At 69.2% G+C, this 53,831-nt stretch carries 58 protein-coding genes and 1 riboswitch (1 of these 59 running past the window's edge); of the genes, 24 read left to right on the top strand and 34 right to left on the bottom strand.

The window, feature by feature from the left end; translation table 11 throughout:
- Window positions 1-1,160: the 5' portion of a methyltransferase gene (locus tag E3O57_RS15855; RefSeq protein WP_103479913.1), read on the bottom strand. The gene continues 19 nt to the left of window position 1, outside the view; only the first 1,160 of its 1,179 coding nucleotides appear in the window; its start codon is at window positions 1,158-1,160; the stop codon falls past the left edge of the window.
- Between the two features lie 102 nt (window positions 1,161-1,262).
- On the opposite strand from E3O57_RS15855, the gene E3O57_RS15850 reads away from it, so the two are divergent.
- The 3 genes from E3O57_RS15850 (at window position 1,263) to E3O57_RS15840 (ending at window position 6,072) form a co-directional block, all read left to right on the top strand.
- Window positions 1,263-4,613: a DEAD/DEAH box helicase gene (locus E3O57_RS15850; protein WP_103479914.1), complete on the top strand. Its 3,351-nt coding sequence runs from the start codon at window positions 1,263-1,265 to the stop codon at window positions 4,611-4,613.
- A gap of 8 nt (window positions 4,614-4,621) precedes the next feature.
- Window positions 4,622-5,494 (top strand): DUF1206 domain-containing protein, encoded by an 873-nt coding sequence (locus E3O57_RS15845; RefSeq protein WP_088457583.1) that lies wholly within the window; start codon window positions 4,622-4,624, stop codon window positions 5,492-5,494.
- A 77-nt stretch (window positions 5,495-5,571) separates the two neighbouring features.
- Window positions 5,572-6,072: a glutathione peroxidase gene (locus E3O57_RS15840; protein WP_088457584.1), complete on the top strand. Its 501-nt coding sequence runs from the start codon at window positions 5,572-5,574 to the stop codon at window positions 6,070-6,072.
- Here E3O57_RS15840 and E3O57_RS15835 read toward each other — a convergent pair.
- Complete coding sequence (locus E3O57_RS15835; RefSeq protein ID WP_103479915.1) at window positions 6,069-6,452, bottom strand: cupin domain-containing protein; 384 nt, start codon at window positions 6,450-6,452, stop codon at window positions 6,069-6,071. The two genes, E3O57_RS15840 and E3O57_RS15835, sit on opposite strands and share 4 nt — an antisense overlap.
- 177 nt (window positions 6,453-6,629) lie before the next feature.
- Entirely contained in the window at window positions 6,630-8,201 is a 1,572-nt protein-coding gene (locus E3O57_RS15830) for a carboxylesterase/lipase family protein (RefSeq protein WP_103479916.1), read from the bottom strand.
- A gap of 159 nt (window positions 8,202-8,360) precedes the next feature.
- Here E3O57_RS15830 and E3O57_RS15825 point away from each other — a divergent pair, with 159 nt between their 5' ends.
- From E3O57_RS15825 to E3O57_RS15795, 7 genes are all read left to right on the top strand, one after another.
- A complete protein-coding gene (locus E3O57_RS15825) occupies window positions 8,361-8,924 on the top strand; it encodes a dihydrofolate reductase family protein (protein ID WP_088458158.1) in 564 nt (187 codons plus the stop codon).
- 60 nt (window positions 8,925-8,984) lie between these two features.
- Entirely contained in the window at window positions 8,985-9,929 is a 945-nt protein-coding gene (locus tag E3O57_RS15820; RefSeq protein WP_103479917.1) for a carbohydrate kinase, read from the top strand.
- 142 nt (window positions 9,930-10,071) lie between these two features.
- Window positions 10,072-11,031: a hypothetical protein gene (locus E3O57_RS15815; RefSeq protein WP_133159835.1), complete on the top strand. Its 960-nt coding sequence runs from the start codon at window positions 10,072-10,074 to the stop codon at window positions 11,029-11,031.
- A 93-nt stretch (window positions 11,032-11,124) separates the two neighbouring features.
- Window positions 11,125-12,096, top strand: coding sequence for an aldo/keto reductase (locus E3O57_RS15810; RefSeq protein WP_103479919.1), 972 nt, complete (start codon window positions 11,125-11,127; stop codon window positions 12,094-12,096).
- Window positions 12,093-13,094 carry an NAD-dependent epimerase/dehydratase family protein gene (locus tag E3O57_RS15805; protein ID WP_241983686.1) on the top strand — a complete coding sequence of 334 codons (1,002 nt, stop codon included), beginning with the start codon at window positions 12,093-12,095 and terminating at the stop codon, window positions 13,092-13,094. The genes E3O57_RS15810 and E3O57_RS15805 overlap by 4 nt, the downstream gene beginning before the upstream one ends.
- 28 nt (window positions 13,095-13,122) lie before the next feature.
- Window positions 13,123-14,007, top strand: a complete 885-nt coding sequence (locus tag E3O57_RS15800) for an aldo/keto reductase (RefSeq protein ID WP_103479921.1) — start codon at window positions 13,123-13,125, stop codon at window positions 14,005-14,007.
- Window positions 14,004-14,306, top strand: a complete 303-nt coding sequence (locus E3O57_RS15795) for a putative quinol monooxygenase (RefSeq protein WP_103479922.1) — start codon at window positions 14,004-14,006, stop codon at window positions 14,304-14,306. The genes E3O57_RS15800 and E3O57_RS15795 overlap by 4 nt, the downstream gene beginning before the upstream one ends.
- 16 nt (window positions 14,307-14,322) lie before the next feature.
- On the opposite strand, the gene E3O57_RS15790 is transcribed toward E3O57_RS15795, so the two are convergent.
- Genes E3O57_RS15790 through dnaK form a run of 5 tightly spaced genes read right to left on the bottom strand, consistent with a single transcriptional unit; the run spans window position 14,323 to window position 19,222 of the window.
- Window positions 14,323-15,246: a LysR family transcriptional regulator gene (locus E3O57_RS15790; RefSeq protein ID WP_088457593.1), complete on the bottom strand. Its 924-nt coding sequence runs from the start codon at window positions 15,244-15,246 to the stop codon at window positions 14,323-14,325.
- 50 nt (window positions 15,247-15,296) lie between these two features.
- Window positions 15,297-15,710: a heat shock protein transcriptional repressor HspR gene (locus tag E3O57_RS15785; RefSeq protein WP_088457594.1), complete on the bottom strand. Its 414-nt coding sequence runs from the start codon at window positions 15,708-15,710 to the stop codon at window positions 15,297-15,299.
- A gap of 8 nt (window positions 15,711-15,718) precedes the next feature.
- Window positions 15,719-16,726 (bottom strand): DnaJ C-terminal domain-containing protein, encoded by a 1,008-nt coding sequence (locus E3O57_RS15780; RefSeq protein WP_088457595.1) that lies wholly within the window; start codon window positions 16,724-16,726, stop codon window positions 15,719-15,721.
- Window positions 16,719-17,354: a nucleotide exchange factor GrpE gene (locus E3O57_RS15775; RefSeq protein WP_103430804.1), complete on the bottom strand. Its 636-nt coding sequence runs from the start codon at window positions 17,352-17,354 to the stop codon at window positions 16,719-16,721. The genes E3O57_RS15780 and E3O57_RS15775 overlap by 8 nt, the downstream gene beginning before the upstream one ends.
- Window positions 17,354-19,222 (bottom strand): molecular chaperone DnaK, encoded by a 1,869-nt coding sequence (gene dnaK / locus E3O57_RS15770; RefSeq protein WP_103460304.1) that lies wholly within the window; start codon window positions 19,220-19,222, stop codon window positions 17,354-17,356. Before dnaK ends, E3O57_RS15775 begins: the two co-directional genes overlap by 1 nt.
- A gap of 221 nt (window positions 19,223-19,443) precedes the next feature.
- On the opposite strand from dnaK, the gene E3O57_RS15765 reads away from it, so the two are divergent.
- Genes E3O57_RS15765 through E3O57_RS15755 form a run of 3 tightly spaced genes read left to right on the top strand, consistent with a single transcriptional unit; the run spans window position 19,444 to window position 22,177 of the window.
- Complete coding sequence (locus E3O57_RS15765) at window positions 19,444-20,169, top strand: response regulator transcription factor (protein ID WP_279327056.1); 726 nt, start codon at window positions 19,444-19,446, stop codon at window positions 20,167-20,169.
- A complete protein-coding gene (locus E3O57_RS15760) occupies window positions 20,166-21,698 on the top strand; it encodes a cell wall metabolism sensor histidine kinase WalK (protein WP_198416856.1) in 1,533 nt (510 codons plus the stop codon). Before E3O57_RS15765 ends, E3O57_RS15760 begins: the two co-directional genes overlap by 4 nt.
- Window positions 21,698-22,177: a 2'-5' RNA ligase family protein gene (locus E3O57_RS15755; protein ID WP_103460303.1), complete on the top strand. Its 480-nt coding sequence runs from the start codon at window positions 21,698-21,700 to the stop codon at window positions 22,175-22,177. The genes E3O57_RS15760 and E3O57_RS15755 overlap by 1 nt, the downstream gene beginning before the upstream one ends.
- A gap of 56 nt (window positions 22,178-22,233) precedes the next feature.
- Here E3O57_RS15755 and E3O57_RS15750 read toward each other — a convergent pair whose 3' ends face one another.
- From E3O57_RS15750 to E3O57_RS15740, 3 genes are read right to left on the bottom strand one after another with little or no spacing between them, the layout of a single operon-like run.
- A complete protein-coding gene (locus E3O57_RS15750) occupies window positions 22,234-23,340 on the bottom strand; it encodes a Gfo/Idh/MocA family protein (protein ID WP_103460302.1) in 1,107 nt (368 codons plus the stop codon).
- Window positions 23,319-24,023, bottom strand: coding sequence for a ThuA domain-containing protein (locus tag E3O57_RS15745; RefSeq protein ID WP_103460301.1), 705 nt, complete (start codon window positions 24,021-24,023; stop codon window positions 23,319-23,321). Before E3O57_RS15745 ends, E3O57_RS15750 begins: the two co-directional genes overlap by 22 nt.
- A complete protein-coding gene (locus E3O57_RS15740; RefSeq protein ID WP_103479923.1) occupies window positions 24,020-25,213 on the bottom strand; it encodes a Gfo/Idh/MocA family protein in 1,194 nt (397 codons plus the stop codon). Before E3O57_RS15740 ends, E3O57_RS15745 begins: the two co-directional genes overlap by 4 nt.
- 111 nt (window positions 25,214-25,324) lie before the next feature.
- Between E3O57_RS15740 and E3O57_RS15735 the strand changes: the two genes are divergently transcribed.
- The 3 genes from E3O57_RS15735 to E3O57_RS15725 are packed head-to-tail and all read left to right on the top strand — an operon-like array spanning window position 25,325 to window position 28,289.
- Entirely contained in the window at window positions 25,325-26,353 is a 1,029-nt protein-coding gene (locus E3O57_RS15735; protein ID WP_103479924.1) for a LacI family DNA-binding transcriptional regulator, read from the top strand.
- Between the two features lie 60 nt (window positions 26,354-26,413).
- On the top strand, window positions 26,414-26,905 hold the full coding sequence (locus E3O57_RS15730; protein WP_103479925.1) for a GNAT family N-acetyltransferase: 492 nt from the start codon (window positions 26,414-26,416) through the stop codon (window positions 26,903-26,905).
- A 55-nt stretch (window positions 26,906-26,960) separates the two neighbouring features.
- Window positions 26,961-28,289, top strand: a complete 1,329-nt coding sequence (locus tag E3O57_RS15725; protein WP_103460297.1) for an MFS transporter — start codon at window positions 26,961-26,963, stop codon at window positions 28,287-28,289.
- On the opposite strand, the gene thiD is transcribed toward E3O57_RS15725, so the two are convergent.
- The 4 genes from thiD to E3O57_RS15705 all read right to left on the bottom strand — a co-directional run bounded on the left by thiD (window position 28,261) and on the right by E3O57_RS15705 (window position 31,002).
- Window positions 28,261-29,157, bottom strand: a complete 897-nt coding sequence (gene thiD, locus E3O57_RS15720; RefSeq protein WP_241990461.1) for a bifunctional hydroxymethylpyrimidine kinase/phosphomethylpyrimidine kinase — start codon at window positions 29,155-29,157, stop codon at window positions 28,261-28,263. The two genes, E3O57_RS15725 and thiD, sit on opposite strands and share 29 nt — an antisense overlap.
- Complete coding sequence (thiE, locus tag E3O57_RS15715; protein WP_103479926.1) at window positions 29,154-29,795, bottom strand: thiamine phosphate synthase; 642 nt, start codon at window positions 29,793-29,795, stop codon at window positions 29,154-29,156. Before thiE ends, thiD begins: the two co-directional genes overlap by 4 nt.
- Entirely contained in the window at window positions 29,792-30,610 is an 819-nt protein-coding gene (gene thiM, locus E3O57_RS15710; protein WP_103479927.1) for a hydroxyethylthiazole kinase, read from the bottom strand. Before thiM ends, thiE begins: the two co-directional genes overlap by 4 nt.
- Window positions 30,602-30,702, bottom strand: a riboswitch (TPP riboswitch). Its footprint overlaps the gene before it by 9 nt.
- A 33-nt stretch (window positions 30,703-30,735) precedes the next feature.
- Complete coding sequence (locus E3O57_RS15705) at window positions 30,736-31,002, bottom strand: hypothetical protein (RefSeq protein WP_088457608.1); 267 nt, start codon at window positions 31,000-31,002, stop codon at window positions 30,736-30,738.
- A 126-nt stretch (window positions 31,003-31,128) separates the two neighbouring features.
- Between E3O57_RS15705 and E3O57_RS15700 the strand changes: the two genes are divergently transcribed.
- On the top strand, window positions 31,129-31,929 hold the full coding sequence (locus E3O57_RS15700; RefSeq protein ID WP_103460295.1) for an isocitrate lyase/phosphoenolpyruvate mutase family protein: 801 nt from the start codon (window positions 31,129-31,131) through the stop codon (window positions 31,927-31,929).
- 37 nt (window positions 31,930-31,966) lie between these two features.
- Window positions 31,967-32,836 carry an alpha/beta fold hydrolase gene (locus tag E3O57_RS15695; RefSeq protein ID WP_103479928.1) on the top strand — a complete coding sequence of 290 codons (870 nt, stop codon included), beginning with the start codon at window positions 31,967-31,969 and terminating at the stop codon, window positions 32,834-32,836.
- A gap of 34 nt (window positions 32,837-32,870) precedes the next feature.
- Here E3O57_RS15695 and E3O57_RS15690 read toward each other — a convergent pair whose 3' ends face one another.
- Genes E3O57_RS15690 through E3O57_RS15680 form a run of 3 tightly spaced genes read right to left on the bottom strand, consistent with a single transcriptional unit; the run spans window position 32,871 to window position 35,727 of the window.
- The gene (locus tag E3O57_RS15690; protein WP_103460293.1) at window positions 32,871-33,641 is read right to left on the bottom strand and encodes an ABC transporter ATP-binding protein; all 771 of its coding nucleotides are present in this window, start codon (window positions 33,639-33,641) and stop codon (window positions 32,871-32,873) included.
- The gene (locus tag E3O57_RS15685) at window positions 33,638-34,729 is read right to left on the bottom strand and encodes an iron ABC transporter permease (protein WP_103460292.1); all 1,092 of its coding nucleotides are present in this window, start codon (window positions 34,727-34,729) and stop codon (window positions 33,638-33,640) included. Before E3O57_RS15685 ends, E3O57_RS15690 begins: the two co-directional genes overlap by 4 nt.
- Window positions 34,702-35,727, bottom strand: coding sequence for an ABC transporter substrate-binding protein (locus tag E3O57_RS15680; protein ID WP_241990460.1), 1,026 nt, complete (start codon window positions 35,725-35,727; stop codon window positions 34,702-34,704). Before E3O57_RS15680 ends, E3O57_RS15685 begins: the two co-directional genes overlap by 28 nt.
- Before the next feature lie 197 nt (window positions 35,728-35,924).
- Between E3O57_RS15680 and E3O57_RS15675 the strand changes: the two genes are divergently transcribed.
- The gene (locus E3O57_RS15675) at window positions 35,925-37,010 is read left to right on the top strand and encodes a glutamate--cysteine ligase (RefSeq protein WP_103479930.1); all 1,086 of its coding nucleotides are present in this window, start codon (window positions 35,925-35,927) and stop codon (window positions 37,008-37,010) included.
- A gap of 33 nt (window positions 37,011-37,043) precedes the next feature.
- On the opposite strand, the gene E3O57_RS15670 is transcribed toward E3O57_RS15675, so the two are convergent.
- From E3O57_RS15670 to E3O57_RS15655, 4 genes are all read right to left on the bottom strand, one after another.
- Window positions 37,044-37,538 (bottom strand): FBP domain-containing protein, encoded by a 495-nt coding sequence (locus E3O57_RS15670; protein ID WP_103460289.1) that lies wholly within the window; start codon window positions 37,536-37,538, stop codon window positions 37,044-37,046.
- A gap of 8 nt (window positions 37,539-37,546) precedes the next feature.
- The gene (locus E3O57_RS15665) at window positions 37,547-38,146 is read right to left on the bottom strand and encodes a TetR/AcrR family transcriptional regulator (RefSeq protein WP_103460288.1); all 600 of its coding nucleotides are present in this window, start codon (window positions 38,144-38,146) and stop codon (window positions 37,547-37,549) included.
- A gap of 49 nt (window positions 38,147-38,195) precedes the next feature.
- A complete protein-coding gene (locus tag E3O57_RS15660) occupies window positions 38,196-39,302 on the bottom strand; it encodes a DNA alkylation repair protein (protein ID WP_103479931.1) in 1,107 nt (368 codons plus the stop codon).
- A 110-nt stretch (window positions 39,303-39,412) separates the two neighbouring features.
- Window positions 39,413-40,432 (bottom strand): DMT family transporter, encoded by a 1,020-nt coding sequence (locus tag E3O57_RS15655; protein ID WP_103479932.1) that lies wholly within the window; start codon window positions 40,430-40,432, stop codon window positions 39,413-39,415.
- 33 nt (window positions 40,433-40,465) lie between these two features.
- On the opposite strand from E3O57_RS15655, the gene E3O57_RS15650 reads away from it, so the two are divergent.
- Window positions 40,466-41,062: a TetR/AcrR family transcriptional regulator gene (locus tag E3O57_RS15650; protein ID WP_103460285.1), complete on the top strand. Its 597-nt coding sequence runs from the start codon at window positions 40,466-40,468 to the stop codon at window positions 41,060-41,062.
- Here E3O57_RS15650 and E3O57_RS15645 read toward each other — a convergent pair.
- Window positions 41,059-41,655, bottom strand: a complete 597-nt coding sequence (locus E3O57_RS15645; protein WP_103460284.1) for a hypothetical protein — start codon at window positions 41,653-41,655, stop codon at window positions 41,059-41,061. The genes E3O57_RS15650 and E3O57_RS15645 overlap by 4 nt on opposite strands.
- 102 nt (window positions 41,656-41,757) lie before the next feature.
- On the opposite strand from E3O57_RS15645, the gene E3O57_RS15640 reads away from it, so the two are divergent.
- Entirely contained in the window at window positions 41,758-42,255 is a 498-nt protein-coding gene (locus E3O57_RS15640) for a VOC family protein (protein ID WP_241990459.1), read from the top strand.
- Window positions 42,256-42,332: 77 nt separating this feature from the next.
- Here E3O57_RS15640 and E3O57_RS15635 read toward each other — a convergent pair whose 3' ends face one another.
- Together E3O57_RS15635 and E3O57_RS15630 are read right to left on the bottom strand one after the other, a co-directional pair.
- Window positions 42,333-42,527, bottom strand: a complete 195-nt coding sequence (locus tag E3O57_RS15635) for a hypothetical protein (RefSeq protein WP_103479933.1) — start codon at window positions 42,525-42,527, stop codon at window positions 42,333-42,335.
- A 117-nt stretch (window positions 42,528-42,644) separates the two neighbouring features.
- Window positions 42,645-43,043, bottom strand: coding sequence for a VOC family protein (locus tag E3O57_RS15630; RefSeq protein ID WP_103479934.1), 399 nt, complete (start codon window positions 43,041-43,043; stop codon window positions 42,645-42,647).
- A gap of 114 nt (window positions 43,044-43,157) precedes the next feature.
- Here E3O57_RS15630 and E3O57_RS15625 point away from each other — a divergent pair, with 114 nt between their 5' ends.
- Genes E3O57_RS15625 through E3O57_RS15615 form a run of 3 tightly spaced genes read left to right on the top strand, consistent with a single transcriptional unit; the run spans window position 43,158 to window position 44,546 of the window.
- Window positions 43,158-43,445 (top strand): DUF1905 domain-containing protein, encoded by a 288-nt coding sequence (locus E3O57_RS15625; protein WP_103479935.1) that lies wholly within the window; start codon window positions 43,158-43,160, stop codon window positions 43,443-43,445.
- Between the two features lie 11 nt (window positions 43,446-43,456).
- Window positions 43,457-43,744, top strand: a complete 288-nt coding sequence (locus E3O57_RS15620) for a hypothetical protein (RefSeq protein ID WP_103479936.1) — start codon at window positions 43,457-43,459, stop codon at window positions 43,742-43,744.
- Window positions 43,704-44,546, top strand: a complete 843-nt coding sequence (locus E3O57_RS15615; RefSeq protein ID WP_241990458.1) for an alpha/beta fold hydrolase — start codon at window positions 43,704-43,706, stop codon at window positions 44,544-44,546. Before E3O57_RS15620 ends, E3O57_RS15615 begins: the two co-directional genes overlap by 41 nt.
- Here the strand turns inward: E3O57_RS15615 and heR are convergent.
- The 9 genes from heR to E3O57_RS15570 all read right to left on the bottom strand — a co-directional run bounded on the left by heR (window position 44,543) and on the right by E3O57_RS15570 (window position 53,599).
- The gene (heR, locus tag E3O57_RS15610; RefSeq protein ID WP_103479938.1) at window positions 44,543-45,346 is read right to left on the bottom strand and encodes a heliorhodopsin HeR; all 804 of its coding nucleotides are present in this window, start codon (window positions 45,344-45,346) and stop codon (window positions 44,543-44,545) included. The two genes, E3O57_RS15615 and heR, sit on opposite strands and share 4 nt — an antisense overlap.
- Before the next feature lie 66 nt (window positions 45,347-45,412).
- The gene (locus E3O57_RS15605) at window positions 45,413-46,423 is read right to left on the bottom strand and encodes a TerC family protein (RefSeq protein WP_103460278.1); all 1,011 of its coding nucleotides are present in this window, start codon (window positions 46,421-46,423) and stop codon (window positions 45,413-45,415) included.
- 174 nt (window positions 46,424-46,597) lie between these two features.
- Window positions 46,598-47,857, bottom strand: a complete 1,260-nt coding sequence (locus tag E3O57_RS15600) for an endo-1,4-beta-xylanase (RefSeq protein WP_103479939.1) — start codon at window positions 47,855-47,857, stop codon at window positions 46,598-46,600.
- Between the two features lie 133 nt (window positions 47,858-47,990).
- On the bottom strand, window positions 47,991-48,776 hold the full coding sequence (locus tag E3O57_RS15595) for a (S)-acetoin forming diacetyl reductase (RefSeq protein WP_103430833.1): 786 nt from the start codon (window positions 48,774-48,776) through the stop codon (window positions 47,991-47,993).
- An 81-nt stretch (window positions 48,777-48,857) separates the two neighbouring features.
- A complete protein-coding gene (gene nrdG / locus E3O57_RS15590) occupies window positions 48,858-49,460 on the bottom strand; it encodes an anaerobic ribonucleoside-triphosphate reductase activating protein (RefSeq protein ID WP_103479940.1) in 603 nt (200 codons plus the stop codon).
- A gap of 9 nt (window positions 49,461-49,469) precedes the next feature.
- The gene (gene nrdD / locus E3O57_RS15585; RefSeq protein ID WP_174776352.1) at window positions 49,470-51,689 is read right to left on the bottom strand and encodes an anaerobic ribonucleoside-triphosphate reductase; all 2,220 of its coding nucleotides are present in this window, start codon (window positions 51,687-51,689) and stop codon (window positions 49,470-49,472) included.
- A gap of 176 nt (window positions 51,690-51,865) precedes the next feature.
- Window positions 51,866-52,387, bottom strand: a complete 522-nt coding sequence (locus E3O57_RS15580) for a hypothetical protein (protein ID WP_088457627.1) — start codon at window positions 52,385-52,387, stop codon at window positions 51,866-51,868.
- Between the two features lie 52 nt (window positions 52,388-52,439).
- A complete protein-coding gene (gene dcd / locus E3O57_RS15575) occupies window positions 52,440-53,045 on the bottom strand; it encodes a dCTP deaminase (RefSeq protein ID WP_103460275.1) in 606 nt (201 codons plus the stop codon).
- 74 nt (window positions 53,046-53,119) lie between these two features.
- A complete protein-coding gene (locus E3O57_RS15570; protein ID WP_103460274.1) occupies window positions 53,120-53,599 on the bottom strand; it encodes a DUF1801 domain-containing protein in 480 nt (159 codons plus the stop codon).
- Window positions 53,600-53,831 lie beyond the last annotated feature (232 nt).

Below are 53,831 nucleotides of genomic sequence, written 5' to 3'. Positions count from 1 at the left end.
GTCACGGTGAACTTGGTGTTGCGGCCGACCTGATGGGTCGGTCCCACGATGCGGGTGAGGGCGGGGCGATAGCCGAGGTGGGTGTTCCACACGGTCCACAATTCGCCGCCGGGGCGCAGGACTCTGGCCGCATCCTCGAAGAGCTTCAGGGCGATGCCGGCGTGCACCGACGACCCGATGTGGAACGGCGGGTTCAGCAGGATCAGCTCGGCGGACGCGTCGGGTTGCGCGCTCAGCGCGTCGTCGCGCAGCACCCGCACCCGATCCATTACGCCGTTGGCCGACATGGTGGCCAAGGCGGAGGCGACGGCCGCGGCGGACTGGTCGCTCGCCACCAGCTGCAGGCCGGGGCGACGCTGGGCGAGGGCGGCCGCGAGCACCCCGGTACCGCAGCCCAGGTCGACGGCGGTGACGGCATCCGGCTTCATGCGGTCGAGGAATTCGAGCAGGTAGCGGGTGCCGATGTCGATGGTGGTGCCGGCGAAGGCGGCGCCGTGGGCGCAGACGGTGAGACCCAGGTCGGGGTGCTCGACCGTACGCGGCCACGCCGGGCCGGCCTGGTCAGTGCTGTCCGAGACCGTCGGCTGCGTAATGATCAGGACACGCGACTTCTGCCGCGCCGGCGTGACGTGCAGCTCGCCGAAGTGCCGGCGCAGCACCTCGTTCATGGCCACAGTCATGTGCTTGATGCGGCCACCGGCGACCACGGTCACGTCGGGGGCGGCGAAGCGGGCGATGGTGCCGGCCAGCTCGTCGAGGGCGGCCAGGCTGCGCGGCAGCTGCAGCAGCACCAGGCGGGCCCCGGTGAACAGCTCGGCGCCCAGCTGCACATGCCGGTACGCCCCGGTGAGGCCGGCCAGATCGGGCACGCTGCTCGCCAGATCGGCCGCGTTGTGATCGAGGGCGTGTTCGCCGGAGAGCGCGTCCTGGTAGACGCGCACCTCAGGCTGCGCTCCCAGCCGCGCGGTCAGCTGCGCCACCGCCGCGAGCGTCAGGGCACCGTAGTGGTCCTCGAGCACCACGACCTCGCCGACACCGGCCGTGGCCAGTCCCGCCGCGGCCTCGTCCAGGATCAGCCGGTCGCTCGCGTCGACGGCGAAAAGATTGGTCGCCTCGACATCGGGCCAGCGGCGCAGGCGCTCGAAAGGAAAGTCAGGCATCCGCTCAGAATAGCCGCCAGGGACTCGAACGGCTCAGCGAGGCCGGTGCGGCGTGGGACAATAAGAGACCCCTTCACCCAACCGTCACGGACACCGCACCTTATGGCCCACAACCTCAGCGATCTGCAGATCGCGCGCCTCGTCGGGCCACAGGCATATTCGCGTGGGGTGCGTTACGCCAAGGAGGGCCGGGTTGAAGACCAGGTCTGGCAGCTGGGCGGCAGCCGCCTGCTCGGCACCGTCGGCGGCACCCAGGCCCGACCCTATGACGTCACCGTGACATTTCAGCAGGATTCCAACGGCACCGTGGTGCGCGCATCCGGCACCTGCAGCTGCCCGATGGGCCTGAACTGCAAGCACGTCGTCGCACTGCTGCTGGCCAGCCGGTCCACGGCCGCCGACCTCGCCCGTGCACGCTCGGCAGATTCCCAGCGTCCCCACACCAGTGCCCCCGCCACCTGGCAGAGTGCCCTGGCACCGCTCACCAGGGCGCCGGAGGCCGAGCCGCCGACGGGCACCGCCCTCGCCCTGCAGTTCGAGTTACTGCCGCCGCCGCGCGCCGCGCGGCTGCCCGCCCCGAGCGTGTCGCTCGCCCGCCTGGGCGTGCGCCCGATGGTGCGCGGCAAGAAGGGCAAGTGGATCCGCGGCAACCTCACCTGGGACAACCTCTCCTACTCCCGCGGCATGCTCAACCGCGCCCAGTTGCTGGTGCTCTCCGCCATCTTCGAGCTCTACTCCTCCGGCCAGCGTTACCACGTGACCACCGACCCGTGGCTGCACCTGGACGGGTTCGCCAACCGCGCCCTCTGGGGTCTGCTCGGCGAGGCCCGCGAGGCCGGCATCCCCTTCATCGGCACCACACCCGGACAGGAGCCGGTGACGGTCTCGGACGAACCCGCCGAACTGTCGCTCGACATCCGCCGCGACCACGGCGGCCTCACCCTCTCCCCCACCGTCTCCCTCGGCGGCCAGTTGCTCGACCGCAGCGCCCTGGGCTACATCGGTGACCCGGCGCACGGCCTGTTCACCTGGACGACCACCAGCACCGACGTGCGCCTCACCATCGCCCCCCTCGCGCGCCAGCTCGGCCGCGACCTGCGGGTTCTCGCCTCGGCGCACACCCCCATCACGATTCCGCCCGACGAGGAGAACGTCTTCCTCGCCGACTTCTACCCGTTCCTGCGCGGCCAGCTCTCGCTGATCAGCACCGACGAGTCGTTCGACCTGCCCGACACCGCCCGCCCGGTGCTGGCCCTGTCGATCATCGCCCACGCGGATGCCCGCATCGGCTTGCACTGGGAGTGGCAGTACACCGGCGGTGCCGGCGCCTCGGGCGCCCCGGCCATCGCGCCCCTGCACGGCCCGGCCACCGACGACGCCCCGGCCGGCTACCGGGACACGGCCGACGAGGCCCGCATCCTGCATGCCGTCAGCGGCATATTCGCGGGATTCCCCGCCCACCAGCCGGCCTTGTTCGCCGCGGAGCTGACCGGTTCAGCCGGCGCTGCCGATTCCCCGGGCATCCTGCGCGCCGACGCCACCCTCGACGGCGCCCGCATGATCGAGTTCCTCGAGGCCGTGCTGCCGGTGCTCGAGGCCACGGACGACCTGCTCGTGCAGTTCGTCGGCGACGCCCCGGAGTACCGCGAGGCCGCCGAGCCGCCCACCCTCACCTTCGCCACCTCGGCGCGGGCCGAGAGCCGGGACTGGTTCGACCTCTCGGTGCGGGTCACCGTCGACGGCGAGGATGTGCCCTTCGACGAGGTCTTCAGGGCCCTGGCCACCGGCCAGGAACTGATGATCCTGCCGGACGGCACCTACTTCAGCCTGGACCGGCCCGAACTGCAACAGCTGCGCCACCTCATCGAAGAGGCCCGCGGCCTGCAGGACTCCCCGAACGACTCGCTGCGCATCAACCGGGCCCAGTCCGACCTCTGGGAGGAACTGCAGGACCTCGGCAGTGCCGAAGCCGAGGCCGCCGCCTGGCGTGACACCCTCGCCGGCCTCGCCGACGGCGCCACGATCGCGCACCGGGAGCTGCCCGCCGCCGTGCAGGCATCGCTCCGGCCCTACCAGCAGACCGGGTTCGACTGGCTCGGCTTCCTCTACGACACCGGCCTCGGCGGCGTCCTCGCCGACGACATGGGCCTGGGCAAGACCCTGCAGGCCATCGCTCTCATCGTCGACGCCCGCGAACGACAGAGCGAACGCCGCCCGTTCCTGGTCGTCGCGCCCACCAGCGTGGTGCACAACTGGGCCACCGAGTGCGCCAGGTTCGCCCCCGGCCTCTCGGTCGCCGCGATCACCGAGACCACCGCCAAGCGCGGTGCGTCTCTGGCCGAGGCCGTGACCACGGCGGATGTCGTGATCACCTCGTACACCCTGTTCAGGCTCGATTTCGACGAGTACGACGCCGTCAGCTGGGCGGGCCTGCTGCTCGACGAGGCCCAGTTCGTGAAGAACCACAAGTCCAGGGCGCACCAGTGTGCCAAGCGGCTGCAGGCCCCGTTCAAGCTCGCCATCACCGGCACGCCGCTGGAGAACAACCTGATGGAACTGTGGTCGCTGCTCTCGATCACCGCCCCCGGCCTGTTCCCCAGCGCCGCCCGCTTCTCCGACTACTACCAGCGGCCCATCGAGACGCAAGCCGACGGTGACAGGCTCGGCCAGCTGCGCCGGCGCATCCGCCCGTTCATGCTGCGCCGCACCAAGGACCAGGTGGCCAGCGACCTGCCCGCCAAGCAGGAGCAGGTGCTCGAACTCGAACTGCACCCGCGCCACCGCCGGGTGTATCAGATGCACCTGCAGCGCGAACGGCAGAAGGTGCTCGGACTGCTCGGCGACCTCAACCAGAACCGGTTCGAGATCTTCCGGTCGATCACCATGCTGCGCCAGCTCAGCCTGGATGCGAGCCTGTACGACGACAAGTACGCCGACATCCCCTCGAGCAAGCTGGATGTGCTCATGGAGCTACTCGAAGACGTCGTCGCCGAGGGGCACCGCACTCTGATCTTCAGCCAGTTCACCGGCTATCTCGCCAAGGTGCGCACCCGCCTCGACGCCGCCGGCGTGACTTACTCCTACCTGGACGGGCGCACCCGCAACCGGGCCGCGGCGATCGACGGGTTCAAGAACGGCGACACCTCGGTGTTCCTGATCAGCCTCAAGGCCGGTGGCTTCGGCCTCAACCTCACCGAGGCCGACTACTGCATCCTGCTCGACCCCTGGTGGAACCCCGCCGCCGAGGCGCAGGCCGTTGACCGGGCACACCGCATCGGCCAGACCAAGAACGTGATGGTCTACCGTCTGGTGGCCACCGACACGATCGAGGAGAAGGTGATGGCGCTCAAGGCCGTCAAGGCCAAACTCTTCGACAGCGTCATGACCGATGGCGGCGCCCAGGGAACCGGCCAGGGGCTCACAGCCTCCGACATCCGCGAACTGCTCGAGTAGCGCCGGACGTGACCGATATTCCCGCCGGCCCGGCGGCCGACCAGGCTGTCGATCACGCCGTCGACCAGGCCGTCGAGGCCCGCGAGCGGCTCAAGCAGGCCGCTCGGCGCGCCCACCGCAGCCGGTCGGTGCGGGCCTCCGCCCGGCTCGGGCTGCTCGCCAACGGCCTGGTGCACGCCCTGATCGGAGGAATCGGCCTGCGCATCGCGAACGGCCAGCCCGGCGAAGCCGACCAGCTCGGCGCGCTGAGCGCCATCGCCAACGGCCCCGGCGGCATTGCCGTGCTCTGGTTGTCGACGGTGTCGTTGTGGGGCCTGGCGCTCTGGCAGGGCACCAACGCCGCGTTCAGCGTGGCGCCCAATCGACGGGTCCTCGTGTTCCGCCGCTGCCTCAACGTCGGCAAGGCCCTCGGCTTCGCGCTGCTGGGCACCGTCACGTTCGCGGTCGCGCTCGGCGCCAGGGCCGGCGGCGCCGAGACGGTGCGGCGCGCCGACGACGCCATCGTGGAGAGCCCCGTGGGCCTGTTCCTGCTGCTGGTCGTGGGCAGCACCGTGGCCATCATCGGCGGCGGCCTCGTCTGGCGTGGTCTGCGACGCAACTTCCGCGAGGAGCTGCGCTACCTCTGGGGGCCCACCAAGGTCATCGTGCTCGGCCTGGGAGTGTTCGGCCACGTCACCAAGGGGATCGCGTTCCTGGTCACCGGCGGGCTACTGCTCGCCGCCGCCGTGTTCGCCGATGTGCGCTGGGTGGGTGGCCTGGACGCCGGGCTGCGCTACCTGCTCACCCTGCAATCGGGCCCGATCCTGCTCAACGTCGTCGCTGCGGGCCTGATCGCTTTCGGACTGTACCTGGTGGCCCGGGCGGCGTTCCTGCGGCACTAACAGCCGAACAGCGCAGTCAGGCTGAGAGTTGGATGAGGGCCCGACGATCTGCTTCAATTTCGAAGTACTCTGTGGGCATGGACATTCGCGAGATCCCCCTCACCGCCGCCGACGGCTCCACCACCTCGCTGGCCGAGTACGCCGACAAGGTTGTGCTCGTGGTCAACGTCGCCTCCCGCTGCGGCCTGACACCGCAGTACGAGACCCTCGAACAGCTGCAGCGCACGTACGCCGACCAGGGCTTCACAGTGCTCGGCTTCCCCTGCAACCAGTTCGCCCTCGGCGAGACCGGATCGAGCGAGAAGATCGCCGAATTCTGCTCCACCACCTACGGCGTCACCTTCCCGCTGATGGAGAAGACGAAGGTGAACGGTGGCTCCCAGCATCCGCTCTACGCCGAGCTCACCCAAACGCCGGATGGCGCGGGCAAGGCCGGCAAGGTCAAGTGGAACTTCGAGAAGTTCGTGATATCGCCCTCCGGTGCGGTCCAGCGGTTCCGCCCGACCACCCTGCCCGACTCCCCCGAGGTCATCGCGGCTATCGAGTCCGGCCTGGCGGAGCTGAAGCCCGCCGCCTAACCGTTCTCGGAGTTCGGCACCCCGTAGGACGCCGCGCTGTGCATCTCGATGGCCACATACGGTTCGTCGCCGACCACCCAGGCGTTGTGCCCGGACGGAATGAGGTAGGAATCGCCGACGGTGATGGTGGCCGTGGCCCCGTCGTCGAGCATGACCTCCAGGGTGCCCGACAGGCAGTAGCCCACGTGCAGGAGGCGACAGGAATCGGTGTTCACCGTCGGCTTGATGTTGTCGGCCCACGTCCAGCCCGGCTGCATCGTCATACGGCCGACCGAGAACTCGTCCAGGTGGTTCAGTTCCAGCAGAGTCTTCTCCGGCGCGCGACGCTCGTCAGGCGTGCTGTGCGACTTGACCTGCAGGGTGTGCGCAGTGGTGGCCATGGTGTCTTCCCAACTCTGGCGGGCCCATCAAGAAGGTCGGACACGCGGCCCACCCTGACGTGCCTGGCACGTGACCGAGCCAGACTAAACCCACCTGGCGAGGCCTGAAAGCCCGGGCTCGGATCTCCGTGAGCGAGCACCGACTGTTCCCCATCCAATAGTGGTTGAGGTGGGCGGCTAGGAACCGAACGCCAGGCGGGCGTCGGCATACGTGGCGGCGACCGTCGTGGTGCCGGTGCCGGTGCCAGGGGCGTCGGCGTCGGCGTTGATGTCGACGGGGGCGGGGGCGTCGTCGAAGCGGCGCACCGGTTGTGCGTCCAGGTCGCCGGGCTCCGTGGTCCAGGCGCGCGGGGTCCAGGCGGGCCAGCCGGGATCTCCGTCGTTGATGAAGGACACCGCGGCTCCGTGCACCTCGTCGGCCAGCCGCTGGGACGGGGCGGGACCGGCCAGCGCCGCCACCCGCGGGGCGTCCAGCGCATCGAAGAAGAACGGCAGATCGAGGCAGTGCAGCGCCCCGCCGAGGGTGGGCGAGCGCCACGCGAACGCCCAGAGCCAGCTGGGCGCCGCATCCGTTGTGGCGGCCTCTGCCCTCGCTTCGGCGACCCGCAGCATGACGCCGCGGATGGCGCGGTCGGAGGCGAACTGGCCCAGCAGTTCGGCGGTACCGAGCCTGTCGTGCGCCGCGGCGTACGCCCGCGCCGACGGCGCGGCGACGCCGAGACGGCCGAGCACTTCCGCGGCATCTTCGCCGGCCAACTCGTCGGTGAGGTCGGCTATGGCGAAGTTGAATTCGTGGTCGGTGCTGCCCAGCATCAACGGCTTGGCGGCGCCGATGCCCGCCCGCACGGCGTCGACCGTGGCCAACGGGACCAGGTCGCCGTCGACGACCGGTCCGAACGGGAGACCGGCTACGAGGGCGTTCGCGATCTCGCCCAGCGGGCCGGCGGGGGTGCCGGCGGCGAAGGCCGTCGCCCGCGGCTGCTCGGCGAGGATCTGGTTTTCGGTGAGCGCCCCGAGTCCCGCCCGGGTGGGCGCAACGCCGGCCAGGGCGGCCAGGCGCCGACCGGTCCGCTCCGCTTGGTCGGGCACGAGATAGGTGGCCACCCCGGAGATGACGATGGCCAGCGCGAACAGCGGTTGCGCCCGCGGCATCGTCAACAGGGTGAGCACGGCGCCGCCGCCCGCGGATTGCCCGGCGATCGTTACCCGGGCCGGGTCGCCGCCGAAGACCTGGATGTTGTCGCGTACCCACGCGAGCGCCAGCAGCCAGTCGAGCACGCCGCGGTTCAGCGGCGCATCCTCGATCCACCCGAAGCCGTCGAAGCCGAGCCGGTACGACACGTTCACGGTGACAACACCGTGCCGGTTGAAGCTCGCGCCGTCATACCACGGGCTCGCTGCCGACCCGGAGGTGTAGCCGCCGCCGTGGATGTAGACCAGCACGGGCAGGCCGGCACCGGCGGGCGCCGGGGCGGGGTCGGGGGTGAACACGCTCAGGTTCAGCGTCGACTCGCCCGGGAAGCTGGGCTCGGGCACCAGAGTGCTGTCGCCACCGTCGATGCGTTGCGGGGTGGCGCCGGGGCTGCCGGCATCCCGCACGCCGGACCAGGCCGGGTGCGGCACCGGGGCCGCGAAGCGCAGCTCCCCGACCGGCGGGGCGGCGTAGGGAATGCCGAGGAACGCTGTCGACCCGGGGCGCCGGACGCCGCGGACGATCCCCGCCGTTGTCGTGACCTCGACGGTGTTCATGGGGCGCCCTTTCACTGAGACGGTGGTGGTGCACCGCGATTGAGGTTATCGCGCAGAGCGCCGCCGGGTCTGGCCCCGACGGCGTCCGGCGCGCAGAATGGATGCGCCACACCGCGGTGAGCATTCGCCGTGGACCGTTCACCGCGCGAGGAGCACACCATGGCCAAGCTGATCTGCACCTTCATCACCTCCCTGGACGGCTATGTGGCCGACACCGAGGGCAACTTCGACTGGAGTACCCCGAGCGATGAGGTGCACACCTTCGTCAATGACCTGGAGCGTTCGGTGGGCACCTACCTGTACGGCCGGCGGTTGTATGAGGTGATGGTGGCCTGGGAAACCATGCACCTGAACGACGACGCCCAGCCGGCCGTGATGCGCGACTACACCGCGATCTGGCAGGCGGCAGAGAAGATCGTCTACTCCAGGACCCTGGCCGAACCACTCAGCCGGCGTACCCGCATCGAGCGCAGCTTCGACCCGGAGGCGGTGCGGGCGCTCAAGGCTTCGGCCACCGCCAACCTGTCGATCGGCGGTCCGCACCTGGCGGCACAGGCCTTCGCGGCCGGGCTGGTCGACGAGGTGCAGCTGTTCATCTCCCCCATCGTGGTGGGCGGCGGCCTGAAGGCCGTGCCCGACGGCCTGCACCTCGGTCTCGAGCTGACGGACGAGTACGCGTTCCGGAACGGCGTGGTGTACCTGGGCTATCGCGTACGGCACTGACCGCACACGATAATCTGGGGCTGCGCCGGCACCCCCGGCCCCACCAGATTGGACCAGACGATGACGCCTGACCGTGCTCCTGACCGTTCGATCGCCGCATCCACCCGCGCCCTCGTCATCGGCGAGGCCCTCATCGACATCGTGCGGCGCCCGGGCGCCGAGCCGGTGAGTCACGCGGGCGGCAGCCCGATGAACGTGGCGTACGGACTCGGCCGGCTCGGTGTGCCGACCACCCTGGTCACCCAGATCGGGGCAGACCCGTTCGGCGAGATCATCGCGGGGCACCTGCGCGCGGCCGGCGTCGACCTGCTGCCGGGGTCGGTCACGACCGGCGCCACCTCGAGCGCCACCGCCATCCTGGATGCGGCCGGCGCCGCCACCTATGACTTCGACCTGCGCTGGGAGCTGCCATCGGTGGCGCTGCCCGCCCCGTGCGCCTTGATCCACACGGGCTCGATCGCCGCGATCCTGCAGCCCGGCGGCCGGGTCGTGTTGACCGCGTTCACCGGCGCCCCGGCCGGCACCCTGCTCAGCTACGACCCCAATGTGCGGCCCGGCATCATGGGCAGCCGTGCCGACGTGGTGCGAGCCGTCGAAGAGCTCTCCCGGGCCGCGCACGTGGTGAAAATGAGCGACGAGGATGCCGCGTGGCTCTATCCGGGGCGGAGCCTGGACCAGATTGCCCGGGAATACGTGGCGGCCGGGGTGGCCCTGTTCGCCATCACCCGAGGCGGAGACGGCGCCCTGCTGCGGGCCGGCGGGGCCACGGCCGAGCTGGCCGCGCATCCGGTGACCGTGGTCGACACCATCGGCGCCGGTGACTCGTTCATGTCGGGGCTGCTCTACGCGATCCTCGTGAACGATGCCACCGAGGCCATCCTGCAGAACACCCTCGGCGCCGCCGACCTCGGTCGCCTGGGCCAGACCGCCCTGGCGAGCGCGGCGATCACGGTGTCGCGTGCGGGCGCCAACCCGCCCACGGTGGCGGAGCTGTTCGCGCGCTGACCCGCCCCTTCCACCGCACCGATGCAGACAGCGTGGGGCAAGTCAATCCCCTTGAACGCTGCAGCGACCCTGGCTTTACTGTGCCTACGTTGTCCCCATTGAGTGGGTCTCTGGCAACGGGTAACAGGAAGTTTGGTGCGACATGGCGGTCACAACAACCGATACGGCAGTGCAAGTCTCGGTAGAACTCACTCCCACGGATGGAGTGGTGATCGAGGGTAATTCGCTGGGGGTCACCATACGCATCACCGCGCTCCGGCCGGCGTTGATCGAGCACGCCGAGCTGACGCTGATCCGCAAGGTCAACTACACCTACGGCCGCGGCAACATCTACGGCGGCGTGTTCCCCGCCCGCGAACGCACCACCGAGCTGCTCACCACGGTCACGGTGCCGGCGCCGGGTGCAATCCCGGCCGGCCAGACCCGGGTGTTGTCGGGCAGCCTGAGCATTCCCACCGACGGCCCGGCCTCGGTGCGGGGCGACCTGATCGACGTGGGCTGGTCTGTGCGTTGCGTCCTGCATGCCGCCGGTGGTCAGATCATCAAGCGGGAACGACTGATCGACGTGCAGTCCTGGGGCCAGACCAGCGCCACCGACATCGGCCATCCGCCGGTCGGCGAACACCTCGGACAGGTCGCCCTGGAGTTCATCGCGTTGTCCTCCCGGGTGCTGGAACCCGGCACCCCGCTCACGGGCGTCCTGCGGGTGCGTCCCCGCGACGAGATCTCGACCCGGGGCGTGCGCGTGCAGCTGGTGCGCTGCGAGGAGGTCTGGGGCGGACCCGGCCAGGTCGCCGACCCCGACGCCAGCGAGTCCGAGGGCTACCGGCACACCGAAGCCGTGACGGCCGCCGTCGTGGTGGGCCCCGCCGGGATGCTCACCCCCGGCACGGTGGTCGATCTGCCGTTCACGGTCGAAACACCCGCGGGCCTGCCGGCACCGTCGTTGTCCATCGGTAACCTGCACGTGCGCTGGGAAATCCGGGCCGTCGTCGACCTGCCCCTGCGCCTGGACCCGCGGCTCTCGCTCGACCTGCTCGCCGTCACGGCCAGCCGGCAACCGAGTGATTCCGGCCGCCCCGGGGCCCTCGACACCGACTGAGCACCGGTCTCACCAGGATTGAGAAGGCGGAGTGCTGGATCGCATCCGGTTCTCCTGTTGGACAGTGGGCTCCGAGCGGAGCAGCCTGAGGGTATGGAATACACACACCTCGGTCGTTCCGGCCTGTCCGTTTCGCGCCTGTGCCTCGGCACCATGAACTTCGGGCCCGAGACCGACGAGCCCACCTCGTTCGGCATCATGGACGCTGCCAGGGCGGCGGGCATCAACTTCTTCGACACCGCCAACGTCTACGGCTCCAAGCAGGGCCGGGGCGCCACCGAGAGCATCCTGGGCCGCTGGTTCGCGCAGGGCGGCGAGCGGCGCGAGGACACCGTGCTGGCCACCAAGGTCTACGGCACCATGTCCGACCGGCCCAATGACGGCAAGCTGTCGGCGCTCAACATCCGCCGCTCACTCGATGAGAGCCTGAAGCGCCTGCAGACCGACCACATCGACCTGTTCCAGTTTCACCACGTGGACCGTGACACCCCGTGGGATGAGATCTGGCAGGCCATGGAAACCGCCGTCGCGCAGGGCAAGGTCCTCTACGCCGGCAGCAGCAACTTCGCCGGTTGGCACATCGCCACCGCGCAGGCCGAGGCCCGCAAGCGCAACTTCAGCGGGCTGGTGAGCGAGCAGTCGCTGTACAACCTGCTCAAGCGCGACATCGAACGAGAGGTCATCCCCGCCGCCCAGGCCAACGGGATGGGAATCCTGCCCTGGTCGCCGCTGGACGGCGGCCTGCTCGGCGGTGTGCTGCGCAAGGAGCGCGACGGCAGCCGCCGGGTCTCCGGGGCCAACGCCGACAAGCTCGAGAAGAACCGCGCGGCCATCGGTGCCTACGAGAACTTCGCCGCCGAACTCGGCACCGAGCCCGGCGACCTGGGCCTGGCCTGGCTGATGCACCAGAGCGCGGTGACCGCACCGATCATCGGTCCGCGCACCATGGAGCAGCTCGAGGCCGGCCTGCGCGCCGTTGACCTGAAGCTCGACCAGGCCGCGCTCCATCGCCTAGACGAGATCTTTCCCGGCTACCGCACCGCGCCGGAAGACTACGCCTGGTGAGCGCCGGACTCAGTGTTCTCTTCATCGGCGGCACCGGGGTGATCAGCACGGCCGCGGCCGAGCTGGCCGTGGCTCGTGGCCACCGGCTGACCGTGCTCAATCGCGGCCAGTCCGCCCTGCGCAGCGTTCCCGACGCGGCTGAGGTGCTCACCGTGGACGTGCGGGACGCGGCCGCGGTTGCGGCGGCGCTCGGTGAGCGTCGTTTCGACGTGGTGGTGGACTTCGTGGCGTTCACCCCGGAGCACGTGCGCGCCGACATCGCCCAGTTCGCCGGCCGCTGCGGGCAGTACATCTTCATCAGTTCGGCCTCGGCGTACCAGAAGCCGCCGGCCGCCCTGCCGGTGCGGGAGTCCACTCCCCTGCACAACCCGTTCTGGGCGTACTCCCGCGACAAGGCCGCCTGCGAAGATGTGCTCATGGCGGCGCACCGGGAGCAGGGCTTCCCGGTCACCATCATCCGCCCGTCGCACACCTACGACCGAACCCAGATCGCGCTGCTCGGCGGGTGGACCGACATCCACCGGATGCGCACCGGTCAGCCGGTGGTGGTGCACGGCGACGGCACGTCGCTCTGGACCCTCACCCACAGCACCGACTTCGCCAAGGCGCTCGTGGGCCTGTTCGGCCGGTCGCAGGCCGTGGGCGACAGCTTCACCATCACCTCGAACGAGTACCTCCCCTGGGACGCCATCTACGCCGAGTATGCCCGCGCCGCCGGCGCCCCGGCGCCGCAGATCGTGCACGTGGCGAGTGACACCATGGCGGCGGCCAACCCCGAGTGGAGTGGTCCGCTGCTGGGCGACCGGTCTCACTCGGTGATCTTCGACAACAGCAAGGTCACCGCACTCGTGCCCGATTTCGTGTGCACCACCCCGGTCGCGCTCGGCTTCCGCGAGGCGATCGCCTGGTACGACGCGCATCCCGACCAGCAGGTGGTGGATGCGGCGCTGAACGCCACCCTCGACGGGCTCGTCACCGCGCACTCCACTCTTTCCTGATCATCCGCAGCACTCGATTGGACACCCTATGAAGACCCGACTCATCGGCGACCGTCCCGTCAGCTCCATCGGCCTGGGCGGCATGCCCATGTCGATCGAGGGCCGACCCGACGAAGCCCGCTCCATCGCCACCATCCACGCCGCCCTCGAGGAGGGCGTGACCCTGTTCGACACCGCGGATGCGTACCACCTGCACGCCGACGAGGTGGGCCACAACGAGTCGCTCATCGCAAAGGCCATCGCCTTGTGGGGCGGCGACTCGTCGCGGGTGATCGTGGCCACCAAGGGCGGGCACCTGCGGCCCGGCGACGGCACCTGGTACGTCGACGGCCGACCCGAGTACCTCAAGCAGGCCGCCGAAGCCTCGCTCAAGCGCCTCGGCGGCGACGCGATCGACCTGTACCACCACCACCGGCCCGACCCCGCGGTGCCGTACGCCGACTCGATCGGCGCCATCCGGGACCTGCTCGACGCCGGCACCATCCGCCTGGCCGGTATCTCCAACGCCAACCCGGCGCAGATCCGCGAGGCCCACGACATCCTCGGCGGCCGGCTCGCCAGCGTGCAGAACCAGTACTCGCCCGCGTTCCTCAGCAGCCGGCCCGAGCTCGACCTCTGCACCGAGCTCGGCGTCGCGTTCCTGTCCTGGAGCCCACTGGGCGGCATCAAGTCCGCCGCCGACCTGGGCACAGCCTTCGCGCCGTTCCAGCGGGTGGCGGATGCCCACGGCGTGAGCCCGCAGGTCGTCACGCTGGCCTGGCACCTGGCCGCGTCGCCCCGGGTGATTCCCATCCCCGGTGCGAGCCGACCCGAGAGCATCCGTGACTCGGTCCGCGCAGCCGACCTGACCCTGTCAGACGAGGAACTCGCCACCCTGTCGGCCGCTCTGAACGACGCCGCGGTGACGGCATGACCGCCATCGTGCACCTCGACCTGCGCCTCGACCCGGCCGCGCTCGAGACCGTCCCGGCCCTGCTGAACGAAGTCCTCACCGCGACCCGCGCCTGGCCGGGAAACGAGGGACTCGAGGTCATCGTCGACGACGCCGACCCCGCCCACGTGATCGTCGTCGAGCACTGGGCCACCGCCGCCGACCACGACGCCTACGCCGCCTGGCGCACCACGCCGGAGGGTGTCAGTCGTCTGGGTGAGGTTCTCGCTGCTCCGCCGGTGAAGACGGTCTTCTCCGGCCGGATCCCGCTGGCCCTCTAGCCGGTCAGCCGGCCGGTCAGGCCGCCGAGCCGACAGCGTCGACGGGCTCGAGGGCGGCGGCCGCGGCGGCGACGTCTTCGAGCAGCTGCTCAAGGAACGCCGACGCGGCCGGGCTGGGCTCGTCGGCGACCGCCACGGCCACCGCCCACTCGGGCACGGTCGCCGGCAGCGGCACCGCAACGAGGTCGTCGGGCCGCTTCAGCGCGAAGCTGGTGGGCACGATGGCCACGCCCAGGTTGTAGCCCACCAGTTCGAGCAGCGGATGCACGTCGTTGACCTCCATCGCCGCCCGGTACTCGAAGCCGGCGGCGGCGAACGCCCGCCGGGCGAGCATGTGCGCGCCCCAGCCGGCCTGGAAGCCGATCAGCGGTTCGGTGCGCAGGGTCTCCAGGTCGGCCTCGGCCAGAGCCGCGACGGGGTGGTCCGGGTGGCAGAGCACCACCATCTTCTGGCTGCTCAACCGGTGCAGCCGCACTCCGGGCGGGGTGTCCCCGGTCACCACGACCAGCGCCACATCGGTGGTGCCACTGGCCACCCCCTCGATCAGCTCCACGGAACCCAGCTGGCGCAGGCGCACCTCCACCCCCTGGTTCGCGGTGCGGAAACGGGCGAGCTCGGCGGGCAGGTCCACAGAGCCCAGGCACGGTTCGGCGCCCACGGTAAGGCGTCCGCGCATGAGGCCGCGTACCGCGGCAACGGCGTTCTGGGCCGCTGCGGCGCTGGCCAGGGTGCGAAGCGCATCCGCCAGCAAAGCCTGACCGGCGGCCGTGAGCTCGACCCGGCGGGTGCTGCGGATGAACAACGAGGTGCCCAGCTCGATCTCCAGGGCCCGGATCGACGCGGACAGCCCCGACTGGGAGATGTGCAGCAGCTCGGCTGCCCGGGTGAAGTGACGTTCGTCGGCGACCGTCACGAAGTGTTCAAGCTGACGCAGTTCCATTCAGCAACCCTACAACTCAGTGCGGCAGCACCCAGAGCCTCGACGTCTCGCTACTTGTCGAGGGGGCGCCAGATCACCACTTGGTTCGAGCGGCGGGTGCGGGTGCCGGCGCGCATCGAGATGACGTCACCGGCCGAGCCGGCCGCGAAGACGCGGCGGCCCGGACGGTTGAGCAATTCGTCGGCCAGGGCCGCTTCCAGGTCCCCCACCCGGCTTTCCAGGGCCCGCACGGTGTCTTCCAGCGCGAGGATGCGCCGGATCCCCTCCAGGCTCACACCCTCGGCACCCAGATCCGCGATCTCCCGCAGCCGGGCCACATCGCGCATTGAGTAGCGGCGCGAGCGGCCCGGCGTGCGGCCGGGGCTGACGAGCCCCATCCGGTCGTACTGCCGCAGGGTCTGCGGGTGCATACCCGCCAACTCTGCGGCAGTGCTGATCACGAAGACCCGGGTGTTCTCATCCATGACCGGTGTCAGCCCTTGGCCCTGGCGAGCAGTTCGTCGCGCGGGTTCTCCTTGGGCAGCGCCTCGTTGAACGCGAGCAGCTTCTCCTCGGCGTCCTTCGACAGGTGCGACGGCACGGCCACCTGAACCTCGGCGAGCAGGTCGCCGGTGCCCTTCGGGGTGACCACACCGCGACCCTTGACCCGCAGCACCCGCCCACTGGGGGTGCCGGGCGCCACGCGCAGCTTCACCGGCGGCCCGCCCAGGGTGGGCACCTCGATGGTGGCACCGAGGGCGGCTTCAGCGAAGGTCACCGGCACGTTCACACGCAGGTTGAGTCCGTCGCGTTCGAAGACCGGGTGCTTGCGCACGGTGACGGTGAGCACGATGTCACCGTTCTCGCCGCCGTCCGGGCTGGGTTGCCCCTGCCCGCGCAGCTTGATCTTCTGCCCGTCGGCCACGCCGGCGGGAATCTTGACCTTGATCGACCGACCCTCCTGCGTCTGCAGGGTGATCTGGTCGCCGTGGGTGGCCGTGATGAAGTCCACCGTGGTCGACGCGACCACGTCACGCCCCCTGGTCGGCCCGCCCGCACCTCGGAAACCTCCGGTGGGGGTGCCGAACCGGCCACCACCACCCTGGGCGCCACGGCCGAACATTCCGCCGAGGATGTCGTCGAAGCCGGCCTGCTCGTAGGAGTAGCCCTGCTGTTGACGGGCTCCTCCACCGAACATGCCGCCGAAGACGTCGTCGAAGCCGCCCTGCTGGCCGCCCTGCCCGGGGGCGGTGAAGCGAGCTCCACCGCCCATCGCGCGCACGGCGTCGTACTCCTTGCGCTGTTCGGGGTCACCGATGACCGAGTGGGCCTCGCTGATCTCCTTGAACTTCGCCTCCGCCGCGGGGTTACCCGGGTTGGAGTCGGGGTGGTACTTGCGGGCCAGCTTGCGATATGCCTTCTTCAGGTCGGCCGCGGAGACGTCCTTCGACACCCCGAGAACCTTGTAGAAGTCCTTGTCGAACCAGTCCTGGCTAGCCATCGCTCGGTACCTGCACGACGACCTTGGCCACCCGCAACAGCGAGGACCCGAGGTAGTAGCCGGTCTCGACGACGTCGCCGACGGTTTCCACGTCGATGTCGGGCGTGGGCATCTGGAAGATGGCCTCGTGCACGGTGGGGTCGAACACGTCGCCGACGGTGCCGTACGGCTTGAGGCCGATGCGCTCGGTGCTGGCGCGCAGCTTGGCCGCGATGGTCGCGAAGGCGGTGTCGCCCTCGAGATCGCCGTGCTTCTCGGCCCGGTACAGGTCGTCCAGCACCGGCAGCAGTACCTTGACGACTTCGCCGGTGACGCGCTCGCGCTCGATCTCCCGGTTGGCCTCGGTGCGCTTACGGTAGTTGGCGTACTCCGCGGTGACCCGCTTGAGGTCGGCGAGGTGCTCGCTGGAGGGGTCGGATGCCTCGAGGTCGGCCGCGTCCAGGATGTCCTGCACGGTCAGCTCGTCCTCCTCGATGCCCGCGGCGTCAGCCGCGTCGACGAACTCGGCCGGAGCGGCCGCGTCGGAGTCCGGCCCGCCCGCCGCGGGGGCGCCCGATTCGGGCGCTCCCGCAGCAGCAGCAGACTCGTCTTCGGGACGGTTCTCGTCCGGACGGTTGGCGTCGCTCATTACTTCTTCGCTTCGTCCTCGTCGTCGACAACCTCGGCGTCGACAACGTCTTCGTCGGGGTTGCCCGACTCGGCGGTGGGCTCGGCGGTCTCGGACTCGCCGGCCGCGGCATCCGCCTGGCTGGAGGCGTAGATGGCCTCGCCAAGCTTGCCCTGGCTCTCGGTGAGCTTGTCGAACGCGGTCTTCACAGCGTCGTCGTCGTCACCGGCGAGAGCGGACTTGAGGGCGTCGACGTCGGCCTGAACCTCGGTTTTGACCTCTTCGGGCAGCTTCTCGTCGTTCTCCTTGATCAGCTTCTCGATCGAGTAGGCGAGCTGCTCGGCGCCGTTGCGGGTCTCGGCGGCTTCGCGGCGGCGCTTGTCTTCTGCCGCGTGCTCTTCACCCTCGCGAACCATGCGCTCGATGTCTTCCTTGCCCAGCGCGGTGCCGCCGGTGATGGTCATCGACTGCTCCTTGCCGGTGCCCTTGTCCTTGGCGGACACGTGGACGATGCCGTTGGCGTCGAGGTCGAAGGTGACCTCGACCTGCGGGATGCCGCGCGGGGCCGGCGCGATGCCGGTGAGCTCGAAGGTGCCCAGGTTCTTGTTGTCGCGGGTGAACTCGCGCTCGCCCTGGAAGACCTGGATGGCCACGGACGGCTGGTTGTCGTCGGCCGTGGTGAAGGTCTCGCTGCGCTTGGTGGGGATGGCCGTGTTGCGCTCGATGAGGCGCGTCATGATGCCGCCCTTGGTCTCGATGCCGAGGCTCAGAGGGGTGACGTCGATGAGCAGGACGTCCTTGCGCTCGCCCTTCAGGACACCGGCCTGCAGTGCGGCGCCGACGGCGACGACCTCGTCGGGGTTGACACCCTTGTTCGGGTCCTTGCCACCGGTCTCGGCCTTGACGAGCTCGTACACGGCGGGCATGCGGGTGGAGCCACCGACGAGAACGACGTGCGCGATGTCCTCGACCTTGACGCCGGCCTCACGGATGACGTCCTGGAAGGGCTTCTTGGTGCGGTCGAGCAGGTCTTCGGTCATCTTCTCGAACTGGGCGCGGGTGAGCGTCTCGTCGAGGTTGGCCGGGCCGTTCTCCGTCAGCGAGAGGTACGGCAGCTGGATGCTGGTGGACATGCTCGAGGAGAGTTCCTTCTTGGCCTGCTCCGCGGCTTCCTTGAGGCGCTGCTTGGCGATCTTGTCCTTGGAGACGTCGACGCCGGTGGAGTCCTTGAAGCGCTTGATCAGGTGATCAACGATGCGCTGGTCCCAGTCGTCGCCGCCGAGGCGGTTGTCGCCGGAGGTCGAACGCACCTGAATGGTGCTGAAGTCGTCGTCCTTGCCCACCTCGAGGAGGGAGACGTCGAAGGTTCCGCCACCGAGGTCGAAGACCAGGATGAGCTCGTCTTCCTTGCCACGGTCCAGGCCGTAGGCCAGGGCGGCCGCGGTGGGCTCGTTGATGATGCGCAGCACGTTGAGGCCAGCGATCTCGCCGGCTTCCTTGGTGGCCTGGCGCTCGGCGTCGTTGAAGTACGCGGGAACGGTGATGACGGCATCCGTCACCTTGTCGCCCAGGTACTGCTCGGCGTCGCGCTTGAGCTTGGCGAGGATGCGGGCGGAGATCTCCTGCGGGGTGTACTTCTTGTCGTCGATGTCGACGGTCCAGTCGGTGCCGACGTGGCGCTTGACCGACGAAATGGTGCGGTCCACGTTGGTGACGGCCTGGCGCTTGGCGGTCTCGCCGACGAGTACCTCGCCGTCCTTGGTGAACGCGACCACGGAAGGCGTGGTGCGGAAGCCTTCAGCGTTTGCGATGACGGTGGGTTCTCCACCCTCGAGTACGGCCACCACCGAGTTGGTGGTTCCGAGGTCAATGCCGACTGCACGAGCCATGTGAGAGTATCTCCTTCAAAGTTTGGGTTCAAGGCCTGTTTCAAAGACTTGAGTGTTGCTGGCTCAAGTGTGCCACCGCCCAAAAACCTAAGTCAAGCCGGGGTCGCCAAAGTTGAGTCGGAGAGGCTCAACTCCCAGCATTCTCACAAGAAGTGGGACAATAACGTGTGCCGCCCTCGACCTCACCCGATCCCGCCGCGGACTCCGTACGCCGACGCGCCGTGCTGGCGAAGCTCCCGCGGATCTCCCGGCTCGACGGCTCCGCCATCCGGGTTCTCCTCGTCGACGACGAGGACACCCTCACCAATCTGGTGAGCCTGGCGCTGAGTTATGAGGGCTGGATCGTGGACGTCGCCCACACCGGGCAGGCCGCCCTGCGGGCCTACCGGGACAACCGGCCGGACGTCGTGATCCTGGACATCATGCTGCCGGACACCGACGGATTGAGCGTGCTGCGCCACCTGCGCTCCGGCGGCTCCACCACGCCGACCCTGTTCCTCACCGCCAGGGACTCTGTGGACGACCGCATCATCGGCCTGACCGCCGGCGGTGACGACTACATGACCAAGCCGTTCAGCCTCGAGGAACTCGTGGCCCGGCTGCGCGGGCTGCTGCGCCGCACCGTGCAGGCCGTCCCCGAGGAGCAGGCCGCGCTGGTGGTGGGCACCCTGACCCTGGACGAAACCAGCTATCGGGTGCGTCGCGATGACGCCGACATCATGCTCACCACGACCGAGTTCGACCTGTTGCGCTACTTCATGCGCAACCCGATGCGGGTGCTGAGCCGGGCGCAGATCCTCGACGAGGTCTGGAACTACGACTTCGCCGGGCGCGGGAGCATCGTGGACCTCTACGTGTCGTACCTGCGCAAGAAGATCGATGCGGAACGCGCCCCGATGCTGCACACCGTGCGCGGTGTCGGCTACATGCTGCGGCCCGCGGAGTGAGCGCGGTCGGTTCATCGACGGCTCCCCCCGAGCGCGGAGCGGCGCCCTGGACGCTCCGCCGCCGACTGGTGGTGGGAATCGCCGGCGTCGTGGCAGCGGTGCTACTGGGCATGGGCCTGCTGAGCATCGCCGTGTTGAGCACTTCCACGAACACCGTGGCCGATGCCCAGCTCACGGCGTCGCTGTCGGCGCTGAGCCAGTCTGTCGACAAGTACCGGGGTCCGCCCGCCGTCGGCGGGCACGGGCACGGCGGCGGCGTGGCCAAGTCCTTCGTCGATTTTGTCGGGCACGGGCGTGGCACCGTGATCGCGGTCGTCGCTGATGGTGTGGTCGCCGACTCCGCCCTGTTCTCGGGCACCGGCGCCGTTGTGCTCTCGACCGACGCGATCGAGGCGATCGAGCTTGCCGTCACCGATCTCGAGTCGGACGGGGAGAACCGAAGCCTGAACCTGGGCGACCTCGGCAGTTACCGCGTCGCGACAGTCGTCAACGACGGCGAGCTGCTGGTGGCCGGCGTACCCCTCGAGGCCGCCGAGATGGCGTTGTTGCGCCAGGGCCTGGCCATCGCCGTCTTCACGGTGCTGGCGCTGGCGGGAACCGTGCTGGGCACGATTCTGGTCGTGCGACTCGCCCTGCGCCCCCTGGCCCGGGTGGTCGAGACCGCCGTCGAGGTGACCGCGCTGCCGTTGGCCGTGGGCGACCACGGCATTTCCACCCGCCTCGCGGCCGCAGACACCGATCCCCGCACCGAGACGGGCAAGGTGGGTGAAGCCCTCAACCAACTGCTCGACCACGTCGACACCGCCCTCAGCGTGCGGGCCGCCACCGACCGGCGGATGCGCCGGTTCGTCACGGATGCCTCCCACGAGCTGCGCACCCCGCTCGCGGCCATCCAGGGCTACGCCGAACTGACCCGGCAGGACAGCGCCGAGCTGCCCGAGATCACCGAGTACTCCCTCGCCCGGATCGAATCCGAGGCTCGGCGGATGAGCTCGCTCGTGAGCGACCTGCTGCTGCTCGCCCGTCTCGACGAGGGCCAGGACCTGCATGTGGAAGACGTGGACCTCGCCGACCTGCTGCTGACCGCGGTGAACGACGCCAGGGCATCCGCGCCGTCGCACAGCTGGCTCGCCGAGGTGCCGGACACTGCCGTGGTCGTGCGCGGCGACCGGGAACGCCTGCACCAGCTGGTGGCGAATCTGCTCTCCAATGCCAGGGTGCACACCCCGCCCGCCAGCAGCGTGACCGCCCGGCTGCGGGTGGGCTCGCCCGGCATGCCGGTGCAGCTGAGCGTGCAGGATGACGGGCCGGGCATCACCGCAGATCTGCTGCCGGTGATCTTCGAACGCTTCGCGCGCGGCGATGCCTCCAGGACCCAGGTGTCCGGCGGCCCTCGCAGCACCGGCCTGGGCCTGGCGATCGCCCTGTCGATCGCCGAGGCGCACCGAGGCACCATCCGGGTGCGGTCCTCCCCCGCGGGCACCGCCTTCACGGTCACCCTGCCCACCCCGGGCACCCGGCGCCCGTGATGCCCCGCCTGGTGGTGGTGCTCCCCGTGGTGCCGCTGCGGGTGGGCGCCGGCTTCGCCGTGGCCGAATGGCCCCTGCACGTCACGGTGCTGGCGCCGTTTCTCACGGATGCCGACCCCGGCGACGTCGGCCACGCCATCCGTCTCGCCGTCGAGAACCAGGCGCCGCTCACCGTCGTCGCCGGCGAGGACGCGCTGTTCGGGCGGCGGCACACCATCCCCGTCACGATGCTGCTCCCGCACGAGGGACTCACCCGACTGCACCGCACCCTGGTGGACACCCTACGGCCGTTCGCCGCCGCTCCAGACGAACCGGCCTTCACCGGCGACGGTTTCCGCGCCCATGTGACGCACAAGCCGCCCGCCCGCCTTCACCCCGGCCAGTCCCTCACCCTCGGTCAAGTCGCCCTGGTGGACATGCTCCCCCGCACGCACGAGGCCGGCCGCACGGTCCTGGCCGCCACCAGTTTCGCGAGCTGAGAGAAAAGCCCCGAAAACCAGAGGTTTTCGGGGCTTGACTCACCGTCCGCGAGGTGTCACTCGCGTTGCGACCAGACCTCCCGGGCGGTCAGCGGCACCGCGAGGGGGCGCTCGGTCGTCGTGGTCAGCTCGAGCCGGCGCCCCTCGGCGGCCGACTGCAGCAGCGAGGTCATCACGTCGAGGGAATGCAGCGCGATGTCACCGTTCGCGCGGGCCGCACGGTCGGGGCCGGCCGCGATGAAGTCGAGCAGGCCGATACCGCGGGCGCTGTCCAGGTAACCGGCCGCCGTCGGCAGGGGCCGCCACTGGGTAGCCCCGAGCTCGAAGAAGCGCGTCTCGCCGTCGAACCGGTTCGGGTCTGGCACCGAGAGGGTGCCGTTCTCACCGTGCACCTCGAGGGGGGCCGCGTCGGTGGCGGCGCCGTCGAAGCTCGTCGTGATCGTGGACAGGGCGCCACTGTCGTGCTCGAGCACCCCGGTGATGTGCGTGTCGACGTCGACCGGGATCACCGCGCCGGCCCGCGGGCCCTGCGTGATCGTGCGCGTGCCCCGCAGCCGGCTGGCCGCGCCGGTGACCGAGCGCACCGGCCCGAGCAGGTGCACCAGGGCGGCCACGTAGTACGGGCCCATGTCCAGCAGCGGGCCGCCGCCGCTCTGGTAGTAGAAGTCGGGGCTGGGGTGCCAGCGTTCGTGCCCCGCTGTCACCATGACGGCGGATGCGGCCAGCGGGCGCCCGATCAGGCCGTCGTCGATCGCGTGACGAGCGGTCTGCAAGCCGGTACCGAGAACGGTGTCCGGCGCGCTGCCCAGGCCCACCCCGGCGGCAAGCGCCGCGGCAACGATCTCGCGGGCGTCGGCCATCCGGGCGGCCAGCGGCTTCTCCCCGTAAACGTTCTTGCCGTGGCCGATCGCGGCCAGCGCGATCTCGGCGTGCGCGGCCGGGATGGTGAGGTTCAGCACGGTGTCGACCTCGTCGCTGGCGACCAGCTCGGACACCGACAGGGCTCGCGCGTGCGGCAGCCGGTCGGCCAGGGTGCGGGCCCGGGCGGTGTCGAGGTCGGCGACCGCCGTGATCCGGATCTGGGCGCTGTCGGCGAGAGTGTCGAGGTAGGCGGCCGAGATGTTGCCCAGGCCTACGATTCCTAGGCGGTGCGGGTGGCCCACAGCATGCCCCTTTCGATGATGGTGCGTACGTTGGGGTCGGCGAGAACCTCCGGGCTGTGCCCCGCGGTGCTGACGCATAGGCGACCCGCGCCCCAGAGCCGGGTCCACACCGCCGGCGAGGTGATGGGCCGGTGCCAGGGCTCCCAGTCGGGCGCCGGATGGGTCGTCGTGGCGAGCACATCGATGAGGTCGTCGTGCAGCACCCAGTACTGCTCGGTGCACAGGTCGAAGTCGGCGAGGCCGGCGGTGATCGGATGCTCCCGGCCGAGCGGCGTCATCTGCACCGTGTAGTCCAGGTAGTTGTTCTCCTGCGCGCCGTCGACCCGGTCCGCGGGCGGTTTGCCCGGGTGGGTGGCGAACTGGCCGCCGATCAGCTGCAGGTAGTCGGCGGAGGCCCGGAAGGAGTCGGCGATGCCGCCGTGCCAGCCCGTGAGACCGGTGCCGGCGGCCACCGCCGCGCGAAGTCCCGCGACCTGGTCGCCGCTGATCTCACTCATCGTGACGCTCTGCACGATGAGGTCGAACCGGGCCATCTGCTCGGCGTCGGCGTAGATCTCGGGTGACTCCTCGATCTGCACCGAGTAGTCGTGTGCGGCGAGGAACGGTAGGAACATCTCCGTGGCGGCGACGGGGTGGTGGCCGTCCCAGCCTCCTCGAACGATCAGGGCGTTGTGCTGGGTCATGCGGTTCTCCGTTCCACGGGCGTCGTCTGGGATCTGGCCTTGGCGCTCGCCTCGACCGCGGCGAGTACCCGTTGAACATCGAGCGCCTCGCCGAAGCCCGGCGAGGGCGCGGTTCCGGCGCCGATGGCGGTCACGAAATCGACCATCTGGTGGGTGAACAGGTGCTCGTAGCCGAGGCCGTGCCCGGTGGGCCACCAGTTGGCGACGTAGGGATGTACGGGATCGGTGACGACGATGCGGCGGAAACCCTCGGCCTCGGGGTCGGCACCGCGGCCGTCGAAGTACTCGAGTTCGTTCATCCGCTCGAAGTCGAAGGCTATCGATCCGCTCTCACCGTTGATCTCGATGCGGTTCGCGTTGCGACGGCCGGTGGCCATCCGGGTGGCCTCGAACACTCCCAGGGCCCCGCCGGAGAAGGTGGCGGTGAACGCCATCGCATCGTCGACCGTGACCGGCCCGCGGGCCGCGTCGGGGTCGGCGACACCGCCGAGTCCGGCCGCCGCGCCGCGCTGCGGACGTTCGGTGACAAAGGTGCGCAGGGTCGCAGAGACCTCGGTGATGCTCTCGCCGGTGAGCCATTGCGCGGTGTCGATGCTGTGGGCGCCGATGTCGCCGAGCGCCCCGGAGCCGGCCTTGGCCTTGTCCAGCCGCCAGCTGAGCGGGGCCGCCGGATCGCTCAGCCAGTCCTGCAGGTAGTCAGCCCGCACGTGCCGGATAGCGCCCAACCGGCCCTCGGCGATGAACCGGCGGGCCAGCGCCAGCGCCGGCGTTCGGCGGTAGCTGAAGCCGCACATCGACAGCACGCCGGACTGGGCGGCCTGCTCGGCGGCGTCGGCCATCGCCACGGCTTCAGCCACGGAATTGGCCAGCGGCTTCTCGCACAGCACGTGCTTGCCGGCCGCGAGGGCGGCCAGGGCGATCTCGGCGTGGGTGTCACCCGGAGTGCAGATGTCGATGACGTCGATGTCGTCGCGGGAGACGGCTTCGCGCCAGTCGGTCGACCACTCCTGCCAGCCCAGTTTTGTGGCCTGCGCGGCGGTGGTGTCAGCGGACCGGCCCACGAGCAGCGCCATTTCGGGTTCTCGGGGAAGGTCGAAGAACCTCGGCGCCGTGCGCCAGGCCTGCGAATGGGCCGCGCCCATGAACGCGGTTCCGATCAACGCCACCCGCAGCGGGGTCTGGTCTGCCATTCGCGCTCCTTCAGTCGACACCATCGTCGGACGCTTGTCCTCTGCGAGGATGGCAGCACCAGCACCACCCCGGCACTTTTTTGCGCAAAAATGGTGGGAGGAGGCAGGGTGATGGGCGAAACGGCACGGGTGACACTCAGTGATGTCGCCGAGCGAGCGGGAGTGTCCATCGCCACAGCCTCACGCGCCCTGGCCGGGCGCGGCGAACTGGGTCTGGCCACCCGGGAACGGGTTCTGGCGGCCGCGACCGCGCTGGGCTACGACCGGGGCACGTCGTCGCGCGGACGGCCCACCACCCTGGACACGCGATTGATCGAGCTCGTGCTCGGCTCCTTCGACGATGCCTGGACCGACGAGGTCACGGCGGGTGCGCGGCGCAGTGCCTTCGAGCACGGCTACGACCTCGTGCTCACCCTCGAGCGGGACGACCCCGCCGACGACTGGCCCGCGCGGGTCGCCACCCGCCGGCCGTCCGGCGTGATCCTGGGCCTCATCAGGCCCACCCGTCGGCAACTCACCGAGCTGCGGGGGCTGAGGATCCCCCTGGTGTTGCTGGACCCGCGGTCCGACCCCAACGGCGAGCTGGCCAGCGTGGGCACGACCGACCACCAGGGCGGTTACGACGCCGGCGCGCACCTGGCCGCCACGGGCCTCGGCCGCTTCGCCGTGATCACCGGCACCCCGCGGTTCAGGTTCGGCAAGGCTCGCGAGGAGGGCTTCCGCCGCGCGATCGCCGAGCACGCGCCCGGCGCCCCGGTCACGCGCGTGGACGTGGGCTGGGACGGCGCTGGTCTCAGCACCGCGGTCCCCGACCTGTTCTCCGGTGACCGCACCCCTGTGGGCGTCTTCGCCTGCAACGACGCCATGGCCCTGGCGGTGTACCCCGCGGCCCGGCGGGCCGGGCTGCGCATTCCCGCGGACATCAGTGTGATCGGCTTCGACGACGAACCGCGCTCCATTGTGGCGTCACCTCCGCTGACCAGCGTGCACCAGCCGCTGGGGGCGATGGCCGCCCGCGCGGTGGCCCTCGTGCACGAAATGCGCGCCCGCAGCGGAGAGCACTTCGACAGGATCGAACTGCCGACCCGGCTCGTGTTGCGCCAGTCCACCCTCGCCACCCCTCCGCGAACCTTGAGTTGAGCGCCAAACCTCGGGTTTTCGGGGCTTAGGTCACGGCTCGCGGGCCGGTAATTTGGGGGAATGGAGATACGGGAAGCCCGGGAGGGCGACTGGGGCGCGATCTGGCCCTTTTTGCGGGACGTTGTGGCGGCCGGCGAGACCTATTGCTGGCCACGGGACACCAGCGAGGCCGACGCTCAGGCGTGGTGGCTGGGCAAGCCCGGCGGCCGGGTCTTCGTGGCCGAGGACCACGGCCGGGTGCTCGGCACCGCGGAGCTGCACCCCAACCAGCCGGCGGCGGGAAGTCACGTGTGCAACGCCGGCTTCATGGTGGCCCCGCAGGCGGCCGGTCGAGGCATCGGCCGCGCCCTGGCCGAGCATGTCCTCGAGCAGGCCGCGAACGCGGGGTTCCGCGCGATGCAGTTTAACGCCGTGGTGGAGACCAACCACAACGCCGTGAGCCTCTGGCAGAATCTGGGCTTCAGCATCCTCGCCACGCTGCCCGGCGCCTTCCGCCATCCGGTGCACGGATATGTGGGCCTGCACGTGATGCACAGATCGCTGCTGCCCTGACAACTGCCCGAACATCCGTCGCCCATTGTTCACCCCACGGCCCTAGGGTGAACGCATGACCGAGACACTCGACGGCAACGGCGCCGCCCACGCCCCCGCGGCCCACACTCCCGCCCGCGCCGCCGTCGTCGCCTGGAGCCTGTGGGACTGGGGCTCGGCCGCTTTCAACGCCGTGGTCACCACGTTCGTCTTCTCGGTCTACCTCACCGGCTCGTCATTCGGCGAGGAGGGCGACGTCGCCGCGCAGCTGGGCTGGGCGCTCGCGATCGCCGGGTTCCTGATCGCCGTGCTCGCCCCGGTCACCGGCGCCCGCTCGGACTCCTCCGGCCGGCGCAAGTTCTGGCTCGGCGTGAACACCTTCATCGTGGTTGGCCTCACCGCCGGCATGTTCTTCGTGCTGCCCACTCCGGAGTACCTGCTGCTCGGCCTGGTGCTGCTGGCCGCCGGCAATGTGTTCTTCGAGCTCGCCGGGGTCAGCTACAACGCCATGCTCGCGCAGGTCTCGACGCCACGCACCATCGGCAAGGTGAGCGGTTTCGGCTGGGGCATGGGCTACATCGGTGGCATCGTGCTGCTGCTGATCGTGTACTTCGGCTTCATCAGCCCCGAGGTGGGCCTGTTCGGCGTCACCAGCGAAAACGGGCTGGCGGTGCGGGTGACGATGCTCATCGCCGCCGCGTGGTTCGGCCTGTTCGCGCTGCCGCTGCTGTTGCGGGTGCCCGAATACCGGGCGCCGGATGCCGCGAAGCGCGCCAAGGTCGGCTTCTTCCAGTCCTACGTCGAACTGGGCCGCGACGTGGCCAAGCTCTGGAAGACCAACCGCCAGGTGGTCTACTTCCTGTTCGCCAGCGCCATCTTCCGTGACGGCCTGGCCGGCGTCTTCACCTTCGGCGGGGTCCTCGCCGCGTCGGCGTTCGGCTTCTCCCCCGGCGAGGTGATCATCTTCGCGATCGCCGCGAACGTGGTGGCCGGCGTCGCCACCATCAGCGTGGGCGTGCTCGACGACAGGCTGGGTGCCAAGCCCGTCATCGTCACCGCCCTGGTGGGCCTCATCGTCAGCGGCAGCCTGGTGTTCCTGCTGCACGACGGCGGCCAGATCGTCTTCTGGACCGCCGGCCTGGCCCTGTGCCTGTTCGTGGGGCCCGCCCAGTCGGCCAGCCGCACCTTCCTGGCCCGGATCATCCCGGCCGGCAGGGAGGGCGAGGTGTTCGGCATGTACGCCACCACCGGTCGTGCCGCCAGCTTCCTGGCCCCCACGGCGTTCGCACTGGCCGTGACCATTTTCGGCGAAACCTACTGGGGCATCCTGGGCATCGTGCTGGTGCTTGTCATCGGCTTGCTGTTGTTGCTGCCGGTCAAGGCCCGGCAGAACCAGATGGGCTGAGCCCTCGAGGCGGTGGCTCCGGATGCGTTCCGGCCGCCGCCCAGAGCGCGTGGAAGTGGTTGATCGGGCCGTGCCCGCCGCCCACCTCGAGCCGGTCGGCGGAGGCCACGCTGTCGCTGAGCCAGGCCTTCGTCTCGGTCAGCGCCCGCGGCCAGTCCCGGTGCCGGGCCGCCAGCGTGGCCAGGGCCGACGACATCGAACAGCCGGTGCCGTGGGTGTTCACGGTGTTGATGCGCGGCGCGGAGACCTGCACGATGCGGGCCCGCCCTGGCTCGGTGCCGGCCGCGTCGACGAGGGCATCCGGGCAGGCCGGACCGGCCAGGTGGCCGCCCTTGACCAGCACCCGGGTGCCGCAGGCGCGGGAGAGCCGCTCGCCCTGCTCGAGGGCCGCTGCCCAGTCGGCGGCCTCGGGTTCGTTCACGAGCACGGCCAGCTCGGGCAGGTTCGGGGTGACCAGGTGAACCAGCGGCACCAGGGCGCGGAGCGCGGCCTCGGCGGACGCGTCGAGCAGCCGGTCGCCGCTGGTGGCGATCATCACCGGGTCGAGCACGATCACGGATGGCCGCACCCGGGCCAGCCACGCGGCCACGGCCTCGATGAGGTCGGCCTGGCCGAGCATGCCGATCTTCACGGCGTCGATGGTGACGTCGTCGCTGACCGCGTCGAGCTGTTCCACGAGGAAGGACACCGGTGGGATGTGCACCGAACGCACCCCGCGGGTGTTCTGGGCGACGAGCGCGGTGACCACGGCCATGCCGTAACCGCCGTTGGCGGCGATGCTCTTGAGGTCGGCCTGAATCCCGGCGCCGCCGGTGGGGTCGGTGCCGGCGATGCTGAGCACCCGGGGGATCTCCCTCGGCCCGGTCATCGGGTCCACTCCCGGTGCAGGGCGCTGGCAGCGGCGCGGGCATCCGGAGCGGCACAGACGGCCGACACCACGGCCACCCCGGCGGCCCCGGCCCGGCGCAACGGCCAGACGTCCGCGAGCCCGATGCCGCCGATCGCGACGCAGGACAGCGCACTCGTGGCGGCCAGCGCGGCGAAACCGGGCACCCCGAGCACGGGCGGATGGTCGGGTTTGGTGCTGGTGGCCCGGATGACGCCGACGCCCAGGTAGTCCACGGTGCCGGCGGGCAGCGCGAAGACCCTGTCAAGCTCGGCCGGGGTGTTGGCGGTGATGCCCACAATCGCGTCGGAGCCGACCCTGTCGCGCACTCTGGCCACGGCTTCGTCGCCCTGGCCCACGTGCAGGCCGTGCACGGCGGCGCGCTCGGCGAGCGCCCGCAGGTACACGTCGACCCTGTCGTTGACGACCACGGTGGCGCGGTCACCGACCGCGTCGGCCACCTGCAGCAGCAGGCGCAGCACGTCGTCGTCCGACCCGGTCTTGTCGCGCACCTGCACGGTGGTGATGCCGCCGGCGACGGCGTCGATCACGGTTCTCAGCACGCCCCTGGCACCGCACAGGGCGGTGTCGGTGACGAGGTAGAGCGAGAGATCGCTCACCCTAGCCGCGCCCGGTCGATGACGGTGGCGCCGTCGAGGGAGTGCAGCCGGTCGAGGAAGTGCGCCGCGAAACTGCCCGGCCCGGCCGCGTCGGCGGCGGCGAGCTCCGCGGCAACGGTGTACAACAGCGTGGCGACGGCGGTCGCGGCGAGCGATGCGCCGGGTTCGTCCCGGTCGACGAGCGAGAGCACGGCGGCGGTCACCGCGCCGAGCGCGCATCCGCCGCCGGTGACCCGGGTGAGCAGCACGTGACCGTTGGCCACCCGGATGGTCTGCGAACCGTCGGTGATGAGGTCGACCGCGCCCGACACGGCCACGCTCGCTCCGGTGCTGCGGGCGAGCAGGGCGGCGGCGTCGGCGGCGCCCTCCGGCGAGTCGGTGGCGTCCACGCCTCGGCCGCCGGTGCCCAGCTGGGCCAGGGCGATGATCTCCGACGGGTTAGCGCGGATGGCCGTGGGCCGGAAGTGCAGCAGCTCGCGAGCCAGCCCGGTGCGCACCGGCAGCACGCCGATCGCGACGGGGTCGAGCACCCAGGGGGTGCCGGCGGCGTGTGCGGCCGACGCGGCCTCGAGCATCGCAGTGCGCTGCTCGGCGTGCGGGGTGCCCACGTTCACCAGCACTCCGGAGGCCACCCCGGCGAACGGTCCGGCCTCGGTGGGCACGTCCACCATCGCGGGCGCGGCTCCCAGGGCCAGCAGCACGTTGGCGGTGAAGTTGGTCACCACCGCGTTGGTGAGGCACTGTACGAGAGGTTGGCTCTCGCGCAGACGGTCGAGCAGATGGGCAGCATTCTCTGGTGTCAGACGGATGGTCATCCGGGACATCCCTTCGCTAGTACGAACTAGATCAGGTTCAACGGGTGTTTTCTCAGCCCCGGCCGTTTGGCAGGGCACCCCGTGTCACTACCGAAACCCTAGCGGCCGGATTGTTCACACCCGGACTAGTAGTCGAAATCGTCGACGGCGAACCACGGCACCGGCACCGCCGGGTCCAGAAGCGCGAGCGGATCCACCTCGAACGTCTCCAGCACCACGCTGACGCCGGGTGACACGAGCGCCTCCACACCGACATCGCCGACGACGGGTAGCCTGACCATTCCGCCACCCTGCCGGACGGCGGCCGTGAGGGCTGCTACGAGCGCGGTCACGTCGCACGAGCTGCGCAATCGGAACAGGCGCTCGCCGACCGTGAGGGTGTGAGCCTGCATGACATCTCCCTCGGTGTAGACCTCACGCTAAGACCAAAGCGGCGACGTGTATACACGCTTGACAGCGCTGTGTCTTTGTCTGAAACCCTCCAGCGTTTACACCGGCGCACCCGGCACACTGGACCGATGACAACCACACTGCTGAACAAGGCCGAACTCCTCAACGCCCTGCACGTGCCCGGAACGCCACTGATCGTCACGAACGTGTGGGACGCGATCACCGCCAAGATCGTCTCCGAGACCCCGGGCGTGAAAGCCCTCGCCAGTGCCTCGCACTCGGTGTCCAACGTGCGCGGTCTGCCGGACGGCGAGGGCCTCACCGTCGACGAGGCCATCATCGCCGCCCGCATCATCACCGGAGCGACCGACCTGCCGGTCTCGGTCGACTTCGAGAAGGGCTACGCGGCGGATGCCGCGGGGGTCGCCCGCAACGTGCGCCGCCTGATCGAGGAGGCCGGGGCCGCCGGCATTAACATCGAAGACTCCGTGGGCGCCACCAAGGCGCCGCAGTTCGACATCCCCACCGCGGCCGCCCGGGTCGCCGCGGCGCGGGAGGGCGCCGAGGCGGCCGGAGTGCCCCTGGTGATCAACGCCCGCGTCGACACCCTCGCGGGCGGCGGCGAGTGGGCCGAGGCCGTTCAGCGTGCCAACGCCTATCTCGACGCCGGCGCCGACGTGATCTTCTTCCTCGGCCTGGGCGACGAAGACAAGGTCAAGCGCGCCCTCGACGAGGTGAACGGCCGCATCTCCGTGATCGGGAACCCCGGCGCCGTTCCCCTGGCGCGGCTGGCCGAACTCGGCGTCTCCAGGGTCAGCTTCGGCCCAGGCACCCTCGGCCTGGCCCTCGCCGCGTTGCAGCGCGCCGCCGCCCAGCTCACCGCGCTCGGCGATTACCCCGACGACCTCGGCTTCCCCTTCGAGCTCTAACCCGGCTTCGGCGTGGGCGGCTCGGTACGGTGGGGTCATGCCAAGCTTCGCGTCGCACGATGAGACCGTTCTGCACTACGACGTTCTGACTCCGGATGCGGCGGGCGCGCCTGAGCGCCCGCCGCTGGTCGTGCTGGCCGGCGGGCCGGCCCGGCATCCGGAGTACCTGGGCGATCTGGCCGGGCTCACCCTCCTGCGCACCCTCGTGGTGCTGCACCAGCGGGGCGTGGGGGCGTCGTCGCCGTCGCCCACCGCGCCCGCCGCATCCTGGCCCGCCCTGGCCGACGACGTCGAGGCGCTCCGCCGGCACCTGGGGTTGGCCGAGATCGAGCTGCTCGGCCACTCGGCCGGCACCCGCGTCGCGCTCGCCTATGCGGCCCGCCACCCTCATCGGCTGGCAAGCCTGTGCCTGCTCACCCCACCCGCGCAGTGGCTCGTGACCGTCCCCGACGACAGCTCGCACATCATCACGGGGCACCGCGCCGAGCCCTGGTACGCCGATTACGTCGCGCACCGGATCGCGGCGACGGCGGCGAAGACCGCCTCCGACCTCAACCACCTGTTCCCCTACCTCGCCCCGATCGCCTGGTCGCGGTGGACGGCCCAGGCCCGGGAGCACGAGGCGACCGGCGCCTGGCATCCCGCGGCGCAGGACCTGTTCTTCGCCGGGGCCGACCCGGCGGGCATCCTGATCGGCCTGGCGCAGGTGCACTGCCCGGTTCTGGTGGTCGCGGGCGCCGACGACGGCCTCACCGGGCTGGCCCCGGTGCTGGCCGTCGCGGACCTGTTCACGAACGGCCGTGCCGTGACCATCGCCGGCGCGGGGCACTACCCGTGGGTGGAGCAGCCGCAGGCGTTCACCGCGGCGCTGGCCGGTTTCTACCGGCGCCCGGCGAACACGGCCTAGACCCTCCGAATCCGGCCGCCGCGGGGCGCGGCCGTCAGAGCGGGGTGGGATCGAACAGCACGTGGGAGCGGCCCGTCACCGCGTCCTCGGCGACCCGGGCCCGCACCCCGTAGACGTCGCCGATGAGCTCGGGCGTGAGCACGTCTCGCGGGCTGCCCCCTGCGACCGCGCGTCCGTCCTGCAGGACAAGCACACTGTCGCAGAAGGTGGCCGCGAGATTCAGGTCGTGCAGGGCCACGATCGCGGTGACCGGCAGGTCGGCGACGAGGGCCAACAGCTCCAGCTGATGCCGGATGTCGAGGTGGTTGGTGGGCTCGTCGAGCAACAGCTCGGTCGGCTCCTGCGCGAGAGCCCGTGCGATGTGGGCCCGCTGGCGCTCCCCGCCCGACAACGTGCGCCAGAGTCGGTCCGCCTTGTCGGTCAGACCCACGTGCGCCAGTGCGCGGTCGATCGCCCGCGCATCGTCTGCGGTGTCCCCGCCGAAGAGCGACCGGTAAGGCGTGCGGCCCAGCCGCACGACGTCCCGTACCAGAATGTCCACCTCGGTCTCCGCGTGCTGCGTGACGGTCGCCACGGTTCGGGCGACGTGCCGGCGACGCACCGAGGTGAGGTCGGCCCCGTCGAGCGTGATCCTGCCGGTATCGGGTGCCGACACGCCCTGGAGGAGGCGCAGCAGGGAGGATTTGCCGGAGCCGTTCGGGCCGAGCAGACCCACCGTCGAGCCGGGCAGCGGGCAGAGGGTCACGTCGTCGATCACGAGGGTGCCGCCTCGCCGCCAGCTCACGCGGTGCGCTTCGAGTGTCACGCCCTGCCCCTGCCCTTGTTCCGCAGCAGCAACAGCACGAACACGGGAACGCCCACGAGGGCGGTGCCCACGCCGACCGGCAGCGGGGTGGGGGCGAAGACGACGCGGGACGCGGCATCCACCCACACCATGAAGACAGCGCCGAGCACAATCGTGGCCGGGATGACCCTCGAGTGGCGCTGGCCGAAGAGCAGGCGGGCCGCGTGCGGCAGAACCAGGCCGACGAAGCCGATGGCGCCCGCGATGCTCACCAGGGTGGCGGTCAACAGGGCCGTGACGATCAACAGGATCAGCCGGGTGCGCCCGACGTGGATTCCGAGAGACGCGGCGACATCCTCACCGAACGCGAAGGCGTCGAGCGATCGCGCCCAGACCAGGCAGACCAGGGCGCCCGCCGTGACCACGCCGGAGCTGAGGGCCACGTCGTCCCAGCGCATGCCTTCGAGCGAGCCGAGGAGCCAGAACATCACCCCACGGGTCTCGTCGGAGTCCGCGAAGGCGAACACGACCAGGGAGGTGAGCGCCGAGAACAGTTGGGTGCTCGCGACGCCGGCCAGGATGACCCCCGCCGTGCCGGCGGACGAGAACCGGGCGAGCAGCAGCACAAAGCCGAACGCGGCCAGGGCGCCGATGAACGCGCCGCCGGAGAGCCCGATGGCTCCGCCGCCGATGCCGAGAACCCCGACGAGCACCGCCCCCGTCGACGCCCCGGAGGACACCCCGAGCACGAACGGGTCGGCAAGCGGATTGCGCAACAGCGACTGCAGAATGACCCCGCTCAGGCCGAGCCCGGCCCCGCACGCCGCTGCGACCAGGGCCCGCGGCAGCCGTTCCTGCCAGACGATCGCATCCTCCGAGACACGCACCGGGATATCGGTCAACGCGAGATGGTTCAGCAGGATGTCGCGCACGTTGACGAGGGACACATCCGCGGGGCCGAGCGTGACGGCGACGCCCACCGAGAGCACGATCGCGACCAGGCCGAGCAGGCCGAGGACCAGGCCGAGCACGGCGCGCGGCAGGGGCCGCCCGCGGGTCACCGACGCGGCGGCAACGGTGCTCAGAGCGCGCCCTTGTGCTCGTCCCACCAGGCACGGATCTTCTCGAGGCCGTCGACGAAGCGGATGGACGGGTTCATCTCGGCGCCGTGCAGGGCGATGTAGCGCTGCTCCTGCACGACCTCGAGGTTCTTGGTGAGGGGGTCGCTCTCGAGGAATTGGATCTTCTCGTCGAGACGGTCGCCGGGGAAGCGGTCGCGCTGCAGATCGCCCAGGACGAGGATGTCCGGGTCGGCGTCGACGACGCTCTCCCAGCCAACGGCAGGCCAATCGTCGGCGGTGTCGGCGAAGACATTCGTCATGTTCGTTATGCTGGCCAGAAGCGCCGCTGAGCCGAGGCCGCCGGCGATGTAGGGCGTCTTCGTGTCGGCGAACCAGAACATGACCGTGCGTCCGTCGAAGTCCAGGCCGTCGGAGGCCGCCGCGGCCCGCCCTTCGAGTTCGCTGACCAGCGCCTCGCCCCGGTCCGACACGTCGAAGATCTCGGCCAGCTCGCGGATCTCCTGGTACAACGCGTCGACCTTGAGCGCCGTCGTGCGGGTTCCGCCGCCGTTGACGCTCACACCGTTGTCGCAGTCGGTGGGCGAGAGGTAGGAGCCGATGGCCGTCTCGGCGAGCCGTTCGCGGCTGGCGACCCCGGCGTCGGCGTAGTGGCGACCGAACGAGGCCGTGACGAAGTCGGGGTCGGTGCCCAACAGCACCTCGTAGGTGGGCGCGTTGTCGGCCAGCCGCGGCACCGCCGAGTTCGCGGTGGCCAGCGAGTCGAGCACCGGGTCGGTCCACGACGCGGTGCCGACCATGCGCTCTTCCAGGCCGAGCGACAGCAGGATCTCCGTCGAGTTCTGGTCCAACGACACCACGCGCTCCGGGGCGGCCTCGAACGTCTGCTCGGAGCCGCAGTTCGAGACGACGAGGGGATACCCCGTCTTCCCGTCGCTGGCGACGGCCAGGGCCGCCGGTGAGTCGATCTCCTCGGAGGCGCCGCAGCCCGACAGGGTGGCGAGCGCGACGGCGGTGAGCAGGCCCACGAGGGCGTGCGTCCTTTTCGTAGTGATGAGAACTCCTGAAGGTGCTGAGCGGAAAGTGACGGCTCCTCGCGATGCGGGCCTTGGTAAGTATAGCCTTACCTAAATTCCTGTCTGCTCGGTGAGGTGTTCCCTGAGCTGCCTCTCGGTGACAGGATGCTCCTGTCCGGCTCCGCCGATCCGGCTCCCGGAGGCTGCACATGGTGACGTTTGGCATCGAGGAAGAGTACTTTCTCGTCGACCCGCGCTCCCTGCGGCCGGTCAGTATGGCCGACACCATCCTGGGCGATCTGCCGCCCCGGACTCGCGCGCCCGGACTCGTCACCCACGAGTTCCTGGCCTCACAGGTGGAACGAGCCTCGGCGGTTTTCACCGAGCTGGCCGAGGCCGAGGCCGACCTGGCCGCCTTTCGAGGCGAGCTGGCTGCGGTGGCGAGGGAGCGCGGAGTCCTGGCTGTCGGCACCGGCACGCCCTTCGACGCCCCGGCGGCGCCGACCCTCACCGACGCGGACCGGTACCACCGGATCGGGTCCGGAGTGCGCGGGGTCGTGCGGGACCATCAGATCTGCGCCACGCACGTGCACGTGGGCGTGCCCACCCGGGAGGCCGGGGTGCACGCCCTCAATCATCTGCGGGTCTGGCTGCCCACGTTGTTGGCGCTGACCGGCAATTCGCCGTTCTGGCGCTGCCGGGACATCGGCTTCGATTCCTGGCGGGCGGTGATAATGCGCCGCTGGGCGACCACCGGCTGTCCGCCGGCGTTCACCGACGCCGACGACTACGACCGGCGCATCCGGCGTCTGGTCGGTGTGGGAGCCACTGTCGACACCGGCACGGTGGCTTGGTACGCGCGGCTGTCCGAGAGGTATCCCACGCTCGAGGTGCGGGTGGCCGACGCCCAACTCGACCTGGCGCCCACGATGCTGCTTGCGGCGGTGGCCCGCGCCCTGGTCGTGACCGGCGTGGCCGCGGGCGAGCGTGGGGCGCCGCCGCCCGCGGTGGAGCCCGAACTGCTCGACGCCGCGCTGTGGCACGCCTCCCGTGACGGCATCCGCGGGCGGCTCCTCGATCCCACCACCAGGGAGCTGGCCCCGGCCAGGGCGGTCACCGACAGTCTGCTGCGCTCCATCGGCGACGCGTTGGAGAGCACCGGGGACCGGCCTCGGGTGGCCGAGCTGGTGGAGCAGGTGCGGCGCGCGGGAACGGGCGCGCAGCAGCAACGGCGGGCGTTCCGCACGGGCGGGCTCGCCGGATGGCGGGAACTCGTCGAGTCGTCGTTCAGCTGATCGGCGCGCCGGCTCCCTCGGCCGGCTCCGGGTTCAGTCGCCGGGGCGAATCACTTCGCCCACGAATCCGGCCGACCGGGCGCGCAGCATCGAGATCCGGTCATCCCGGGCGGCGGCAACGTCGTAACCGATGTAGGCCATCGACGGCAGCTTCCGCACGTTGGCGGAGCACTGGAACGCCTCGCAGACCAGGATGCCGACGGTGTCGCCGTTGCGGCCGGCCGCCCCGGCCCGCTGGGCGCTGTAGAGCACCACCTCGTTGGGCAGTTTCACATCGCGGCACCACGAGCACTGGGCGCGGCGGCGTGGGGAGGCATCCGCCTGTCGGAGGACGATGCCGACAGGCTCGCCGTCGACGGGGACGACGACGTAGGAGCGGCGCTTCATCTTGGGGTCGACCCAGCCGAAATAGTCCAGCTGCGCCCAGTCGAGCTGGTCGAAGCCGGGCGGCAGGGTGATGTCGGACACGACCTTGCGGGAGGCGTTCACGAAGGTGGCCTTGATGGTAGCGGTACTGAGGGGGAGCATACGAAGTCTCAATCGGTTGAGTGGTCGGGGTGCTGCGTGTCGGCCGTGGGCCAGTTCCGAAGCGACGTGTCGATGGCGTCGAGCACCCGGGTCCAGCTCGAAGCCGCGGTGGGATTCGAGTGGTCGAAGCCGCCGCCGGACTCGAGCGCGACGAAGCCGTTGATGGCGCTGCCGAGTAGCCGCACACCGTGCACCTCGTCGTCGGGGCTGAGGCCGTAGCCGCTCACAATGGCCCGGGCTGAGCGGGCGATGAGCCCGCCCGCGCTCTGGGCGGCAGCCTCCGGCGATACGCGGCGCTGCGCCGCCTCCCACCGGCCGGGGTGGGCGATGGCGTAGTCGCGGTGGGCGTTCGCGAACGCGAACAGGGCGCTCCGGCCGGCCTTGCCGGGCAGGGCCTCGGCCAGACCGTCCGCGAGTTCCTGCAGGGCGAACGCGGCGGTGAGGTCGAGCAGGTCGTCGAGCCCCGAGATGTGCGAATAGATACTCGCCGGGCGCACGTCGAAGCGGCGGGCGAGGGCGGAGAGCGTCACGGCGGACAGTCCGGTCTCGTCGGCCAGTTCGGCGGCGGCCTTGACCAGCCGGGCTTCGGTCAATCCGGGACGCTTCATCAAATTTCCTAAGTCTCGCAGTTTATAAACTACAGACTATAGGTAATGCTCAGTCCCCGGGAAGCAGCGTGAACTCGACCCGGCCCCAGGCCGCCCCGTTCACCTGCACCTCGAGGGCGTGCACCCCCGGGTGGTAGCGCCGGGTGGTGATGGCCCGGAACGAGTGCGACCGGGCCAGCTGCACGGTCTCGCCGGCGGCCAGGGTCACCGTGGTGAGCTTGAAGGTCTTGCCGGTGAGGCTGCCATTGGCCTTCCGGTGGTGCATTACGTAGTCCACGGCGAGCCGGGCCGGTGCGTCGCCGGCGTTGCGGATGCTCACCGTGAACCCGATGGTGCCGCCGAAGTCCACGTCGGCCGCGTCGAGCACCGGACCGACCACGTGGACCTCTGCTGGGTGGAAGCCCAGCTGTGCGAGCGCCTGCGGGTGACCCTTCTTCACCAGGGTGCGGAGCGCGTGGCGCACCAGCGGAACGGTGTTCGCATCCGGCGCAGCCAGCCAACCGGCGGTGGTGGCGACGACCAGGTCGGGCTGCTGCCGGCTGAGGTCGTTGAGGTGGTTGGCCACCGAGCGGCGCACCACCTCGTCCTCGTCGCGGTACAGGGCGTGCAGCACCGGCAAGGTCAGGGTGGGTTCGGCCAGGATGCCCGGCACCCGGATGGCCCAGGGCAGGAACGGCCGGGTGCCCTCTGAGGCCAGTCGGCGCACCGCCGGGTCGGTCGAGCCTGTCCAGCCGAGCACGATCGGCATCGCCCGGGCGAGGTCGTGGGTGAGCAGCGGCCGGATGGCGAACTCCGAGGTGAGCCGCGGGGTGAGCGCAGCGAGCATCCGCATGCCGTCGTCGAACGCGGCGTCGGTGCCGGCGTCGATGGCCTTGGCGGCCACTGCGCTGGTTACCGGCCAGATCAGCCAGCCGCTGAACGGCAGGGCGCCCTGCGCGGCGGCGCGGATGGTGCCGGCGAACGTGTCGTAGTCGCCGGGCAGGTCGGTCAGCAACGCATCGCGCAACAGGTCGCTCCGTTCCCTGAGGGACAGCGTGGCGATGGCGGCGGCGGCGGCGGGCAGCGCTGCGAGTTCGGCCGACGGGGCTGCGGCCTGGATCGCCGCGGTGAGCGCGCGGGCGGTCGGCACTCCGATGAGTTCGTCGGCGAAGGGCATAGGGCTCCTGGTGGTGGGCGGCACGATGGGATTCCAGCGTGGCACACGGCTAGTGGTGCGCGCACGACGCGATCGACGCGGCGACCAGTGCGGGGGCGGCTCCCGTGTCGCTAAAGGCGTAGTTCTTCTCGACTCGCCGTGGCTTCGGGCCGAACGAGCGGCGTTTCCCGAGATTCTCCGCCTTTACATTCGGGCGCGGCTGCGGATGACGCGGCGCGCTCGGGCGCGATGACCAGCGCTACCGCGCCCGCTCCGAGCACGAGTCCGACGAGGGTGGCGGGAGTGAACGGGTCGGCCAAGAGGATGCTGCCGGCGACGGCCGTGGTCGGCGCCACCAGGTACAGCAGGGCGTTAAGGGCAGTGATGCCGAGGCGGCGCAGCAGGTACCAGTAGAGCGCGTAGGCGATGAGGGTGGGGAACACGGCAATCAGCACCGTCGAGAGCCAGAAGCTCAGGGTGGCCGGCGGGGCGAGCGCCCCGGTAAGGGCGGCCAGAAGCGTCACGGCCACCAGCGTGATTGCGGCGTGGGTGGCCAGGGTGGCGAAGACGCCGAGCCGGGCCGGGGTGCGCCGCTCCAGGAAGGTCGCGGCGACGAGGCTGGCCAGCGCCACCAACGGCAGCAGGTAGGCGGGGGTGGGCGAGATCGACGTCGAAGCATCCGCCGCCACGATCAGGACCACTCCCACCGCACCGAGCGCCAGGCCCAGCCACTGCAGCGCCCGCACACGCAGCCCGAGCAGCGGTCCGACCAGGGTTGCCACGACCAGGGGCTGGATCGCGTCGATGAGGGCCGTCGTCCCGGCCGAGACTCCCGCGCCGACGGCCAAATAGACGGGCAGGATGTAGCCGAATTGGGCGAAGAGCCCGATGGTGAGGTGCGGGCGGATGTCGCGCCAGGCCGGGAACGTGCGTCGGTGAGCTCGAAGCCGACGATCTCGGAAGCGCAGCGCCACCATACCGACCAGCAGGAGTGCCGCGACGACGAGGTACCGCCAAACCAGCACGGTCAGGGCCGGCGCCGCCTCCGTGCCGATCTTCGCGATGATGAACCCGGAACTCCAGGTCAGCACGAAGGCGGCCGAAGCCGCGACCAGAAGAAGTCGCTGAGGTATACCGATCTGTGTACTCATTCGATCGAGTATACAGAACGGTATAGTGGGGCCATGACCACCGAGAACTCGCCCGAGGCGATCCCGCACTACACCCCGGGGGCCGAGCGGCTGCTGGCCGCGGCGTCCGACCTCTTCTATCGGGAGGGTATCCACGCCGTGGGCGTCGACGCCATTGCCGCGGCGGCCGGGGTCACCAAGAAGACGCTCTACGACAGGTTCGGGTCGAAGGAGGCGCTGGCCGTGGCGTATCTCCGCGGGCGGGACGCTCGGTGGCGGGAGTTCCTGGAGCAGGGACTCGCGTTGCAGGCGCCCGGCAGCGTGGACCGTGTCCTCGCGGTGTTCGACATTTCGGCGCGCTGGGCCGTCGCCAACAGCAGCAAGGGCTGCAGCGCCATCAACGCGCGCGCCGAGACAGACGATGCGGCGCATCCGGTGGCCGTCGAAGCGATTCGCCAGAAGAAGTGGATGCGCGACGTGTTCGAGCGGCTCTGCCGGGACGCGGGCATCGCCGGTGCGGACCGGGTGGCCGACATTCTGATGCTGCTCTACGAGGGCGCCCTGGTGACCGTGGGGATGGGCACCTTCGCCGACCCGTTCGCGGCCGGACGCACGGCCGCGAACACGATTCTGCGAGGCGACGCCCCCTAGGGACGGTGCGTGGCCGCCTGGGCATGCGCAGCGTCCTGTCGGGCACTGGCTTCGCGCTCGGCCCGGTCGGCGGTTGAGGCGTCGTCCACGCTGAGCATCACGCCGCTGTCCCGCAGGGTGAACAGGTGCAGCAGAATCCGCCAGCGGCCGACCTCCCACTGGCGAGGCGGGATCTCCTCATCGTCCCAGGGCTCTGTCGGAGTTCCCAGATTCTGACTGAGCAGGGCAAGGATACGGTCATAGCCGAGCCTGGTTCCCGGATCGTTCGGGCTCGGCGCGTTGTACAGCTGCAGGTCGATGCCCAGGAAGTCACCCGCGTGGGACGTCCAGCTGGCGTAGACCTCGCCGCCGAACGACACCTCGAGGCGCCGGATATCGACCGGGCTCGGCCACGTCTCGCCGGCGGATGGGTCGTCGCCGGCGCTGTCGTCGGTGCCAGCGTCGGAGTCGACAGTCCGCACCCCCAGCGTCGCAAAGAGGTCGCCCACCGCAGCATCCGTCGCCGGCCAGGCGCCCCGGGTGACCGCAAGGACCAGCTCCACGGCCTGGGCCGGGTCGGGTGCCGGCGCATTCGCGGGCGACGCATCCGTCATGCGCACAGACTATGCCCACCGGTGTCGACTCGCGGCCCTAGCGCTCTGTGCCACCGTGCGTAGCGTGGACGACCTGAGCACTCCGACGAGAGGACTGTACCGATGAACGGCGTACCGATGAACGGCGTACCGATGAACGGCGCACCGATGAACGCACCGACCGGCATCCTGCGCGGCATGAGCAACGTGAGCTATTGGGCCGCAGACCACGCCGCCGCGACGGCCTGGTACACCGAGCTGTTGGGCATGGAGCCCTACTTTCAGATGCCAGGCTACGCGGAGTGGCGGGTGGGCGACTACGGCCACGAACTGGGGCTGATCGACGCCAGGTACGCCCCGCAGCCGGCAGCGGATGTGCCCGGTGGGGCGGTGCTCAACTGGCACGTCGACGACATCCGGGCGGCTCTGGACCGGCTGCTCGAGCTGGGCGCGACGATGCGCGAGGACATCCGGGAGCGCGGCGAGGGCTTCACGACGGCGGCCGTGGTGGACCCGTTCGGCAACGTGCTCGGCGTGATGACGAACCCGCACTACCTGCAGGTGCTCGCCGACGCCACCCCGGACGGAGAGGCGGCCCGCGCCGGGCATCCGGCGCCCTAAGGTGCGCGCCATATTAGGAGATAGTGAGTTTTCTAGGACGCAGTTGCCAAAAGCATCCTTGAAATCTCACTATTTCCTTATTGACGTGCGAACCCGGTCAGTCGAGCGTGGCCAGCTGCTGTCGCCGCGATGGCCTCCATCACCGCCATGGGGTCGCCCGCGACCTCGGTGCCGTCCTCGACCAGCCAGGCGATGAACGTGCCGGCCATCGGCGCGACGAGGGCGAATGCCACGGGCAGCGCCCCGGCCGGCATCCGCAGGGTGTGCCGCACCTACGCCAGGCAGCTGCCCGCCTGAGCAGCGCCCCCCGTCTGCCCGCCCCAGGGGGCGCGGGGACCAGACCAGCCCCGAGTCTCGCGGGAGTTCCGACGGGTCGGCGGGAGTTTTCGTCAGTTCGCGGACAGCGCGGCGTAGAGGTCCACGGAGTTGCCATCGGGATCCAACAGGGTCGCGTAGCGCTGGCCCCAGTGCGCGTCCCACGGTTCGACATGGGCAACGTAACCGGCGGCGACCAGCTCGGCGAAGGCCGCATCCACCTCGGCCGGCGTGCCTTTGTCGAACGCGAGCGCGATGCGGTGGCCGCCCGTGGGTGCGATGTAGCCGGGGTCGAATCCGCGAATGGTCGCGATGGTGTCCCATGCCAGGCTCGTGCCGTCATCGAGTTTCGCGTCGACGTGCGGCGCATCGTCGAGTCCTTCCTCGATCCGCACGCCCAGCGCTCGATAGAAGGCCAGCGAAGCGGCCATGTCACCCGTCACGATCCCGATGAAACCCAGTTTTAGTGTCATGCCACCACCGTAGGAGACTTTGGCCGGCTGGGCACCTGCTACTGGGATGAGCCGCGGGTGGCCGATACTGTGAACGGACGGTCCATCCAGGCGTGTCGATTGGAGATCCTTGTCATGAGCACCGAACAAGGCCCGATGCAGTTCTCCTTCACCGCTCCGATCGGAGTACTGGTGAAGGGCGAGATGTGGTCGTGTGTCGAAGTCCCGGGTTCGGTGGAGCTGTTCGGCACCGGTAAGGCCGTCCGGGTAGTGGCGCAGGTGGATGACCAGCCGGTGACGGCTGGCCTGATGCCCACCGGATCCGGTGGTCACATGCTCTCGATCAGCGCCAAGCTCCGCACGAAGCTCGGCAAAGAGGTCGGGGACGTCGTCGTCGTCCGGCTTTCAGAGCGGTTGACCTGAGGAGGATGCCAGTGGCCGCCAGCGAAAAGCTCGTAAAGGCTCAGAGCGAGCTCACCGACATCAACGTGCGAATCGACAACCACCCACTCAACAGCAGCTCGATGAAGGATGCGCGTGAGGTCGTTGCCGAGCACCGGGACGCGGGCAAGGATGCCGTCGAGGTCGCGCTCGCCGAACGCGGGCTGCCCAGTGCCGCAGCGCAAGGCAAGGCCCTCGTGCTCGGCGTCACGTCACTGTGGAACCTGAACCGCAAGCGCGTTGGTCTCGAAAACCGAATCCGCAGACTCGACCGCTTGTGATGTTGCGGCACTGGCGATGAAAATCAGACGAGGCGCGATCGACCTCCACATCACCGACACCGAAGGCTCTGGGCCTCCGGTCGTAATCCTTCACGGCCTGGCGGGCAGCAGCACCGAGATGGCTGCGACAGCTGCGGCTCTCGGCGATCACCGAGTGGTCACGGTCGACGCTCGAGGTCACGGACGCAGCACCCGCTTTCCGGACGACGTGTCGCGGGAGGCCCATGTGGCCGACGTGGTGTTCGTGATCGAGTCGGTGCTCGGGAGACCCGTTTCCCTTGTCGGCCAATCCATGGGCGGCCACACCGCCCTGCTCGTAGCGAGTGCCCGTCCCGATCTGGTGGAACGCCTCGTTCTCCTGGAAGCCGGGGTCGGCGGGGACGGCAACGATCGAAGCAGAAGCGACCTGCGTCGTTTCTTCACCTCCTGGCCGGTACCGTTCGGCAACGAAGCGCACGCGCGCGCATTCCTCGGTGACTCCCCGCTCGCACGCTCGTGGATTGCCGATCTCGAGATGCGGCCCGATGGCCTGTGGCCACGCTTCGATCCCGACGTCATGGTCGAGACCATCGCGCACGTGGACGCGCACCCGCGCTGGCCGGAGTGGTGCAGCCTCGATATCCCCACCCTCGCTGTCTTCGGTGCCGAGGGGATGTTCTCAGCCGCAGCGAAGGACGAATTCATGTCGCGTGGTTCACCACAAGTCACGCGGGTCGATTTCGACGGCGGAAGCCATGACGCCCATCTCGACGCACACGCCGAGTGGATCACGGCTTTGCGTGCGTTCTTCGTGCGGGTTTAGCTGGCGATGGCGGGGATGATGGCGCCGGAGAAGACCTGCCAGGCCAGTGCCGTTTTCGCCACCAGGCTCAGGGTGATGTAGGTGCGTTCGCCCTGCAGGTAGCTCTTCCACTTGCCCACCTGCTTGTACTGCAGCCACTGGTTGATGGCGAACGTGTTGAAGAACACAAACAGCGAGATGACGATGCCGACGACGAAGCCGGGGGCCGCAACGTCGCTGGCGCTGCCCGGGCGCAGGAAGTAGATCAGGATCAGGATCCACGGAACGATGCCGACCATGGAACCGAAGATGAAGGGCAGCATCCCGCCCGTCCCCGGTTGCTCATACTTCTCCTGCAGGGCTCCGAACATGATCATGGCCGCGTTGACCGCGAAGACGGCGCACAGCGCTCCGATATCGGTCACACCATTGATCGCCAGGATCAGCCAGATCATGATCGATGAACTCAGGGAGTACTCGACCCACCGGAAGTAGTTGTGGTTGTTCAGCAACCCGGTCTTGTAGCGGTTGAAGAACCAGGGGCTGGAGATGAGGAAATGGAAGAAGGCGCTCAGCGCGAGGAAGGCCACCACGCCGACGCCGATGTTCACCTCGAAGAGCGTGACCCGCTCCGGCGGGATCGGCACCCCGGGCGGGCCGGCCAGGTAGTCCGTGGTGACAGCGAACAGAACCTGCGAACTCAGCATCGTGAGAATCACCGCAAACCCGATGGCCTGAATCAGGTGGAGGCTTCCCGCGACGACGTTGTAGATGCGCAGCCGGTCGATCTGCTGGTCCGGCGTGTAGTCCTTCTTGGCCATGGGCCGACTCCTTTGCATCCGGCGGGCGTCACGCGCCCGTGTGGTCATCTTGGCACTTCCCAGGGGCTATCGCGGCCGTCGGGCGATCACCGGGCTGAGGCTCGCCACCTCGTCCGGTGTGGCATCGCGGAACATCTCGGCTCCGGTCGGCTCAACCGCTCGCCGCCCCTGCCCGCGGGTGGCGATGAGGCTGGCGCCGACCGCCGTGGCGAGGATCACGAGGATGACGGCCAACGAGACGGTGGTGGGGACCTTGACCAGGTCGTGCAGCGCCATTTTGACGCCGACCCAGATGAGGATGGCCGCCAACCCGATCTTGAGGTAGATGAAGCGGTGGATGAGATCAGCCAACAGGAAGTACATGGCGCGCAACCCCAGGATGGCGAAGGCGTTCGCGGTGAACACCAGGAATGCCTCGTCGGTGACGGCGAAGATCGCGGGGATCGAGTCGATGGCGAAAATGATGTCGGTGAACTCAATGAGCACCAGCACCGCCAAGAGAGGTGTCGCCACGAGTGCCCCGCCGGCTCGCACGAGGAGCCGCTGCCCGTAAAAGACGTCGGTCGTGGGGACGAATCGGCGGAAGGCTCGGTAGATGCGCGACTGGGTGGGGTCGGCGTGTTCGTTGCGGCGGCGCAGCATCTGAATGCCGGTGACCACCAGGAGGGCGGCGAAAACGTAGAGGATCCATCCGAAGCTCTCGATGAGCGTGGTGCCCGCAGCGATGAAGATGCCGCGAAACACCAATGCACCCAATACGCCGAGGAAGAGGATGCGGTGCTGGTACTTGGCCGGCACACCGAAGCTGGCGAAAATGATGGCCCACACGAACACGTTGTCGATGGCCAGCGACTTTTCGATGAGGAAGCCGGCGAAATACTGCTGACCCAGCTCGCTGCCGAAGAGCAGCCAGATGATCACACCGAAGCTGATCCCCGAGACAACCCAGAAGATCGACCACCCGGCCGCTTCCCTCAAGCCGATGACGTGGGCGGTGCGGTGGGCCACGAGGTCGATGGCCAGCATCACGAGGATGACGGCAAAGACGGAAAGCCAAGCCCAGAGCGGAACATTCACGGTAAGCACCCTTCCGAGAGGACGCACGGTGCGTCGTCTCGGAGGTCTTTCCCGCTCGGGTCGAGCTCACATCACCGAGCCGTGGGGCCGTACTGGCGACGATGTGATTCGGGGATACTCCCCTCCTGGCAATTATCAGATCATGGGTTTTCCCGACCCGTCAAGAGGTCTGGATCAGAGTTTGCCGAGCGCCGCTGGAACCGAGTCCAGCATGACGGTCACCGAACCGACACCGGCGCCCAGCTCCACCTCGGCGGACCCGACCGGGGTCGTCATTCGATACCGACCGGCGAAGCCGCGCACCATGACGACGCCGTCGGCATCCGTCGTCGTGCGCGTCTCGGGGTGCCACCACTCTCCGCGCACCAGGCCCTGCAGCGCATCGTAGGCGGGCTTCTTGCTGCCGTCGCGGCGGATCAGCCCCGAGGGAGCCCCGAGCCAGGCCCCGTGATCGGTCAGGCCCCAGTAGGTCAGCGACTCCACCGCGGGGTGGGACACCACCGTGCGGTAGTGCCGCACGATCTCGTCGGCCTGGCGGGCCTCGCCCTCGGGTGTCGACGGCCACGATTCCGGCTGGAAGTCGTTGAGGTCCACGATCTCCGGGGGCATCAGGTCGCCCGACAGCAACGTCGTCTCGGTCAGCTGCAGGGGCAGCCCGAAGCGGGCGAACCGCTCGAGAATCCCCCACACCTGCTCTTCGCCCCGGTAGCCCTGATGCATGTGAGTCTGCAGCCCGATAGCGTCAATCCGGATGCCCGCCGTCAGGCAGTCCTCGATCACGTGTTCGTAATCGGCGGACAGGTCGAAGTCGTTGAGGACGAGCCGGGCGTTCGGGTTCGCTGCCCGTGCCTCCTCGAACGCCAGCCGCACCATCCCGACCCGGCCGCGGCGCTGGGACAACCGGGTCACGGCGTTGTCCTCCGCGGTGAAGACGGGCAGGATCACGACCTCGTTGATTGCATCCCACAGGTCCACAACACCCGCGAAGTCGGTCACCTCGCGCCGGATGCGCTCCCGGATGGTCTTCTCGACCTCCGCGTCGTCGAGGGATAGCAGCCACTCGGGGGCCAGGGTGTGCCAGAGCAGCGGATGGCCCTTGACGGTGACCCCGCGCTCGGCGAACCACTCGGCGGTTCGACGCAGCCGAGTCGTGTCGGGTTGACCCTGCACCGGCTCGAAGCCGCGCCAGTAGAAGGGCAGCGTCATGGTGTTGAACAGACCCAGCCAGGCCTCAGCCAGGGCTTCCGGTTCGGGCGGTGCGTCACCCGATCCAGGCGGGCCGCCGAGCAAGTCGATGAAGTCGAAGCCGATGTTGCCGAACCCGAACGCCTGCCGGGTCTGCTCGACAGACGCTTCCGCGCCGGCGATCGGCCGCCCCTGGGAATCGACCAGCCGAACACGGGCATCAGCGATGCGGTGAGTGAAGTCAGGCATGCGCGGAAACCTTCAGAGTTTGCGAATCGCCGGCGGAACGAAGAACACAACTGTGGGCGATGACCGCCCGGTCACGGTCGAACATACCTGAAACGTACCGTGACCAGGCCCGGACCATCCGGCTCGCTCAGGCCTAGTTGAAGACCATCCCACCGTCGACCACGATCGACTGGCCGGTGATGTAGTTGGAGTCGGGGCCGGCCAGGAAGGAGACGACTCCGGCGACCTCGGCGGTTTCAGACAAGCGGTCGAGGGCGATGCCCTTGGTGAACTGTTCCCAGCCCCACGCTTCAGGCTTGTCGTTGTCGGTCGCCAGCTTCTTCGCCAGGTTCTCCATCAGGGGCGTCTTCACGATGCCGGGGGCGAAGGTATTGACCGTGATGCCGAACGGCGCCAGGTCCCGGGCGGCGGTCTGGGACAGTCCGCGAAGGGCGAACTTCGTCGACGAATACAACGCGAGGCCGGGGTTGCCGATGTGGCCGGCCTGGGAGGCGGCGCTGATGATCTTTCCACCGTGGCCGAGTTCCTTGAACGCCTTAGTGGCAGCCTGGATGCCCCACACCGCGCCGTTGAAGTTGATGGAGAAGATCTTCGCGATGCTCTCCTCGGTGATCTCCTCAATGGGAGAGGTCGGGGCGATGCCGGCGTTGTTGACGATCACGTCGAAGCCACCCAGTTCGGTGACGGCCTGCGCGACCGCGGCGAAGACGCTGTCTCGGTCGGAGACGTTGACGTGCACCGCGATTGCTCCGCCGGCCGTGCCACCGAGCGATTCGGCGACGGCGGCGGCGGTCTCGAGGTTCAGGTCGGCGATGGCCACCTTGAAGCCGTCAGCGTGCAGCCGCTCCGCGACCGTCCGCCCGATTCCCTGTCCGCCACCGGTGATGAGTGCGACTTTTCCATTCTCCGTGCGTGCCATGATCGTGCTTCCTATCTTCATTGTTCGAAACCTGTCGGCGGGTCGATGACAAAGTCACAACCGGACAGGCGGGAGGCGCAGCTAGATCAGCGTTTGCTTCTCGAGCTGCTCATAGGTCTGGGTGGCGTCGAGCAGGTTGGTCCAGAGCACGGCGCGACCCGCGGCGCGGGACTTCTTCACGTCGATGATGCGCTGGTTGCTGCTTCCGCGGAATTGCAGCTTGAAGTCTTTCTTGGCGAGGTCGAATCGGCCATCCACGAGGATGTCTATCTGGTCGAGCAGTTCCAGCTTGTCGGGGCTTTCGAGCAGCAGCTCTTCGTAGGAATACCCGGTCCACGACCAGATGTCCTTGGCTTGGCCGAAGGTCGCCCGCACCCGGCGCACCAGGGAGAGGCACACCCCGGTGTTGATGAAGGGTTCCCCGCCCAGCAGGGTGAGGCCCTGCACGTACGGTTGGGCCAGGTCGGCAAGGATCCGATCCTCGAGCTCGACCGTGTACGGCGTGCCATAGCGGAAGTTCCAGGTGGCCTCGTTGAAGCAGCCTTCGCAGGCGAACAGGCATCCGCTCACATAGAGGCTGCAGCGCACCCCCTCGCCGTCGACGAACATGAACGGTTTGTAGTCACCGATGAAGCCCTGGCTGAGCTTGTCGGATAGCCACTCGCCGGGATTCGGGTTCCGCATAACGGCTGCCTACAGGGAGCCGCTGACGCCGGTGGCGCCGGCCATGTGCTTGACCCTGGAAACGATCTCCTGGTGGCGACCGTGCACCATCGGGCGGGCCTGCGGGTTGCCGAGGTAACCGCAGGTGCGCTTGACCACGTCGCAGCTGGCCGGGTCGTCGTTGCCGCAATCCGGGCAGGCGAAACCACGCTCGGTGGGGGTGAAGTCGCCTGAGAAGTCGCACTTGTAGCAGCGGTCGATGGGGGTGTTGGTACCCAGGTAGCCGACCCGGTCGTAGGCGTAGTCCCAGACGGCTTCGAGCGCCTTGGGGTTCTGCTGCAGCACCGGGTACTCGCAGTAGTGGATGAAACCGCCGGAGGAGAACACCGGGTAGTCCTTCTCGAAGTCGAGCTTTTCGAACGGGGTCGGGTTCTTGCGCACGTCGTAGTGGAAGCTGTTGGTGTAGTAATCCTTGTCGGTGATGTTCTCCACCGACCCGAACTTGACCTTGTCGAGGCGGGAGAACCGGTCGGTCAGGCTCTCGCTCGGGGTCGAATAGACGCTGAACTGGTAGCCGTACTCGGCGCTCCACGCCTTGGTGTGCGCGTCGAGGGTCTTGAGGATGTCGAGGGTGAAGGCCTTCGCCTCGGCGTCGCCCTCCCAGGCGCCGCCGAAGAAGGCCGCGGCCACCTCGTAGAGGCCGATGTAGCCCAGCGACACCGTGGAGCGGCCGTCCTTGAAGAGGGCGTCGACCGAGTCGGTGCGCGCCAGTTGTTGGCCGAAGGCGCCGTAGACGTAGAGGATCGGGGCGTTCGCAGGGGTCGCCTGCTTGCACCGTTCGATGCGGTAGACCAGGGCGTCGCGGGTGATCAACAGACGCTCCTCGAGGATGCTCCAGAACTTCGCCCGGTCCCCGGCGGCCTCCAGCGCGATGCGCGGCAGGTTCACCGTCACCACGCCCAGGTTCATCCGGCCCTCGGAGACATCGTTGCCGTCAGCGTCGGTCCAACCCTGCAGGAAGGATCGGCAGCCCATCGGCACCTTGAAGCTGCCGGTGATCTCGACGAGTTTGTCGTAGCTGAGCACGTCCGGGTACATCCGCTTGGTCGAGCACTCCAGCGCAAGCTGCTTGATGTCGTAGTTCGGGTCGCCCTCAGCGAGGTTGAGGTCGCGCTTGAGCGTGAAGATCAGTTTGGGGAAGATGGCGGTGCGCTTCTCGCTGCCCAGGCCGTCGATGCGGATCTGCAGGATTGCCCGCTGAATCTCCCGCTCGAACCAGTCGGTGCCCAGGCCGAAGCCCAGCGACACGAACGGGGTCTGCCCGTTCGAGGTGAACAGGGTGTTGATCTCGTACTCGAGGCTCTGCATCGCGTCATAGATGTCCTTGCGGGTCTTCTCCTCCGCATAGGCGTGGTGCTTGGTCTGATCGCCGATCCACCGTTCCGCATCGGCAAGGTGCTTGGCGAAGTTGGCGCGGGCGTACGGAGCCAGCAGCTCGTCGGTGCGGTTGGCGGAGCATCCGCCGTACTGGCTGGACGCCACGTTGGCGATGATCTGCGAGATCTGCGCGGTGGCAGTCTGAATGGAGCGGGGCGGCTCGACGTCGGCGTTGCCGATGCGGAAACCCCGGCTGAGCATGCCCGTGAAGTCGATCAGGCAGCAGTTGGTCATCGGCGCGTATGGGCTGTAGTCCAGGTCGTGAAAGTGGATGTCGCCCTTCTGGTGCGCGTTGGACACGTGCGGCGGCAGCATCTTGTGGCCGATGGCCTTGCCCACGGCCCCGGCGGTGAGGTCGCGCTGGGTGTTGAAGACGTCGCTGTCTTTGTTGGCGTTCTCGTTCACCACCGAGGAGTCTTTACTGAGCAGGTTGATGATCGAGTGGTTGATGTCGGTGGACTTGCTGCGGGCGAAGTCGCGCTGGGTGCGGTAACCGATGTACTTCTCGGCGAGGTCATATTCGTGGCTTTCGAGCAGCGCGTGCTCCACGATGTTCTGCACCTCGTAGATCTTGATGTCGGTGCTGAAGCGGCCGGCGATCTCCCGGTTGACGGCGGCGACGATATCGACGATCGCCCGGTGCACCAGCGGGGTCATTTCGGTGTGAATCTCCACCGCGGCCTTGACCAGCGCCTCGTAGACCTTGGTGTCATCGAAGTCCACCCGGCGGCCGTCGCGTTTGACGACCTGGATGGCGACGGTGTCGACGCGGGTGGCGGAGGTCTGGGCCGGGGCGCTGATGCTTGGATTCACGCCTTCAGCATAGGGACGCCAGGGCGCCGAAATCACTACATTTGGGTGCCCTTGGTCCCTAGCGCCGCTATATGTAGTGGTCGAGTAGGACGGATGGCCGGAAAGACGCCCCGCGATTCAACCCCGGGTGCGGGTGCACACTTGTGCATCTCAGCCGCCTCGGCGTGTTGCGAAAGTCAGTGCACCCGCACGGCCTCGTTGTGCTCCACGAGGTGCCAGGTGGTGCCCTCGTCGTCGCTCACCCAGCCCTCCCAGGTGTAACCGTCCTCGGTGATCGAGGTGAAGTTCCAGCGCACCGGGCGACCGTCGGTGCCGGTGCCGTCCTGGCGCAGGCCGTTGCGGTACGGGGTGGCGATCAGGTGGCAGTACTCGCCGATCGTCGGGGCGAAGGAGCTCACCCGCCAGGCACCGGCCAGCTGGTCGTAGACCCGCACGGCGGTGGCGACGGTCTCGAAGCCGGACGGGTGCGTGGCGCTGGCCTCGACCTCCACGTCCTGCACCGCGCGCCCGTCGAGGATGAACTGCACGATCCAGGTGAACTCGCGTTCAGTCCACTCCCCCGTGGCCTCGTCGAGCCGGCTGCCGTGCGCAGCCCAGGTGCCCACGAGCTGGCCGAACCGGCGCATGCGCCCGGGGTATTCCGGGGTGGGACCGTCGGCGATCAGCGCCTCGGCAAAACGGGACTCTGAGGTGGTCATGCCTCGATTTTACCGGGCGCACGTAACGCGCGCATGAACATGGCGTTCCAGGTCAGCCGCCGAGGCTGCCGGCATCCGTGGTGCCCACGTCGGTGCGGTGAAAGTTCAGGTGCGAGCGGGAGGCCGTGGGGCCGCGCTGGCCCTGATACCGGGAACTGTACGCGGCAGAACCGTAGGGCTTCTCGGACGGCGAGCTGAGCTGGAAAAAGCACAGCTGGCCGATCTTCATACCCGGCCAGAGCTTGATCGGCAGGGTGGCCACGTTGCTGAGTTCCAGGGTGACGTGCCCGGTGAAGCCCGGGTCGATGAATCCGGCGGTGGAGTGGGTGAGCAGGCCGAGCCGGCCCAACGAGCTCTTGCCCTCGAGGCGGGCGGCCACGTCATCGGGCAGGGTGACGGCCTCGAAGGTGGCGCCGAGCACAAATTCGCCCGGGTGCAGGATGAACGGTTCGTCACCCTTGGCCTCGATCAGCCGGGTGAGTTCGGGCTGGTCTTCGGCGGGGTCGATGAACGGATACTTGTGGTTGTCGAACAGCCTGAAGAACCGATCGAGCCGCACGTCGATGCTCGACGGCTGGATCATCTCCGGGTCGTAGGGGGCGAGCGCGATTCGTTCCGCGTCGATCTGGGCCTTGATGTCACGATCCGAGAGAAGCACGGTGCCAGCCTATCGGCGTGGCCCCGCCCGGAGCGTGTGGTTTCCCAGCGTGACTTTCGGCGGCGCCGAGCCGATCAGGCAGCGGCCGTCGCGACCAGCTTCGCGATGCTCGCTGCACTGTGATCGTTCAGTTCGCGCAGCGCATAGGAGGTGGGCCACATCCCGCCGTCGTCGTCGAGGTTGGCCTGGGCGCTGAAGCCGAGAGTCGAGTAGCGCTCCTTATCGTCTTGGCCACTGCGGAAGAACACCACGACCTTGCCGGCCTTGGCCCAGCCGGGCTGGCCGTAATAGAGCTTGGGCAGCAGCTCGGGGGCGGCCTCGGTGACGATGCCGTGCAGACGCTCGGCCATCTGGCGGTCGGGCTCTTTCATCTCGGCGATCTTCGCCATCATGGTCGCCTCATCCGCAGCCGCCTTGTCCTCGGCACGGCCGCGACGGGCGTCGGCTTTGAGTTCGGCGGCACGGGCCTTCATCGCGGCGCGCTCTTCCGCAGAGAAGCCTCCCGCCGACTCGGCGCCGACCTGGTTGCCGCTGGTTTTCGGTTCGGTGCTCATCGCGTTGGGCCCTTTCGTCGGCGGACCGTCCCATGTTCGCACCTCGGCGGCCGAGGCTCAAGGAAGTCGGTGCCAGCCTGACGGTCGAGGCTTGGTAGGATGGCGGTTCCAGTTCAGCTTCGGCGGCCTGGACGCGCGGATGTAGTTCAATGGTAGAACTTCAGCTTCGGCTCTTCTCGTTTCCGGCCTTTGCGTAGCATTGCCTAAGGCCAGGCTTTCAAAGGGATTGCGG

The sequence above is a fragment of the Cryobacterium sp. TMN-39-2 genome (genome assembly GCF_004402745.1).
GTDB classification, from domain to species: Bacteria; Actinomycetota; Actinomycetes; order Actinomycetales; family Microbacteriaceae; genus Cryobacterium; species Cryobacterium zongtaii.
Note: the sequence above shows the minus strand (reverse complement) of the source record. Positions and strands in the feature narration are given on the sequence as shown.

What these genes read in the sequence shown, in the direction of transcription:
- E3O57_RS15850 (WP_103479914.1), top strand. Translation starts at nt 1,263, where the DNA reads ATGGCCCACAACCTCAGCGATCTGCAGATCGCGCGCCTCGTCGGGCCA.
- E3O57_RS15840 (WP_088457584.1), top strand. Translation starts at nt 5,572, where the DNA reads ATGGACATTCGCGAGATCCCCCTCACCGCCGCCGACGGCTCCACCACC.
- E3O57_RS15835 (WP_103479915.1), bottom strand. Translation starts at nt 6,452, where the DNA reads ATGGCCACCACTGCGCACACCCTGCAGGTCAAGTCGCACAGCACGCCT.
- E3O57_RS15830 (WP_103479916.1), bottom strand. Translation starts at nt 8,201, where the DNA reads ATGAACACCGTCGAGGTCACGACAACGGCGGGGATCGTCCGCGGCGTC.
- E3O57_RS15825 (WP_088458158.1), top strand. Translation starts at nt 8,361, where the DNA reads ATGGCCAAGCTGATCTGCACCTTCATCACCTCCCTGGACGGCTATGTG.
- E3O57_RS15820 (WP_103479917.1), top strand. Translation starts at nt 8,985, where the DNA reads ATGACGCCTGACCGTGCTCCTGACCGTTCGATCGCCGCATCCACCCGC.
- E3O57_RS15815 (WP_133159835.1), top strand. Translation starts at nt 10,072, where the DNA reads ATGGCGGTCACAACAACCGATACGGCAGTGCAAGTCTCGGTAGAACTC.
- E3O57_RS15810 (WP_103479919.1), top strand. Translation starts at nt 11,125, where the DNA reads ATGGAATACACACACCTCGGTCGTTCCGGCCTGTCCGTTTCGCGCCTG.
- E3O57_RS15800 (WP_103479921.1), top strand. Translation starts at nt 13,123, where the DNA reads ATGAAGACCCGACTCATCGGCGACCGTCCCGTCAGCTCCATCGGCCTG.
- E3O57_RS15795 (WP_103479922.1), top strand. Translation starts at nt 14,004, where the DNA reads ATGACCGCCATCGTGCACCTCGACCTGCGCCTCGACCCGGCCGCGCTC.
- E3O57_RS15790 (WP_088457593.1), bottom strand. Translation starts at nt 15,246, where the DNA reads ATGGAACTGCGTCAGCTTGAACACTTCGTGACGGTCGCCGACGAACGT.
- E3O57_RS15785 (WP_088457594.1), bottom strand. Translation starts at nt 15,710, where the DNA reads ATGGATGAGAACACCCGGGTCTTCGTGATCAGCACTGCCGCAGAGTTG.
- E3O57_RS15780 (WP_088457595.1), bottom strand. Translation starts at nt 16,726, where the DNA reads ATGGCTAGCCAGGACTGGTTCGACAAGGACTTCTACAAGGTTCTCGGG.
- E3O57_RS15775 (WP_103430804.1), bottom strand. Translation starts at nt 17,354, where the DNA reads ATGAGCGACGCCAACCGTCCGGACGAGAACCGTCCCGAAGACGAGTCT.
- dnaK (WP_103460304.1), bottom strand. Translation starts at nt 19,222, where the DNA reads ATGGCTCGTGCAGTCGGCATTGACCTCGGAACCACCAACTCGGTGGTG.
- E3O57_RS15755 (WP_103460303.1), top strand. Translation starts at nt 21,698, where the DNA reads ATGCCCCGCCTGGTGGTGGTGCTCCCCGTGGTGCCGCTGCGGGTGGGC.
- E3O57_RS15745 (WP_103460301.1), bottom strand. Translation starts at nt 24,023, where the DNA reads ATGACCCAGCACAACGCCCTGATCGTTCGAGGAGGCTGGGACGGCCAC.
- E3O57_RS15740 (WP_103479923.1), bottom strand. Translation starts at nt 25,213, where the DNA reads ATGGCAGACCAGACCCCGCTGCGGGTGGCGTTGATCGGAACCGCGTTC.
- E3O57_RS15735 (WP_103479924.1), top strand. Translation starts at nt 25,325, where the DNA reads ATGGGCGAAACGGCACGGGTGACACTCAGTGATGTCGCCGAGCGAGCG.
- E3O57_RS15730 (WP_103479925.1), top strand. Translation starts at nt 26,414, where the DNA reads ATGGAGATACGGGAAGCCCGGGAGGGCGACTGGGGCGCGATCTGGCCC.
- E3O57_RS15725 (WP_103460297.1), top strand. Translation starts at nt 26,961, where the DNA reads ATGACCGAGACACTCGACGGCAACGGCGCCGCCCACGCCCCCGCGGCC.
- thiD (WP_241990461.1), bottom strand. Translation starts at nt 29,157, where the DNA reads ATGACCGGGCCGAGGGAGATCCCCCGGGTGCTCAGCATCGCCGGCACC.
- thiM (WP_103479927.1), bottom strand. Translation starts at nt 30,610, where the DNA reads ATGACCATCCGTCTGACACCAGAGAATGCTGCCCATCTGCTCGACCGT.
- E3O57_RS15705 (WP_088457608.1), bottom strand. Translation starts at nt 31,002, where the DNA reads ATGCAGGCTCACACCCTCACGGTCGGCGAGCGCCTGTTCCGATTGCGC.
- E3O57_RS15700 (WP_103460295.1), top strand. Translation starts at nt 31,129, where the DNA reads ATGACAACCACACTGCTGAACAAGGCCGAACTCCTCAACGCCCTGCAC.
- E3O57_RS15695 (WP_103479928.1), top strand. Translation starts at nt 31,967, where the DNA reads ATGCCAAGCTTCGCGTCGCACGATGAGACCGTTCTGCACTACGACGTT.
- E3O57_RS15675 (WP_103479930.1), top strand. Translation starts at nt 35,925, where the DNA reads ATGGTGACGTTTGGCATCGAGGAAGAGTACTTTCTCGTCGACCCGCGC.
- E3O57_RS15670 (WP_103460289.1), bottom strand. Translation starts at nt 37,538, where the DNA reads ATGCTCCCCCTCAGTACCGCTACCATCAAGGCCACCTTCGTGAACGCC.
- E3O57_RS15665 (WP_103460288.1), bottom strand. Translation starts at nt 38,146, where the DNA reads ATGAAGCGTCCCGGATTGACCGAAGCCCGGCTGGTCAAGGCCGCCGCC.
- E3O57_RS15660 (WP_103479931.1), bottom strand. Translation starts at nt 39,302, where the DNA reads ATGCCCTTCGCCGACGAACTCATCGGAGTGCCGACCGCCCGCGCGCTC.
- E3O57_RS15655 (WP_103479932.1), bottom strand. Translation starts at nt 40,432, where the DNA reads ATGAGTACACAGATCGGTATACCTCAGCGACTTCTTCTGGTCGCGGCT.
- E3O57_RS15650 (WP_103460285.1), top strand. Translation starts at nt 40,466, where the DNA reads ATGACCACCGAGAACTCGCCCGAGGCGATCCCGCACTACACCCCGGGG.
- E3O57_RS15645 (WP_103460284.1), bottom strand. Translation starts at nt 41,655, where the DNA reads ATGACGGATGCGTCGCCCGCGAATGCGCCGGCACCCGACCCGGCCCAG.
- E3O57_RS15640 (WP_241990459.1), top strand. Translation starts at nt 41,758, where the DNA reads ATGAACGGCGTACCGATGAACGGCGTACCGATGAACGGCGCACCGATG.
- E3O57_RS15630 (WP_103479934.1), bottom strand. Translation starts at nt 43,043, where the DNA reads ATGACACTAAAACTGGGTTTCATCGGGATCGTGACGGGTGACATGGCC.
- E3O57_RS15625 (WP_103479935.1), top strand. Translation starts at nt 43,158, where the DNA reads ATGAGCACCGAACAAGGCCCGATGCAGTTCTCCTTCACCGCTCCGATC.
- heR (WP_103479938.1), bottom strand. Translation starts at nt 45,346, where the DNA reads ATGGCCAAGAAGGACTACACGCCGGACCAGCAGATCGACCGGCTGCGC.
- E3O57_RS15600 (WP_103479939.1), bottom strand. Translation starts at nt 47,857, where the DNA reads ATGCCTGACTTCACTCACCGCATCGCTGATGCCCGTGTTCGGCTGGTC.
- E3O57_RS15595 (WP_103430833.1), bottom strand. Translation starts at nt 48,776, where the DNA reads ATGGCACGCACGGAGAATGGAAAAGTCGCACTCATCACCGGTGGCGGA.
- nrdG (WP_103479940.1), bottom strand. Translation starts at nt 49,460, where the DNA reads ATGCGGAACCCGAATCCCGGCGAGTGGCTATCCGACAAGCTCAGCCAG.
- E3O57_RS15580 (WP_088457627.1), bottom strand. Translation starts at nt 52,387, where the DNA reads ATGACCACCTCAGAGTCCCGTTTTGCCGAGGCGCTGATCGCCGACGGT.
- E3O57_RS15570 (WP_103460274.1), bottom strand. Translation starts at nt 53,599, where the DNA reads ATGAGCACCGAACCGAAAACCAGCGGCAACCAGGTCGGCGCCGAGTCG.